Source organism: uncultured Brevundimonas sp. (assembly GCF_963977465.1).
GTDB lineage: Bacteria > Pseudomonadota > Alphaproteobacteria > Caulobacterales > Caulobacteraceae > Brevundimonas.
On sequence record NZ_CAXBOQ010000002.1, the window covers coordinates 282,216 to 339,399 of the forward strand.

Here is a 57,184-nt window from a genome sequence, read left to right on the forward strand (position 1 = left end):
GTTGGAGGCGTAGAAATGGGTCATGGTCACGCCCGTGGCGTTGATGATCAGGACGCGACGGTCGTTGCCGTCGTTGGACTGAAAGGCCATGGAGCCGAGGGCGACGGCCGAGACCGCAGCAGCCAGGAAGGCGCGGCGCGCGAGAACTTTGAACATCTTGTTATCCTTAGAGAACGCGCGCCCTGCGCAGACGGTGAAGCTTACCATCGTCGTTCGGCGCGTGTCGATACAATAAGGCGCTGAAAAGGCGAACGCTTCGTATTGTCGGTGCGACAGGGGCTCCTTTGTCGGGGCCAGAACGCCGAACGGGGCCTGACACGAATGCCAGGCCCCGTCGGGATCTCGGATGGTGCCGCCGGGGGGAATCGAACCCACGACCTCAGCCTTACCAAGGATGCGCTCTACCACTGAGCTACGGCGGCGAAATCTGAGGAAGCGGCCGTATAGCCAAACCACTCCCGGGGGGGAAGCCTTCTTTTCCAAGGCTTGAACAAAAGTTTTGCCGGGTCTCTGATAGTCACCATGTCGAAACCGCCTGTCACCCCCGCTGAAACCCCCGCACAGCCGCCTTCCGCAGCCACGACGGCGCGGAATGCACGACTGGCGGCGGCGCTGCGGGATAATCTGCGTCGGCGCAAGGCGGCCGCGCCGCCCCGGCCCGTCAAGGAACGGAACTGAAAGTCATCGCCACTGTTGCGCGAGGACTTTCGCTCTGACCGGCCTCCGGGCTAGATAGCCGCCCCCCGGCGCCCCCGCGGCGGGCGCTTCAAGGATCCAATGGACAGTATCGCCATCCAGGGCGGCAATCAGCTGAACGGGACCATCCCCATCAGCGGTGCCAAGAATTCAGCCATCAAGCTGATGGCCGCGTCGATCCTGACCGACCAGCCCCTGCTGCTGACCAACATGCCGCGTCTGGCGGACACCAAATTCCTGGGACAGTTGCTGCGCCAGTTCGGCGTCGAGGTCACCGAACGTGACGGGGTCGACGGACAGGAGACGCTGTTCCACGCGCGCGAGATCACCTCGACCTTCGCTCCCTATGACCTCGTTCGCCAGATGCGGGCCTCGTTCAACGTGTTGGGCCCGCTGCTGGCGCGCACTGGCCAGGCCAAGGTCTCGCTGCCAGGCGGCTGTACCATCGGCGCGCGGCCGGTTGATCTGCACCTTCAGGCGCTAACTGCTCTGGGCGCGGAGATCGAACTGGACGAGGGCTATGTCACCGCCACCGCCCCCAACGGCTTGACCGGGGCCGAGATCGAGTTTCCGTTCGTGTCGGTCGGAGCCACCGAACACGCGTTGCTGGCCGCCGTACTGGCCAGGGGCACGACCGTGCTGCGACGCGCGGCCATGGAGCCGGAGATCGGCGACCTGGCCCGCTGCCTGGTGGCCATGGGCGCGAAGATCGAGGGTATCGACACCGACGTGCTGACCATTACTGGTGTGACGACGCTGGGCGGCACCACATGGTCGGTGATTCCGGACCGGATCGAGATGGGCAGCTATGCCGTCGCTGCGGCGATGGCCGGCGGCGAGGTGCGGCTGACGCGCTCGCGGCCGGGTCTGATCGAGGCCCTGATTGCGCGCATGATCGAGGCCGGGGTCGAGGTGATCCCGACCGAAGACGGGGTCATCGTCCGGCGCGACCCGGCCGTGCGGCTGAAGGCGGTCAATGTTACGACCGAGGTCTATCCGGGCTTCGCCACCGATCTGCAGGCGCAGTTCATGGCGCTGATGACCCTCGCCGAGGGCGAGAGCATCATCCACGAGAACATTTTCGAGAACCGGTTCATGCACGCGCCGGAGTTGATGCGACTGGGTGCCGAGATTTCGGTCCACGCCGGCGAAGCCCAGGTGACCGGTGTCGAGGTCCTGCACGGGGCTCCGGTGATGGCCACCGACCTGCGGGCCTCGGTCTGTCTGGTCATTGCCGGACTGGCAGCGCAGGGAGAGACCACGGTCGGCCGGGTCTATCACCTGGACCGCGGCTTCGAACGGCTGGAAGAGAAGTTGAGCGCCTGCGGGGCCGATATCCGCCGGCTCGGAGGAGATGGCCATGAACACTGACACTGTTCCCCCTGTACCCGCGACGCCACCCCCGCCACTGCGGTTGCTGGCCGAGGATGCGATCGATCTGCAGATTATGTCGGCGGCGCTGCAAGACGCCATCCTGCGCCCGGCTGACGTGACCTGGGAGCCGGCTGCGCGCACGGTGACCATCACTCTGAGCCGGTTCTGCTGGGAATGCGGGGGCACGCGGGTCATGGCAGCGATGCAGTTCGGCGATGTGGTGGCGGTCAAAAGCCGGCGTCTGCCGCGTGGTCCCGAGACGGCGCTGGAGCTTCTGGCCATCGATTTCGAACCGGGCGAAGCCCCGGGCGGGCGGGTCATCCTGATGTTCGCCGGTGGCGGCGACCTGCGTATTGACGTGGAATGTCTGGACGCCGTGGTGGCTGACCTGTCCGAACGCTGGCCAGCCCGGATCTCGCCAGTGCATGGCGATGACGGTGATGACGTCGGGTCCGGGGCGGTCGGGGCGTGAGCGACCAGTGCAGACTGGCGTCGGTTGAACTGGACGCGGCAACCCTGCCGGCCGCCAATGCCGAAATCGAGCATGAACGCCGTGTCGCCATTTTTGACCTGCTGGAGACCAACAGTTTCGAGCCGGCCGGCGGGCAGGGCGGCCCATATGCCTTGACCCTGTCGCTGCAGGACAGCCGGCTGGTGTTCGACATCACCGGTCCGGACTTCGCCCGGGCCCATGTGTTGTCACTGACGCCGATGAAGAAGGTGCTGAAGGACTATCTGTTGATCTGCGACAGCTATTTCGAGGCCCTGCGCGGCTCGTCGCCCAGCCAGATCGAATCGGTCGACATGGGCCGTCGTGGCCTGCACAACGAGGGGGCCGAGCTGCTGAAAGCGCGGCTGGACGGCAAGATCACCATCGACCATGAGACATCGCGGCGACTGTTCACCCTGGTGACGGCATTATACCGGCGCGGCTGAACTCGACTAACCCGACATTTTGGTGCATGAGGCGCCCTCTTTTTGGCTCACACTCCGCCCGGTGTGGGTCGCGAACCGTATTTTCAGGGCGCGAGAGGCCGCATGGCTAAGGAAGAACTGCTCGAGTTTCCCGGTGTCGTCAGCGAACTGCTGCCGAACGCCACCTTTCGTGTGACGCTCGAGAATGACCACGAGATCATCGCCCACACTGCCGGCAAGATGCGCAAGAACCGCATCCGCGTGCTGGCCGGTGACAAGGTGTTGGTCGAGATGACGCCCTATGACCTGACCAAGGGCCGCATCACCTATCGCTTCAAATAGGGGCCGGGCGAATGCCCGCCGCCGGGGTGCGCCCTGACCTGGTTCTGGCTTCGGCCAGTCCGCGCCGCATCGAACTGCTGGCGCAGGTCGGGATCGTCCCCGATCGTATCGATCCTGCCGACATCGATGAAACCCCGCTGAAAGACGAGACGCCGTCGCGTCTGGCCGTACGGCTGGCGCGGACCAAGGCGACTGTCGTGGCTGCCCGGTCGCCGGAAGCTTTGGTCGTGGCGGCCGATACGGTGGTGGCCCTGGGTCGTCGCCTGCTGGAGAAGGCCGCCGACGAGGCCGAGGCCGCCCATTTTCTGCGTCAGCTGTCCGGCCGTAACCACCGGGTCTTCACCGCTGTGGCCGTGGCCGCCGGTGATCGGATCATCAGCCGGGTGGTCGACACCCGGGTCAGCGTCAAATGCCTGTCTGAGCCCGAGATCGCCGCCTATGTCGCCACCGGCGACTGGCGCGGCAAGGCCGGGGGCTATGGCATCCAGGGTCCGGCCGGGGCCTTCATCCTGCGTATTGTCGGTAGTCATCCGGCCGTGATGGGCCTGCCCCTGCCGGAGACTGTCAATCTGTTGGCCGGCATGGGCTGGCGGCGGTCGTGAGCGCGGCGGTCGAGGTCTTCCTCGACGCCATGCCCGGCGAAACCCGGGGCATGGTCTTCCGCGACGGCCTGCCCGAACATCTTCTGATCCAGCGCGAAAGTGACGTGCCGCAGCATCGGCTGGGCGCGCGGTCCGTCGGGCGCGTCACCGAGGTGAACGCCGGGCTGCGCGGGGCCTTCGTCGATCTGGGCGCGGGCGAGCCGGTGGGCTTTCTGCCGCTGGGGCGCGAGGCCACGGTCCGCAATGGAGACCGGATCGAGGTCGAGGTCACCGCCGAACCGCGCGACGGCAAGGGGCCGGGGCTGCGCCAAATCGGATCGGGGGAGGGGACGCCCCGGTTGCTGGAGGCGGGCCCCGATGTGGCCACGCAACTGGCTTCTCTTGCGCCCGATGCGAATGTCGAGACCGGCCTGGCAGCGATCGCGGCCGGGCATGAGGCGGTGGAGGCCGCCTTGGGCCAGACGACCGTGATTCCGGGCGTCGGACTGGATCTGGCGGTGCAACGCACCCGGGCCCTCATTGCCGTCGACATTGATTTCGCGCCGGTTGCCGGGCGCGACGCGCGCAAGGGCCGCGAGCGGGCCAATCGCGAGGGCCTGGTGCAGGCGGCGCGGCTGATCCGGCTGAAGCGCTGGGGCGGACTGGTAGCCATCGACCTGGTCGGGACCGGCCAGGACGGGGAGATGATTCAGCGCACAGCCAAGACGGTCTTCGGCGGTGATCCGGCGGTGGTGATCGGCCCGGTCAATCGATTCGGCGTCCTGTCGCTGTCGCTGCCGTGGCGACTGCGGCCGATCGAGTCTGTGCTGGGCCGGACGGTCGAGGACCGGGCGCTGGATACGGTACGGGCCTTGCGTCATCGCCTGCTGGACGATACCGCGACACCGCGGTTCACCGCCGTCTGCGCTCCGGACGAAGCCGCCATCGCCGCCCCGCTGGTGGCCCGGCTGGGCCCGCGGGCCGCGCTGCGGATTGCGCCAGGTCCGGCCTCAGGAGCCGCACGTATTGAAGAGGACTGACCATGGCCGACTGCCCGATCTGCCGCCAACGCCCGGCGGTGCCCGAATACAAGCCGTTCTGTTCCAAGCGCTGCGCCGACCTGGATCTGCAGCGTTGGTTCAGCGGCGGCTACGCCATTCCGGTCGGTCCCGATGGGTCTGCGGAGGATGAGGTCGAACCCGAGTGACCGGGGCAGGGTGAAGGACTTCGGATTCGGCGTCCGGTTCGTCTCAAAGTCCTATGGACAGCCCCGGCGGCCTCGCCTATAGACGCCGCTCCCGCGAGCCGGTGCGCGCGCCTGGGTAGCTCAGTTGGTAGAGCAGCGGATTGAAAATCCGCGTGTCGGTGGTTCGAATCCGCCCCCAGGCACCATTCCCCCGATCCCGAACAATTCCCCTCCAACCGGGGACCCGCCGGGGGCGGCGAACAGACCCGGACCGCCACGGACGCCGTCCCGGATACGGGGATATCTTAATCATTGATCGTGCAGCGTGCAGACCGTCGTGTCATTCGCTTGCGGGTTTCCAATCTTGTCTTTTCTCCGACTCTGCGTCCTGTGCCTGGGACTGCTTCTGTTTCCCAACGGCGCGAACGCGGCGGCGGCAGACGGGCGTGCCAAGGCCGCCAGTCAGACGCTGGCCCTCGCCGGCGTGGTTGAAGCGCGTGCCTCCCAGACCGATTTCGCGGCGCTGGAACGGTTCGGTGACGCGGCGCTGTTGAGGAACGACCGTGAAGGACTGAACCGACTCTACCATGTCGCCTGGATGTTTCAGTCCCAGGCGGACTATGAAAAAGCTCAGCTATGGAATGCTCGGCTTGCTGCGGCGGCGACCCGTCAACACGATGCCCGCTATGAGGTGGTCGCCCGCCTGAATACGCTCGCGTCCCGGTTCACCCAGGGCGATCTGACGGCCGTACCGGAAATCGCCCGGATCCATTCGACCGAGCTGGACTGGTTCACCCGGGCTCATGCCGCCCGCCTGCAGGCGCTCGTACTGATTGAGGAAAGCCAGACCGGACAGGCCCTGCGAATTCTGACCGACGCCGAGTCGGCCATTCCGATGTCTGGCCCCCAGGTCGACACGGCCCGGGCTGGCATCTGGGAAGTGGTCGGCATGGGCCTGATGCAAATTCATGACTACGAGGGCAGCGCGGCCGCCTTCAACCGGTTTGAGGTGGAGTTCACCAACCCTCTCTATCCGCGGCCTGATTTCGACAGCCTGTACAACCTGGCCAAGATGGCGTCGCTGAGCGGTGACTACGAGATCGCAGACCAGCTGGCGACGGCCCATCATCGGCTGACGGAGCGCACCGGGATGCACAGTCTGCGACTCTGGGACATCAATCTCTGTGCCCGGATGGCCAGTGACCGGGCGCAGCCGCGTGGGGTTCTGCAGTGTGTCGCCCCGGTGGATGCCGAGCTGGCGAACCCGACGGCCATGACGACAAGTCTTCTCCGGCTGCGGGCCATCGCCCGGGCCCAGACCGGCGACCCGCACGGTGCGCGGCGCGATTTCGAAGTGATTCGGCGTCTGGGCGCTGAAGCCGGCGACAATGCGGTCCGGAACGTCGCCCTGCTGAACGCGGAGGCCGAGGTCCTGTTCGCCGAGGGGCGGGTTGCCGAGGCCTTCGTCAAACTGCGACAATACAATCAGATGGAGAACGTTCTGCAGTTGCAGACCTTCAGCAGCGGCATCCATCAGGTCACCGGCAGCCTCGAGGTTCAACTGGCCGAGCGTCGCAAGGCTTTGGTTTCTGCGAGCGCCCTCGCCGAGGCGGATGCACGGATGCTGTTGTTCGGTCGCTATTTCATCGCCCTGGCGTTTATCCTGCTGGCGTCGTTGGTCGGGGTCCTGTTCTGGCAAATCAAACAGGCGCGCCGGCTGAAGACCGCGACCCGGCTGGCGGATGAAGCCAACCGCTCCAAGAGTGAGTTTCTGGCCAATATGAGCCACGAGATCCGCACGCCGCTAAACGGGGTAATCGGTATCAATGCGGCTTTGGCACGGACCGATCTGACGCCGGAGCAGGCCAAGATGGTCGATCTGATCGCAACTTCGGGCGAAACCCTTGAAACGCTGCTGACCGATGTTCTGGACCTTGCACGGATCGAGTCCGGCCATCTGGAGCTGAAGGCCGAGGCCTTCGATCTGGAGGGTTGCCTGGAGAGCGTTGTGGCCCTGTTCGAAACGGGCGCACGGCAGAAGGCCCTGGACTTCAATCTGATGGTCGCTCCGGCGCTGGCCGGGGCTTTTGTCGGGGATGTCGTGCGAATTCGGCAGGTCGTCAGCAATCTGCTGTCCAATGCGGTGAAATTCACCGGCGAGGGCAGTATCACGTTAAAGGCCATCCAGACCGACGACGGTGCGGTGATCATCTCTGTCACCGACACCGGAATCGGTTTTGACGCCGAGTTCAAGGCCCGGCTGTTCCAGCGCTTCGAACAGGCGGACGGCTCGATAACCCGTCGATTCGGCGGGACCGGTCTGGGCCTGGCGATTTCCCGGGCGCTGGCCGAGGCCATGGAGGGCGTGTTGGAAGCCGATTCCGAACCCGGGGTCGGCTCGACCTTCACCCTTACATTGAATCTCGCCCGGGCACCGGAGGGGGCCGTGGTCAAGGTCAACCGACAGGTTCACGCCCGCCCACAGGAGGCCGGAGCGCCGCGGGTGCTTCTGGCGGAAGACCATCCGATTAACCGTAAGGTTGTGGAGCTTCTGTTCGACGGCACGGGCGTCGATCTGACCTGCGTTGAGAACGGGGCCGAGGCGGTGGCCCTGTACGAGAAGGAGGCGTTCGACATGATCCTGATGGATATGCAGATGCCGGTGATGGACGGGCTGACCGCCATTCGACTGATCCGTGCTCGTGAGCAGGCCGACGGCGGAATTGCGACCCCGATCTACACCTTGAGCGCCAATGCAATGCCGGAACACGCCGAGGCAGCGGTGAAGGCGGGGGCCAACGGTCACCTGACCAAGCCGATCGCTGCCGCAAGCCTGTTCACGGCGCTGGAGGCGGCCCTCGATCTGGTCGATCGTGATAAATCCGAAGACGTTTCCGCCGCAGCGGCTGCCCGACTGGCCGCCGCTGGCTAAACGGTAAAATATTGCGCGCGAAAGCCGCCGGGGCGGTGCAGGATCATTGCAAACTCCGGTTTTTCCCCAGAATTGTGCGGTTAACTGCCAACCTACTCCCCCGAGAGGGGAAAAGAGCCCTTCGGCACTTGACGCTCCGGTATGGGTTCTTCAAAGGAGCCTTACCGCTCCGTAATTCTAGCGGCCTCTCATCCGAGAGCGTGCTAATCAAGGGCGCTTGACATAGCTTCCAGAAGTCGCGAGGCAACTGGATGCGTAAGCAGGCGTTCCGCAGTCGATGGTTTTCGGACCGCGCCTTCGGGCAACATTTTCAACTGGGGTCGACCGCGCTCGTGGCGACGATCCTGTTAGGCTTTCACGAGTCAGACCAAAGCAGGAACTGGCGAACTATGCTCGATAGCAAAATGAAGAACACGCTTCTCGCTCTGGCCGGCACCGCCGTGCTCATGGCGGGTTCGCCGGTCCTCGCGCAGGATGCGGTCCCAGCAACACCCGCAGCCGCGACCGCCCCGGCGGCTGACGCAGCGGCTGCCACGCCGGCTCCGGCCGCTGACGCTGCTCCAGCAGCTGATGCACCGGTAACGGTGGCCGACACTGTCGGTCACGGCGGCGGCGGCATTACCCCGATCTCCATGTTCATGGACGCGGGCATGGTCGTTAAGGTCGTGATGATCGGCCTGATCCTGGCTTCGGTCTTCTCCTGGACCCTGCTGCTGATCAAAATGTTTGAGTTCGGCGCGCTCGGCCGCACCACGGACCGCTTCCTTGAAGCTTTCCGCGGGGCCCGCACCATCGCTGACATGCGTCGCGTCGCCACCTCGGACGATTTCGACGGTAACCCGCTGGCTGATATGGCCGCCGCGGCCACCGAAGAAGTCGAACTGTCGCGTCAGGCTGGCCTTAGCGTCACCGGTGATCACCGGGATTCGGCCCTGCTCCGCGCCCAGACCGCCGTCGCGGCAGTCCAGGCCGGTCTTGCAGGTCGCCTGTCGGGTGGTCAGCAGTTCCTGGCATCGACCGGTTCGACCGCACCGTTCGTGGGTCTGTTCGGTACCGTTTACGGGATCATGAACTCGTTCATCGGCATCGCCGAGTCCAACACCACCAACCTGGCGGTCGTGGCTCCCGGTATCGCCGAGGCCCTGCTCGCCACCGGTATCGGCCTGTTCGCCGCTATCCCGGCCGTTATCTTCTACAACTACTTCAACACCCGGATTGCGAGCTACGGCACGCGGTCAGACGGCTTCAACGCTGAGCTGATCAACGGCATCTCGCGTCAACTCGACAAGGGGGCGTAAGACGGATGGCCGCCAAGCTTTCAGGTTCCGGCGGCGGGAAGTATCACGTCGAGGCGAACTCCGACATCAACGTCACCCCTTTCGTTGATATCATGCTCGTTCTCCTGATCATCTTCATGGTGGCGGCCCCGCTCGCCACCGTGTCGGTGCCGGTGACCCTTCCGCGAGCCGTCGCGCCGCCGCAGCAAAATCCGCCGAAGCCGGTGTTTATTTCGATCCAGAACGATGGCGATGTCTTCATCGGCGACTTCAGGACGGATATCGGCAGCATCGGTTCGGACCTGACGGCCCAGATTGGCCGTCGGAACCCGGCCGAAGAGCGGATCTTCATCCGCGCGGACCAGCAGACGCGGTACGGTGACTTCATGCAGGTCATGAACGCTCTCCAGGACAACGGCTTCTACAGCGTTGCTCTGGTCGGCGAAGACCAATCATCCTAGGGGTCGGTCGAGAGTATGACAGCTGAAACCAACGCCCATCGCGATCCGATTCTGGATCCACCGCGTAAGAAGAAAAAGGGCCTGTCCACAGGCGCGATTATCGGCATCACCATGTCGGTTCTCATTCACCTGATGGCCGGTCTCTGGCTCTACAACGAAAAGTTCGTGTTGAAGGAATTCAACTACAGCGACGACGCCGTCGATGTGGAACTGATCGAACCTGCGCCTCCGCCGCCGCCGCCGCCTCCGCCGCCGCCGCCGCCTGACACGCCGCCCCCGCCGAAGCTTCAGGTGCGGGAACCGGTGATCAACACCCAGGCTCCGCCGCCGCCGGTCACGCTGCCGATCGAACCGACGAAGAAGGAAGACCGAGTCGAATATACGGGGCCGCCCGTGATCGTCCCCGGTCCGCCGCCTCCGCCGGCACCGCCTGCGCCGCCGCGTCCGGCCGTCGTGACCAACCCTGCCTGGTCGCGTCGTCCAGCGGGTGACTTCCCCGATCGCGCCATCCAGCGCAACGTCGAGGAAGGCTCCGTGACCCTGGACTGCCAGGTTCAGGCCAACGGTAGCGTCAGCGACTGCAACGTGATTTCCGAGTCGCCGACCGGCATGGGCTTTGCCCAGGCCGCTATCCGCGGCACCCGCAGTGCCCGTCTGACTCCGCGTCAGGTGGACGGTGTGGCCACAGGTGGCCGGGTCCGCTTCACGACCCGCTTCCGCCTCGAGTAGTCGGATTTACAGATCCATCGGAAACGCCCCGGAGTTCGCTCCGGGGCGTTTTTGTTTGGACCTCCGGTCGCGGGCCGGGAGCCTCTGCCACGGTAAAGCGTTACGGTGGACCTTTCCGGAGACACCCTTATGACCCTGACCCGTTTTGTCCTGCCCGCTGCCCTGGCCGCCCTTACCCTCGGCGGCTGTGCCTATAATGAAACCCTGGGCCGCAACCAGCTGCTGATCGTCGATGATTCCGCTCTGGCCCGACAGGCGGATGCCGCCTGGTCCCAGGCCCTGCAGACCCAGCCGGTGTCGCGCGATGCGGCCCTGAACCAACGCCTTCGCCGTGTCGGTGATAGAATCGTTGACGGCGCGCGCCTGGGCGACCGCAACTGGGAATACGCGGTCTTCGTCAGCGACAGCCCCAACGCATTCGTGCTGCCGTCCTACAAGATCGGTGTGACCACCGGACTTCTGGCCCTGGTGAAGAATGACGACCAACTGGCCACGGTTATCGGCCATGAGGTCGGCCACATCGTCGCGCGCCACGGGGCCGAGCGGGCTTCCAGCAGTGCTCTCGGCGGCCTGATCCAGAGCGGCGTGGGCAGCTATGGCGACACCGCTGGCGGCCTGGCCGGGGTGATCACCCAGTACGGCTTCCTGCTGCGCTATTCGCGCCGTGACGAGCTGGAAGCCGACCGGCTGGGCGTCGACTACATGCAGGCCGCCGGCTACCGCCCTTCGCAAGCGATCGCCCTGTGGCGGTTGATGGGAGAGCAGCGCCAGACTGCGACGCCGGAGTTTGCCTCGACCCATCCGTCCGACGGCGCGCGGATCGCCGCATTGGAGCAGTATATCGCCAGCCGCGGCTGGAACTGACCCCGTCCGGACATAAAACCGGCCCGGTCGCTTGATCGGGTCGGGAAGTCCCGATAGAGAACGCCCCTCGCGTCGATAGCGCCGCCTTAGCTCAGTTGGTTAGAGCGCCGGTTTGTGGAACCGGAGGTCCTCAGTTCAAGCCTGAGAGGCGGTACCATTGCTGTCGCGGACGGAGGCAAGCCGGCCATGACCGACGCCACCCCCGTATGGGATCCCCGACAATACGGCCGTTTCGATGACGAGCGCGATCGCGCCGCCCTGGATCTGCTGTTGCGCCTGCCTGCGGGACTGGACCCCGGCGAGGTCTGGGATCTGGGCTGTGGGGCGGGACAGCATGCCGCCCTGCTGAAGCGCCGCCATCCCGCGGCCGTGGTGCACGGACTGGACACCAGCGCTGCCATGCTCGCCGAGGCGGCACAGCGCGAGGACGATATCGACTGGGTGCTGGGAGACATCGGTGGCTGGAGCCCGGCGCGTCCGGTGGACCTGATCTTCTCCAACGCCGCGCTCCACTGGCTGCCGGACCATCAGGACTTGCTGACGCGACTGGTCGGCGCTCTGGCCCCGGGCGGGGTTCTGGCGGTGCAGATGCCGATGGCTCACGATACCCGGCATCATGGTCTGTTGCGTACGGTGGCGGCTGAGGGGCCGTGGGCCGGGGTGCTGGCAGACGTCCCGCGGATGGCAGCCCTGTTATCGACCGAGGTCTACTACGACGTGCTGGCGGCCGTCAGCGGGGCCGTCGACATCTGGGCGACAACCTATCTACACGCCCTGCCCGGGCGCGATGCGGTGCTTGAATGGATGAAGGGCACGGCCCTGCGTCCCTATCTGAGCGCACTGGAGGGGGATGCGCCTATGCAGGCGGCTTTCGTTTCGGCGCTCGGCGCGGCGCTTTCCGAGGCTTTCCCGCCACGTCTCGACGGGGTGACCCTGTTGCCGTTTCCGCGCCTGTTTCTGGTGGCGCGTCGGCGGTGACCGATTGACGCCTGCGCAGGTCGGTGATCGGGCGGTCCAGGGTGGCCAGGACATCCCGGGTAGCCTGGTAGCCGATGGCGACGCCCGGTTCGAACGCCTTCCAGTCGCGGATGTCGATTCCTTCGGGTGTGGGCTGGATCAGCACATCGGTGGCTGCGCGCGACTGTTCCAGTTCGGAATCCGACGTCAGGGTCGCCGCCCGCATCAGGATAGAGACGATCGGCGGTCCGCGCTTCCATGAGCCGGAGACGATCATGTTCCAGATCGACTGCGGCTGCTGGATCAGGGCCGGGTCGACACCGCGGGTGCGGGACACGTCGCAGCCGACGACCGGTCCGCTGTTCATCTGGCGCATTACGTCGGTGGGGAAATTCTTGAGCACGGCCCCGTCGACCAGAACCTGGCCGTCGATGACCACCGGCGGCATTACGCCGGGAATGGCGATCGTGGCCCGCATGGCCTGTCGCATCAGGCCGCGGCGATGCACCAGGATCTGGCCCGAGGTCAGATTGGTCGAGACGGCGAAGAAGGGGCGCACCAGATCGGCCAGATCGACGTCGCCATAGGCGTCCTTCAACAGTTCGGCGACCTTGTTGGCCCGGGTCATGGCGACCAGCGGGAAGGTGATGTCGGACAGGGGGTCGCTGTCTACAAAGGCCCTGCAGATGCGGTGCTCCAGCTCCTCCTGCGACCAGCCCATGGCCGGGCCGGCGGCGACCACCGCCCCCATCGACGAACCGCCTACGAAATCGATCGGTACCTTGGCCTCGGCCAGGGCCTTGAGCGCGCCGACATGGGCGTAGGCTCGGGCTCCGCCGCCGGAGAAGACCACACCGACGGCTGTGCCGGTGACGACCCGGGCGATGCGGGCGGCGTCAGCGGCGTCGCCTTCGACCACATGGAACCAGCGGCCGGGCTGGACAGTGTCGAGCCAGATGGCGGTGTTGGCCGGCCGGATCATGCGCGGATCGCGCAGCAGGATCAGGTCGGTGCGCTGCTGGGCGTCCAGCACGCCCTTGTGCGGCAGGGGATAGAGCGGCGGTGCCAGCAAGGCGTTGCCGACAATGAACAGACGGTCGACCTGGCGGGCACAGAGGGAGGCCCAGGTGCGTTCATCGGACTCGGCGACATAGAGGACGAAGTCGTGGGCGTCCTCGACGCGTGAGAACCAGTCCGAGGCCGAGCTGAGGGCCGAATCGTCGATGACCTGGCAGGTGAACCCCTGGTTGATGATGGCGGCGGCGACCTGTTCGACGAAGGCGCGGATAGGGCGGGGCCGAGCAGCGATAAAACCGAAGACGCTGGGTTCGCCACCGCCGGTGGCGCGGTCACGGGCACGCTGGATCATCAGCCGGGACAGCTCGACCATCAGGTCGGGCTCGGTGCGGGCTGCCTCGAAGAAGGCCTCGCGCGGCAGGGCTACCATTTGGGAATCGCGCAGGGCGACGATGCTGGCGGTATGGGGTGTGCCGGCCATCATGGCCATTTCCCCGGCGGGTTCGCCGGGTCGGATGACGCCGACGAACTGGTCGGGCTGGCCTTCCTCGTGACGGAAGACCCCAAGGCGGCCCGAGCGCAGCAAATACAGGACGTCGGACGGATCGCCGGCGTTGAACAGGGGTTCCCCGCCAGTCAGGGCGAACCAGCTGGCCTGGGTATTGGCACCGCCACCGAAGATGCGGTGAAGGGCGTGTTCCAGCCGGTCGGATCGGGTGGGAGCCATGCCTACAGTTAGCGCCGATTCGCCAAAGCTGCAGGTGCTTTTGCGGCAACGGCTTCCCCGGGACGGTGAACCGACCTAAACCAGCCTCATGCCCAAGCTGACGTCGACGATCGATCCGCACAGTGCGGCCTTCAAGGCCCTTCACACTCACAACAGCGCCCTGGTCGCGGAACTGCGCGACAAGGTGGCCAAGGCCGGCCTGGGGGGCTCCGAGGCCAGTCGCGAACGCCATGTAAAGCGCGGGAAACTGCTGCCGCGCGACCGGGTCGGACGGTTGCTGGATCCGGGTTCGCCCTTCCTTGAGGTCGGGCAGCTGGCGGCGAACGGCATGTACGGTAATGACAAGGATCCCGACGGGGCTCCGGGCGCGGGCATGATCTGCGGCGTCGGGCGAGTCTCGGGTCGTGAGGTGATGATCGTCGCCAACGACCCGACGGTGAAGGGCGGGGCCTATTTCCCGCTGACGGTGAAGAAGCATCTGCGCGCGCAGGAGATTGCCGAGCAGAACAATCTGCCGTGCGTCTATCTGGTCGATTCCGGCGGGGCCAACCTGCCGCACCAGGCCGAGGTGTTTCCGGATCGCGACCATTTCGGCCGCATCTTCTTCAACCAGGCCCGCATGAGCGCAAAATCGATCCCGCAGATCGCCTGCGTCATGGGCAGTTGCACCGCCGGCGGGGCCTATGTGCCCGCCATGTCGGACGAAAGCGTCATCGTCCGCAACCAGGGCACCATCTTCCTGGCCGGGCCGCCGCTGGTGAAGGCCGCGACCGGCGAGGTGATCTCGGCCGAGGAACTGGGCGGGGCCGAGACCCACGGCCGCAAGTCCGGCGTGGTCGACTATGTGGCCGAGAACGACGAGCACGCGCTGGAGATCGTGCGCACCATTGTCGACAGCCTGAACACGGTGAAACGGGTCGAGATCGACGTGCGCGAGCCGAAGGCCCCGGCCTTCGACGCCGAGGAACTGTACGGCCTGATCCCCGACGACGTGCGCGCGCCCTATGATGTGCGCGAGGTCATCGCCCGTCTGGTCGACGGTTCCGAGTTCGACGAGTTCAAGGCCCTGTACGGCACCACCCTGGTCTGCGGCTTCGCCCGCATCTGGGGCTATCCCGTCGCCATCCTCGCCAATAACGGCGTGCTGTTCTCCGAGAGCGCGCTCAAGGGGGCCCATTTCATCGAACTGGCCTGCAAGCGGAAGATCCCGCTGGTCTTCCTGCAAAACATCTCCGGCTTCATGGTCGGCGGCAAATACGAGGCCGGCGGTATCGCCAAGGACGGGGCCAAGCTGGTCACCGCTGTCGCCAGCGCCGAGGTGCCCAAATTCACCGTCCTGATCGGCGGTAGTTTCGGGGCCGGTAACTACGGCATGTGCGGCCGCGCCTTTGCGCCCCGCTTCCTGTTCACCTGGCCCAACAGCCGGATCAGCGTCATGGGCGGCGAACAGGCGGCTTCGGTGCTGGCCACTGTCCACCGTGACGCCGACAGCTGGACTCCGGAACAGGCCGAGGCCTTCAAGGCTCCGATCCGTCAGACCTATGAGGACGAGGGCAATCCCTACTATGCGACAGCGCGGCTTTGGGACGACGGGATCATCGATCCGGCCCAGACACGCGACGTTCTGGGGCTGGCCATTTCGGCCTCATTGAATGCGCCGGTGAGCGAAACCACGTTTGGCGTGTTCAGGATGTAAGCGCTGCCCGTCTCCCGACCGGGAGACGAACCATTTGAGGATAGGCCATGACCGACCGCAAGACTCCCACCGAAGCCGACCTCAACGCCCTGGACGTCACGGACGCCGAGGCGGCGAAGATCAACGCCATCGTTCATCCGCTGCTGGCCAATCCGGCCCCGGGCGGCGATGACCAGCTGGTGCAGATCCGTTCGACTCCGGCGGGCCTGGTCTTCATCACCATCAACCGTCCGGCCAAGAAGAATGCCTTCGACGCCCGTACGGTCAGCGCGCTGTACGAGGCCTTCGAGACGCTGCATGGGGCCGACAAGGTCCGTGCGGTCTTTATTCGCGGTGCCGGCGGCACCTTCAGCGCGGGGGCCGATCTGCAATGGATGGCCGACGCGGCGGGCTGGTCCGAGAGCGACAATCGCGAGGACGCCATGGGCCTGGCGAAGATGCTGAAGGCTCTGTACGACATTCCGGCCCTGACTGTGGCCCTGGTTGAGGGCGCGGCCATGGGCGGTGGGGCGGGCATCGTCGCCGCCTGCGACATGGCCGTGGCCGTGCGCGACACCAAATTCGCCTTCTCCGAGGTCAAGCTTGGCCTGATCCCGGCGACCATCGCCCCCTATGTGGTCGAGGCCGTGGGCCCGCGCTGGGCCCGGGCCCTGTTCCTGACCGGCAACCTGTTCGATGCCGACCACGCGGCCCGCATCGGCTTGATCGATTCCGTGCTGGCCGACGCTGACGCCATCGACGGCTATGTGGCCTGGGTTAGCGAGGGGCTGGGGACCAGCGCTCCCGGTGCCATGGGGGCCGCCAAGCGTCTGGTGCACCACGTCGCCCACCACAGCATCGATCATTCGCTGATGGAGGACACCGCCCACCGCATCGCCAAGGCGCGCGTCTCGGTTGAAGGCCAGGAGGGCGTCCGTGCCTTTCTCGACAAGCGCAAGCCGCGCTGGGCCGAGTAGGGGCCTGATGGCGGGCCGTTACTCGACAAATCCCGCCAGAAACGCCGCCACTATGGGGCTCTTGTCGATTTCGGCCCGCACGAGGCTGTTGTCCCACCACAGACCCTCGGTGTTGGCGAGAACGATCAGCGTCAGCCCCTGATCGGGCACCTTCAGATACATCGCCGAATAGCGGTCGGGATCCCATCCCGAATGCCAGAACAGGTCGTGGCCCTGCCACCGCTGGGCAAACCAGCCATAGCGATAATCGCCGGTCCCCTCGGCTACCGGGGTGCCAAAGATGCGCTCATGCCATCCGGCCGGGATCAGACGTCCGGAATCGAGCGCGATGTCGAACTGCGCCAGCTGCGACGCGCTCGCCTTGATCCCGCCTGCGGCGCGGAAATCGTCATCGGAAACAGCGATCCGCTCCAGTTCTCCGGCCTCGGTCACCTTGAAGGGCAGGGCGAGCAGACGCAGCGCCGACCCGCCCTGCGGATCGCGCCAGCCGAGGGCGATGTCGTGGATGCCCGCCGGGTCCATCACCCGCTCGCGCACGATGGTACGCAGCGGCCGTCCGCCGGCCCCTTCGATCACCCGGTCGATCCGCGCATAGCTGATCGGATTGTAGACGAAGCTCGATCCGTCGCCGTTCACACGCATGCGCAGTATGTCATCCAGCGTCACGGCGCGGCTGCAGTCCATGCCGGCAATCGTCGATCCATCGGCCTGCGGTCCGCCGCTGCCGAACGGGATCGGGCTGCCCGACAGCCACTCGCAGGTGTCGGCCCAGTCGGCGTCGGCGGTCATCGGCGTCGACAGGTCGAGGCCACCCGCGGCCGCCTCGGCCAGGATCGCGGTGGCGGCAATCGGCTTGGTCACCGAGGCGATCGAGAAGGTGGTGTCGATCGTTGTTGCCGTCTCGCCCTCATCATCGGACCAGCCATAGGGTTTCGCCCACACGACCACACCGTCACGCACGATCACGGCGGTCATGGCGGGAATGTGATGCTCGACGCGGAAATCAGTCAGGAAGGCGTCAAACGCGGCATAGGCCGGGGCAGGGGCCTCCTGGGCCAGTGCGGCTGTCGGAGCCGTCAGCGCAACAGCGATGACGGGCGCAATCCATCGGTTCATTTCGCTCTCCCTCGCCGTCCGGAGTATCATTCGGCTGGACCCGTGCAAAATGTCGGCGGCTGTGGCTTCGGGCGTTTCAGTCTTCGTCATGCTCACTAATCGCTAGCCACCCCGGCGTAGCCCCCTCTAGAACCGGCGACATGTTCAAATCCGTTCTGGTCGCCAATCGCGGCGAAATCGCCTGTCGTGTGTTCCGCACTGCCCGTCGCATGGGTGTTCGGACCATCGCCGTCTATTCCGAAGCCGACGCCAAGGCCCTGCATGTGCGCGAGGCCGATGAGGCGGTGCTGATCGGTCCAGCCGCGGCACGCGAGTCCTATCTGGATGCGGCCAAGGTGCTGGCGGCGGCGAAGGCGACCGGGGCCGAGGCCATTCACCCCGGCTATGGCTTTCTCAGCGAGAACGCAGACTTCGCCGAGGCGGTCATGGCCGCCGGTCTGGTCTGGATCGGCCCGCCGCCCGCGGCGATCCGGGCCATGGGGCTGAAGGACGCGGCCAAGAAGTTGATGATCGACGCAGGCGTACCCGTCACCCCCGGCTATCAGGGCGAGGCCCAGGACGTCGCCACCCTGAGCGCCGAGGCTGCGCGCATCGGCTATCCGGTGCTGATCAAGGCCGTGGCCGGCGGCGGCGGCAAGGGCATGCGCAAGGTCGACCGCGCCGAGGATTTCGCCGACGGCCTCGCCAGTGCCCAGCGCGAGGGCCAGTCCTCCTTCGGCGACCCGCGCGTGCTGATCGAGAGCTACATTACCCGCCCGCGCCACATCGAGGTGCAGATCTTCGGCGACAGCCACGGCAGCGTCGTTCACCTGTATGAGCGCGACTGTTCGCTGCAGCGCCGCCACCAGAAGGTGATCGAGGAGGCCCCGGCCCCCGGCATGGACGCCGCCACCCGCAAGGCCGTCACCGACGCCGCCGTCCGCGCCGCCAAGGCGGTGAATTACGAGGGTGCCGGCACCATCGAATTCATCGCCGACGCCTCCGACGGGCTCAAGGCCGACCGCATCTGGTTCATGGAGATGAACACCCGGCTGCAGGTCGAACATCCGGTCACCGAGGCGATCACCGGCGTCGATCTGGTCGAATGGCAGTTCCGCGTCGCCGCCGGCGAGCCGATGCCGCTGAAACAGGCCGACATCCCCCTCAACGGCTGGGCCATGGAGGCGCGGCTGTACGCCGAAGACCCGGCCAATGGCTTCATGCCGAGCATCGGGCGGCTGGAGCATTTCCGCCTGCCCGACGATATCCGCATCGACACCGGCGTCGAGGAGGGCGGCGAGGTCAGCCAGTTCTACGACCCGATGATCGCCAAGCTGATCGTGCATGCAGATACGCGCGAGGAGGCGGCGGAGGTTCTGGCCGAGGCCTGCAGTGAGGTTGAGGTCTGGCCGATCAAGACCAATGCCGCCTTCGCAATGAAATGTCTGGAGCATCCGCGCTTCGTCAGCGGGGATATCGATACCGGATTCATCGCAGAGGAGGAGGCCGATCTGACCGCCGAACCCCTGTCGGTCATGGGTCTGGAAGATGCGGCCCATTACCTGCGGGTCGATGCTGAACCGGAGGAGTCTGGCGACCCCGGCAGTCCGTGGGATGGCTGGAATGGCTCCCTTGGATTCCGGGCCAATGCCACCGCGACGACGCATCAACATCTTGTCGTCAACGGGGAAAGCCGGGCGGTGCCGATGCGCGATGAGGCCCATGCTGTCATCAGCTATCTGCCCCTGACCGATGGGGCCGGCGTCGCCTTCGAGAATGGCTCGGCCTTCGAGGTTCGCGCCTTCGCCCGTGCCGGAGCCGGGGGCGGTGCCGCCTCGGACGGTTCCCTGCGCGCCCCAATGCCCGGCAAGATCGTCGCCACGCCGGTCAAGGTCGGGGACACGGTGACCAGGGGCCAGCCCGTCGTGGTGCTGGAGGCCATGAAGATGGAGCATGCCCTGGTCGCGCCGTTCGACGGGGTGGTCGGTGAGGTCGGCTTTGTGGTCGGCGATCAGGTCGCGGCCGATGCGGTGCTGGCGACCGTTGAGGCCAGTGCCTGATCGAGAAAGTTATCAAATACAGAAGCTTATAAGATTTATCTGCCGGCCCCTGTGATCGCGGAGGCTGAGTTGATTGGACTCGGTAAATACCGAGTCCATCGAGTGCAAGTCGCTGATTTTGCCGTCCTTTATTTGCACGTCTTCGGACTCTATGAGTCCAACGGATTTAACCCTCTCCCATGGGGAGAGGGCTTGAGCCTCCAGGAGCGAAGCGATTGGCAAGGCGAAAGGGTGAGGGGCAGGTCTGTTAGTCGGCGACAGCCGTCGCACCGACCGGGGGGCACCTCACGGCGAAGCGAGCATCGGCCCCTCACCCTTTCGCGCCGGGAGAGGGACAGACGTTGTTCTTCCCCGCGATCTCGAAATGGATGTTAAAGCCGACCCATGCCCCTCCACATCATCAAGCTCTGCGTCGGCGTGGCCAAGGTCGAGACGCTGGAACGACGGGCGGCCAAAAATCAATGGTTGATCGTACCGACCCGGATGACGCCGAAGCGCGCGGCCGAGATCGAGGACGGCGGATCGCTGTACTGGGTGATGAAGGGGTCGGTCGTCTGCCGCCAGCGGGTGCTGGACATCACGCCGGCGGGTGAGGGGAAGACGGGGGCGAAATGCCAGATCCGCCTGTCCAACGAGGTGGTGCGCACCGCCCCCCAGGCGCGGCGGCCATTCCAGGGCTGGCGCTATCTGGAGCCGAAGGATGCGCCGCCGGATTTGTCGACCCTGGACCCCGGCGACCTGCCCGAGGACCTGGCCAAACACCTGCGGGCAATGGGGGCCTGGTAGGAATCCCTTCTCCCGCAAGGGGAGAAGGATCATGTTGACGCCGGACCCCGGTCGTGGCCTTTGCCGCCTCCGATGTTCAGCCTTAGTGCCAAGACCCGTACCGCCATTCGCGACCTGCTGACGTTGGCATGGCCGGTCGTTCTGGCGCGCATCGGCATCATGACCATGGGCCTGACCGACGTCATCGTCGTCGGCAACTGGTCGGCGCGCGAGCTGGCCTACAGCTCACTGGCCCTGGCTCCGATTACGATCCTGGTGACCACGTCGGTCGGGCTGATGATGGGCGTCCAGGTGATGACCGCCCAGTATCTGGGGGAGGGACGGCGGCAGGAGGTCGGCGGCGTATTCCGGCGCGGCGTGGCCTACGGTCTGCAGCTGGGCGTGGCCTCGATGCTGGCCATGGTCGTGTTCGGCCCCTGGATCATGCGCCATATCGGCCTGGCCGACGGTCTGGGCGAGGGAGCCTCGCCGGCGTTGATCGTCTTTGCCCTGTCGATGCCCGGCTATCTGGTCAGTGTGGCGGCGCAGTTCTTCCTTGAGGCCCTGCACCGGCCCAAGGCCGGGATGTGGGCCATGTGGGTGGCCAATGGCGTCAATCTGGCGCTGAATCTGGTGCTGGTACCCGACCTGCTGGGTCTCGGGATGCAGGGGGCCGTGGCCTCGGCCTGGGCCACCTTCGGTGCCCGCACCGCCCTGGCCGTGTTCCTGATCGTCTATATCCTGCGTCTGCCCGAGGCGCGGGCCTTGGGGATATTCGACCGTCCGGCCCGCAATCGCACCGCCGAGCGCGAACAACGCAAGGTCGGCTACGGGGCCGGGTCCAGCTATTTCATCGAGGTCGGGGCCTTCGCCGCCATGACCTTCATCGCCGGTCAGCTGGGCGCGATCGAAACCTCGGCCTGGGCTGTGGTGCTGAATGTCACCGCCATCATCTTCATGGTACCGATGGGCCTGTCGGCTGCGGCGGGCGTGATGGTCGGGCGCGCCTATGGCGAGCGCGACGGACGCGGTGTGCTGCGGGCCGGGATGGTCGGGATCGGCGTGGTGTCGGTGATCGGCTTCGCCATGGCCCTGATCGTCTGGCCGGGGGCGGGTCTGATTGCCAGCGCCTACAATCGCGACCCGGCCCTGCTGGCCGTGGTGGTGCCAGCCCTGATGCTGACCTGCCTGTTCTTCGTTGCCGACGGCATCCAGGTCGTGGCCGCCCAGGTCAACCGCGCGGCCGGGGATGTCTGGTGGCCGACGATCATGCATTTCGTCGCCTATGGCGCGGTGATGATCCCGCTCGGCTGGTGGCTGGCACACAGGATCGGGGTCGACGGTCTGGTCTGGGCCATCATCGTCGCCAGCCTGTTCTCGTCGGTGCTGCTGACGGCGCGGTTCGTCCGCGTGGCGCGGCGACTGCCGGTCCGCCCGGATGAAGCTTCAGTATTGCCCTGACCGGTATCCGGTGAGATAGTTGCGTTTCAAAACTCATTGGTGAAACGCCATGACCCTGCTCTTCCCCTTCCTGATCCAGATCGCCCTGTCGCTGGGTCTGGTCCTGCTGCTCGGTAATACTCGCGTCGGTGCCCTGAAGCGCCGCGAGGTGCGAATGGCCGACATCGCCATCGCCAATGACGCATGGCCGACCCGGGCACGGATCATCGGCAACCAGTACCAGAACCAATTCGAGGCACCGGTGCTCTTCTATGCCCTGGTGATCATGGCCATGGTGATCGGCGCCGACGGCCCGGTGATGACCGTACTGGCCTGGGCCTTTGTCGCCAGCCGGCTGGTGCACAGCCTGATCCATCTGAACGGCAACAATGTGCGCCGCCGGTTTCTGGCCTTCGTGAGCGGGATCACGATCCTGATCGGCATGACGGTCACACTCGCCGTTTTCGCCGCGACCCACGCCCTCTAGGTCACAGGGCTTTGCCGACGGGCCGCGCCCTCTCTATATGGGCGTCTTCCCGAACGTCTGGACTCCCATGGCCCGCATCCTCATCACCTCGGCGCTGCCGTACATCAACGGCATCAAGCATCTGGGGAATCTGGCCGGATCAATGCTGCCCGCCGACGTCTGGGCCCGGTTCAAACGGGCCCAGGGGCATGAGGTCCTGTACATCTGCGCCACCGACGAGCACGGCACCCCGGCCGAGCTGGCCGCCGCCGCCGCCGGTCAGGACGTGCGCACCTATTGCGACGAACAGCACGAGATCCAGAAGGCCGCCGGCGAGGCCTTCGGTCTGAGCTATGACTGGTTCGGGCGCTCGTCCAGTGCCGCCAACCGGCGGCTGACCCAGCATTTCGTCGCCGCTCTGGAGGCCAACGGTCTGATCGAGGAACGGGTCGACCGGATGATCTATTCGATCGACGACGCCCGCTTCCTGCCCGACCGTTATGTCGAGGGTATCTGCCCCCATTGCGCCTATCCCAGCGCGCGGGGCGACCAGTGCGACAATTGCGGCCGTCTGCTGGATCCGACCGACCTGATCGAGCCCTATTCAGCGGTGTCAGGCTCGCGCAACCTCGAGGTTCGCGACACCCGCCACCTGTATCTGCTGCAGACCAAATTAGCCGACCGCATCCGGGGCTGGATCGGGTCGAAGGCCGACTGGCAGACCCTGGCCCGCTCGATCGCGCTGAAGCACCTGGACGAGGGGCTGATCGACCGCGGTATCACCCGCGATCTGAAATGGGGAATCCCGGTCGTGGGCCCCGACGGCGGGCCGCGCCCGGGCATGGAAGGTAAGGTCTTCTACGTCTGGTTCGACGCCCCGATCGAATATATCGCCGCGACCGAGGAATGGGCCGAAGCGACCGGCAACAGCTGGCGCGACTGGTGGCGTACAGATGAGGGGGCCGAGGACGTCCGCTATGTCCAGTTCATGGGCAAGGACAATGTCGCCTTCCACACCGTCAGCTTCCCGGCGACCATTCTGGGTTCGGGTGAGCCGTGGAAGACGGTCGATACGCTCAAGGCCTTCAACTGGCTGAACTGGTACGGCGGCAAATTCTCGACCAGTCAGAAGCGCGGTGTGTTCATGGACCAGGCGCTGGAGCTGCTGCCGGCTGACTACTGGCGCTGGCGGCTGACCGCCTATGGACCCGAGCATGCGGACTCGGCCTTCACCTGGGAGGATTTCCAGGCCAGCACCAACAAGGACCTGGCCGATGTGCTGGGCAATTTCGTCAATCGCATCGTCAAATTCACCGAGAGCCGTTTTGACGGCGTGGTGCCCGACGGCGGCGAACCCGGTCTGGTCGAGGCCCAGCTGGAGACGGACCTCGCCGCCGGCATCGCCGAGGCGACGGCCCAGCTGGAAGCCATGGAGTTCCGCAAGGCGGCCCAGGCGATCCGGGCGGTCTGGGTGCTGGGCAATGAATATCTGCAGGTCGCCGCCCCGTGGACCGCGTTCAAGACTGATCCGGTGCGGGCAGCGGTGGGCGTACGCACGGGATTGAATCTGGTGGCCCTGTTCGCGCGACTGGCGGCCCCGATCATGCCCTCCAGCGCGGTGAAGATCGCCGCCACGGTCGGCGAGACCGATCTGAGCTGGCCGCTGGCCACCGACGACCTGCTGGACCGGCTGCCGCGTGGTCAGGCGGTGGCGGCGGCCGAGGTGCTGTTCCGCAAGATCGAGGACGCCCAGGTGGCCGAATGGGCCGAACGCTTCGGCGGCGGCGAGACCGAAGCCTAGCCTGCCGGTGCCGGCTCCGGCTCCGGCGCGACCGCCGGAGCGGCCCTGGCCGGTGTCGGTGCGAGCACCTCGACCGACGGCGTCACCGGCTCTACTTCATCCTTGGTCCCACGGCGGAATTTCTCGACCTCCTTGGGCGTGATGTCGAGGAAGGCCGGGGCCGAGGCGTTGAAGGCGTCCATGCGGTCCGTCCGCACGATGATCGAGCGGGCCCCGTCCCAGATCATGTGCAGGGCGACGTACAGGACGATGACCAAGCCAATGTAGCCGATCCAGCGGTAGCGATTCAGCATCCGGGCGATGTAGCTGGCGGCCAGACCCATCAGGGCGATCGACAGGATCAGGCCGAAGACCATGATCCACGGATGGGCGTGGGCCGCGCCGGCCACGGCCAGCACATTGTCCAGCGACATAGTGACGTCGGCGATCATGATCTGCAGCAGGGCCGCGCCGAAGGTCTTGCGCTTCAGGCCCATGGCCTCGGGCGTCGGTCCGCCACCGTGGTGGACCGACAGGGCCGCTTCCATCTCGACCGAAGCCTCGGCCTGGTCGTGAGTGGCCTGTTCGCGCAGCTCGCGCCACATCTTCCAGCACACCCACAGCAGCAGGATCCCGCCGGCCAGCAGCAGGCCGATAATGGCCAGCAACTGGACCGTGATCAGGGCAAAGCCGATACGCAGCACCACAGCGGCGGCCAGGCCGATCAGGATAGCCTTGCGGCGCTGGTCTACCGGCAGGGCGGCTGCGGCCAGACCCACGGCGATGGCGTTGTCACCGGCCAGGACCAGGTCGATCATCATCACCTGGCCGAGGGCGGCGAGCTGGCTGGCGAGTTCAGGAGAGCTGAGAAAGTCGAACATGGTGCGCTGTTAGGTCACTGAAGGCAGGTGGGCAAGGCGGCGGTCAGGCGGGACGCTGGGCCCGGGTGACTTCATACAGGGCGACGGCGGCGGCGTTGGAGACGTTCAGACTCTCGAAGCCACCGGGCATGGGGATCCGGGCCAGGGTGTCGCAGTGTTCGGCCACCAGCCGGCGGATGCCGTCGCCTTCGGACCCCAGGACCAGCACGGTCGGGCGCGAATCAAGCGCCGTCTCCAGCGTCTCGTCGGAGGTGCCGTCGAGGCCGACGGCGCGCCAGCCCAGTTCACCCAGGGTCTCCAGCGCTCGCGACAGATTGGTCACCCGGGCGCAGGGCAGGCGTTCGGTCGCTCCGGCGGCCGCCTTGGCCAGGGCTCCGGCCAGGGCAGGGGAGTGGCGGTCCTGGACGATGATGCCGCGCGCCCCGAAGGCGAGCGCCGAGCGGAAGATGGCCCCGACGTTCTGCGGGTCGGTCAACTGGTCCAGCATGACAATGACGCCTTCGGCCGGTTCGGCGAGGTCGGCCAGGGCCACCCCTTCCAGCGGCTGGACCTTGAACACCAGGCCCTGGTGTACGGCCCCGGCGGGCAGCATCCGGTCAAGCAGCTGCGGCTCCATCACCTCGACAGCATGGCCGTGGGTCAGGTTGTCGCGTTCCAATTCGACGGCGCGGTCGGGGCTGGCCAGCAGCCGCCCCATGCCCTGACGGGCGGGATTGGCGAGGGCGGCCAGCACCGGATGACGGCCCCAGACGAAATTGTCGGCATCAACCTTGCCGCGCGACGGACGCGGGGCGGCCGGGTTGAACGCCTTGGTCGGCGGATTGGGGTTCCAGCCGCCCTTGCGAGGCGCGTCCGCGGTCTCTGGCGACTTGCCCCGGAAGCCCGGCTTTTTACCGGTTTTCCGGTCGTTGCGTTCTCGATTTTGCGACACTATAAGACGCCCTCCGATTTGGAGCCCTGAGGCTTTCGGGTCCGGTGCCTCCTGTATCGCAGGCGACGCCGGAGACCGAATGCTTTTGTTGCCTTGGCCACCGAAAGGTTGCCGGGGCTTTGGTCCGACGGTTCGAAACGCGCTTGGGGGAATGTCCCGAGTGGCAAAGGGGGGGGACTGTAAATCCCCTGCGTAAGCTTCGCAGGTTCGAGTCCTGCTTCCCCCACCACGCGCAGTTCGAAACGAGGGACCCGGTGACGATGAGGATCGGCGGCGAAGGTCAACCGGGGTTCCGGGCAGCCGACGCCGTCTCCGTGCGGGTATAGTACAATGGTAGTACAGCAGCCTTCCAAGCTGAATATGTCGGTTCGATTCCGTCTACCCGCTCCAGATTTTTGAACTGAGCAGAAGCGCCCCTTCCATCACGGACCCGGGCCACCAGGAGTTTGGCGATGGCCAAGGAAAAGTTCGAACGTAACAAGCCGCATTGCAACATCGGCACGATTGGTCACGTTGACCACGGCAAGACGACGCTGACGGCGGCGATCACGATGGTTCTGGCCCAGGCCAGCGGTGGCAAGGCGATGAACTACGCCGACATCGACGCGGCGCCGGAAGAAAAGGCCCGCGGCATCACGATCAACACCGCGCACGTGGAATATGAGACGGCCAACCGTCACTACGCGCACGTCGACTGCCCCGGCCACGCCGACTATGTGAAGAACATGATCACCGGTGCCGCCCAGATGGACGGCGCGATCCTGGTGGTTTCGGCCGCTGACGGCCCGATGCCGCAGACGCGCGAGCACATCCTGCTGGCCCGTCAGGTCGGCGTGCCGGCGCTGGTGGTGTTCATGAACAAGGTCGACCTGGTCGACGACGCCGAGCTGCTCGAGCTGGTCGAGATGGAAGTGCGCGAGCTGCTGAGCTCGTACGACTTCCCGGGCGATGACATCCCGATCACCATGGGTTCGGCCAAGGCCGCGACCGATGGCGTGAAGCCGGAAATCGGTGCCGATCAGGTGCTGAAGCTGATGCAGACGGTCGACGACTACATCCCGCAGCCGGCGCGTCCGCTGGACCTGCCGTTCCTGATGCCGGTCGAGGACGTGTTCTCGATCTCGGGTCGCGGCACCGTGGTCACGGGCCGGATCGAAAAGGGTATCGTCAAGGTCGGCGAGGAAGTCGAGATTGTCGGCATCCGTCCGGTTCAGAAGACGACCTGCACGGGCGTGGAAATGTTCCGCAAGCTGCTCGACCAGGGCCAGGCCGGCGACAACGTCGGCGTGCTGCTGCGCGGCACCAAGCGTGAAGACGTCGAGCGCGGCCAGGTTCTCTGCAAGCCCGGCTCGATCACCCCGCACACCAAATTCCTGGCTGAGGCCTATATCCTCAACAAGGAAGAGGGTGGCCGTCACACGCCGTTCTTCACCAACTATCGCCCGCAGTTCTACTTCCGTACGACGGACGTGACCGGCATCGTCCAGCTCAAGGAAGGCGTTGAGATGATCATGCCCGGCGACAACGCCGAGCTGAACGTCGAGCTGATCACCCCGATCGCCATGGACCAGGGCCTGCGCTTCGCCATCCGTGAAGGCGGCCGCACCGTCGGCGCCGGCGTCGTCGCCAAGATCATCGAGTAGAGCCTCCTTGATGCGCTAACGCTCGCGACGCGGTCGCTCGCTTTATGAGCGCCCGTTTGGCCTCAAGCCGCGAGCCTCCGCGAGGCGAGCATAGGCCCAAAAACAAAACCCCCGCCGGTGCAAACCGGCGGGGGTTTTTGCTTGTTTCCGGAACGCCTTTGAAACGTGACCGTTAGTCCAACAGGAGCGTTTCAACCCCGAGACGTGAGCAACGGTGGGCAGAATGTACGACGCACGATACGAATTCATCGGCTGGGACGCCTTGATCCAGACCTGGCTACCGAAGGGATTGGGCGCGCTGCTCATTCTGCTCGGGGCCTGGGCGATCGGCACCGCCATCAAATGGGCGCTGGCCAAGGGGGTCGACCGGATCCCGGGCGCGTCGAAGGCCAATCTCAGTGAAAATCCGAAACATTCGATCGGCCACAGCTTGGGCGATGTCGCCTTCTGGCTGATCCTGTTGTTCGGCGTGGTGGCCGCGCTGGGAGTTCTGGGTCTTGGGCAGGTCGTCACCCCGTTGAACACGCTGTTGAACCAGGTTGCCTCCTTCCTGCCGAACATTCTCGGCGCGGCCCTGATCTTCTTCATCGGCTATATCGTCGCCACGCTCGCCCGCCGGGTGACCGAGGCGGCATTGAAGGCTGCCAGTGCCGACGCGTGGCTGGAGCGGGCCGGTCTGTCCCGGGCAACCGGGTCGACCGGTGTCAGCACCGCCGCCGGCACCCTGGTCTTTGTGCTGGTTCTGATTCCGATCACCATCGCAGCGCTGGAACAGCTGAGTATCGAATCCCTGACCGTTCCGGCTGTTGCCGTTCTGGCCACCGTGTTTGATGCCATCCCCCGGGTTCTGGCGGCAGCGATCGTTCTGGCTATCGGCTGGTTCATCGGTCGCTGGGTCGCCCAGGTGATCGAGCGGGTTCTGCCGGCCACCGGGTTCGACCGCAGCATCAGCGGTTTTGTCAGCCTGTCCTCGGCGCGCCCTGAAGGGGCGTCGGCCGAGGCCACCGCCCCCTACGCCGGGGATGTGACCCCGGCCACGGCGCGCGCCATGGGCGACAGGAGCGTGTCCCGCCCGATGACGCCGTCGCGTATCGTCGGCCTGTTGGCCATGGTCGCCATCGTCGCCTTTACCGCGATCGAAGCCGCCCGCCTGCTGGAGTTCGGGGCTGTCGCGACCCTGGTCGAGGAGGTTCTGAGCCTGGCCGTTCGGATCATCACCGGCGGTATCATCATCGTCGCCGGTGTGATCCTGGGTGACGTGCTGAGCAATGCGATCAACCGCGGTACGGACGGGGCCGATCGATTCGCCTCCACCATCGTGCGCTGGGCCACCATCGCCCTGGCCACGGCCATGGGTCTGAGCTTCATGGGTATCGCCGATGAGATCGTCATGCTGGCCTTCGGTCTGGTTCTGGGTGCTGCGGCTATCGCCGCGGCCCTGGCCTTCGGCCTGGGTGGACGCGGTGCGGCCGGGCAGGTGGCCCAGTCGTGGGCGGACAAGCTGACCAAGGCTTCGAAGTCGACGACCAAGCCGCGCGGCTAGCTCGAAGCGCTAACCGACAGGGCGGGCGGTCTCCAGACGGGGGCCGCCCGTTTTGCTGTTCACGACGCGCCGCAGACTGAACCGTTCGCGTTACAGGGGGTAGTTCAAGGTTAAGGTGTCCCCTGACGGGGGCGAGGCCTTGCATGGAACCCCGGATTGCCGCCTACGTTCGCCTTACGGACGTTAGGGATTTGGTAATCATGTTGCGCGCGCTTCGCATCGGTCTGTTCATCGGCACCCTGATCGGGATGTCGGCCTGTGCGGCGACTGCTCCCGCGAACCCTGATGTCAGCGGACCCTACGGGGCGGTGGATGCCGGTCCCCGACGCTGAGTTTCAAGGAAACCATGGCGGAAAGACCAAACCTCTCCTAATGTCCCCCTGCGGACGCCGGCTGTCGCGCCGCGCCGGTCTCGCTACTCCTAGATGTTAGCTATCGCCATTGTTGTCGTTCTGCTCCTCGTGGTGCTCAACGGCCTGTTCGCCATGACCGAGCTCGCGGTCGTCTCATCCCGTAGATCAAAGCTGCAGAGTCGGGCAGAGCGGGGAGACAAGGGGGCCCGCGCGGCGTTGAAGCTGGCGGATGATCCGACCCATTTCCTTTCGGCGGTCCAGGTCGGCATCACCCTGATCGGGATTCTGGCCGGTGCCTATGGTCAGGCCGCCATCGCCGGTGAGCTCGACAAGATCCTCGAGGCCCAGTTTCCGGCCCTGACCGCCTATACCCAGATCTTCTCGACGGCCCTCGTGGTCGTGTGCATCACCTATGTGTCGCTGATTGTCGGCGAATTGGTGCCCAAACGCCTGGCCCTGATCTTCCCCGAAACCATCGCCGCCAAGATGGCCGCGCCGATCTCAAGTCTGGCCGTGGTCCTGCATCCGTTCGTGGTGCTGCTGACGGCTTCGACTTCGGCGATTCTCAAATTGATGGGCGTCAAGGATCGCGACGGCACCGATGTTACCCAGGAGGAAGTCGAGACCATCCTGGCTGAGGGCACCTCGGCGGGCCTGATCGAGCCCGAAGAACAGGTGATGATCGAAGAGATCCTGCGCCTGGGTGATCGCCCGGTGCGGGTGGCGATGACGCCGCGCACCGACGTCTTCTGGGTCGCGCTGGACGACACGGTCGCTGCACTGCGCGAGGAAATTCGCGTCTGTCCCTATTCGCGCATCGTGGTGGCCCGCGACGGTGATCTGGATCACCCGCTGGGGGTGGTTCACAAGAAAGACCTGCTGGACTCCTATCTGACCTCGGGCGAGCTGGAGGTTGAGAAGCACGTCAAGACGCCGGCCTTTATCCCGCAGTCCACCTCGGTGCTGAAGGCGCTGGAGATCCTGAAGGGCACCCATGTCCACATGGCCTTCATCGTCGATGAATACGGGGCTTTCGAGGGGGTGGTTACCGCCACAGACATCCTCGAGATGATCGCGGGTGACTTCAACGAGAGCCATGACGAGCTGACCGGCTTTGTCACCCAGCGCGAGGACGGGGCCTGGCTGGTCGACGGCCGCACCGATCTCGACGACCTGTGTGACATGCTGGGCGAGGATTTCGGCGAGAACGACAGCTTCCACACCGTGGCCGGCCTGGTGCTGCACCAGCTGTCGCGCGTACCGGACAAGGGCGAGGAGCTGCAACTGGGGCGGTTCGAGGTCGAGATTCTGGAGATGGACGACCGCCGCATCGACAAGCTGCTGTTCCGTCAGGTGGTCAAGCCGGAGGACGAGGCCCATGCGATCGCGGCCCACAGGGACGACTGATCCGGCCTTCGCGCGCAATCCCTGTGCCGGGGGGCGGATTGCCCTTGAAAACCCGCCTTCGCTCGGGCATACGCCCCCGTCTGGCGAGTACCACGCGCCGATGGGGTGACCCACGGCGCGTTGTGCCCTGTCCGGACACTACAGGAGTGTAGCTCAGCTGGTAGAGCATCGGTCTCCAAAACCGAGGGTCGTGGGTTCGAGTCCCTCCACTCCTGCCATTTCCCCCCTGTCGCCGCCGCATGGGACTTCCCATCTGGAGGGCAGGGATAAATGTTTGAAGAGACGCTGAATGGCCAAGGCCAAAAACCCGGGCGGTCGTCGCATGACGGGATCGAAAGTCGCTCCGGCGGGGCAGACGGTCGCGGTTGACGCGCCGGCCCCCAAGAAACGCGTGTCGATCCCGCAGTTCTTCAGCCAGGTTCGCGCTGAAGGGCGCAAGATCGTGTGGCCCAGCCGCAAGGAAACCTGGATCACCTCGGTGATGGTTTTCATCATGGTGGTGATCGCCGCGATCTTCTTCTGGGTCGTCGACGCCGGCCTGACCATCGCTTCCCAATTCATCCTCTCTATCGGCCAATAAGGAGACGCGCATGACTGATGCAGCGCCCGAAACCAAACCGGCCGCCAATCCGCGGCACAAATGGTACATCATCCACGCCTACTCGAATTTCGAGAAGAAGGTGTCCCAGCACATTCAGGACCAGGCGCGTCAGCAGGGCCTGACCGAGTGTTTCTCGGAAATCCTCGTGCCGACCGAGGAGGTCGTCGAGGTCCGTCGTGGTCGCAAGATCAATTCGGAACGCAAATTCTTCCCCGGCTATGTACTGGCGAAGATGGAGATGACCGACGAGGCCTATCACCTGGTCAAGAACACGCCGAAGGTCACCGGCTTCCTCGGCGCGGCGGGCGGCACCAAGCCGCTGCCGGTGTCCGAGCGTGAGGTCCAGAACATCATCGGTCAGGTGGAAGAAGGCGTCGAACGTCCGAAGCCCACCATCCGTTTCGACATCGGCGAGACCGTCAAGGTCATCGACGGACCCTTCGCCAGCTTCGAGGGTCAGGTTGAAAGCGTCGACGAGGACAACGCCCGCCTGCGCGTGGCTGTGTCCATCTTCGGTCGCCCGACCCCCGTCGATCTGGAATACAATCAGGTCGAGAAGAACGCGGGCTAAACCGTTTTTCGGCAGAGCGATTTACGGGGGCTGCGAGAGCGGCCCCCGTTTGCTATTCGGCCCCGCCTTTGCTACACGCGCGCCTCGCTCCGCAGGGAGCGGTGCGGGTTCGCCCGCATAAATCCGTGGGAGGCAGCCATGCCGGACCACGGCTCACCGGCCCGGACTGAACCCCGGGTCACTCACAGGAGAGACCAATGGCCAAGAAAATTCTGGGCTATATCAAACTGCAGGTGCCGGCGGCTTCCGCCACGCCCTCGCCCCCGATCGGCCCCGCACTGGGCCAGCGCGGCGTCAACATCATGGGCTTCTGCAAGGAGTTCAACGCGCGCACCGAGAACGTCGGCAAGGGCACGCCCCTGCCGACCGTGATCACCGTCTATCAGGACAAGAGCTTCACCTTCATCACCAAGACGCCGCCGGCGACCTGGTTCCTGAAAGAGGCCACCAAGCTGAAGTCGGGCTCCAAGCTGACCGGCCGTGAAGTGGTCGGCAAGATCACCCGCAGCCAGCTGCGCGAGATCGCCGAAAAGAAGATGAAGGATCTGAACGCCAACGATCTCGATGCCGCGACCAAGATCATCGAGGGTTCGGCCAAGGCCATGGGCCTGAACGTCGTGGAGGGCTGAGCACATGACCAAGCAAACCAAGCGCATCAAGGCCCGCACGGGCGACCGTGAAGCCAACCTGTCGTTCGCCGAGGCCATCAAGGCCGTCAAGGAAAACGCCACCGCCAAGTTCGACGAGTCGATCGAGATCGCCGTCAACCTGGGCGTCGACCCGCGTCACGCCGACCAGCAGGTCCGCGGCGTCGTGAATCTGCCGTCCGGCACGGGCCGTGACGTTCGCGTCGCCGTCTTCGCCAAGGACGCCAAGGCTGCTGAGGCCCTGGCCGCCGGTGCCGACATCGTCGGTGCCGAGGATCTGTACGAGAAGATCAACGGTGGCTTCATGGACTTCGACCGCGTCATCGCGTCGCCGGACATGATGGCCCTGGTCGGCCGTCTGGGTAAGGTGCTGGGCCCGCGCGGCCTGATGCCGAACCCGAAGGTCGGCACCGTGACTCCGAACGTCGCGCAAGCGGTCAAGGACGCCAAGGGCGGTGCGGTCGAGTTCCGCGTCGAGAAGGCCGGCATCGTGCACGGCGGGATCGGCAAGGCCTCGTTCACCCAGGAAGCCCTGGAAGCCAACGTCAAGGCCTACGTTGACGCCCTGTCGCGCGCCCGTCCGTCGGGTGCCAAGGGCACCTATGTGAAGAAGATCAGCCTGTCCTCGACGATGGGCCCCGGCTTCAAGATCGACCCGGCTTCGCTGAACGCCTGATCGACCCTGTCGGTTGAATGATTGCGGCGGCGGGGAGCGATCCCCGCCGCCGTTTTTCGTTTGTGACGAATCGTCCGGTCGCGGATGACTACAGCCAGTTCTGCCCCGGCGGCGTGAACGATGGAACGGGACGGCATTGACCAAGAGCAAGACCAGCAAGATCTATCGCCGCGACAAGCGCCATCAGTTCGCGGCCCTGCCGTGGCGGACCGGTCCGCGCGGGCTGGAGATTCTGCTGATCACCTCGCGCGAGACCAGACGCTGGGTCATCCCCAAGGGCTGGCCGATGAAGGACCGCGCGGCGCACGAGGCCGCGGCCCAGGAGGCCTTTGAGGAGGCCGGCGTCCGGGGCGACATCACCAGCGCGCCGCTGGGCATGTTCCGCTATCTGAAGCGGCTGAAGGGCGACAAGACCCAGTTGTGCGCCGTCGATGTGTTTCCGCTACAGGTCACCGAGATTCTCGACGCCTGGCCTGAACGCGACGAGCGCGAGCGGGAGTGGGTGACGCCGGAGGCGGCAGCCCGGCGCGTCGACGAGCCGGAGCTGGCCGCCCTGATCGAGGCCTTTGCCTTTCTGAGCGCGCGCCCGGTCGGCTGAGACACCGCTGCGCCGAACTATTTGGCGTTGAGGGATTGCCATATTGAACGCAACTGTGGAGCGTGACCGTCGACGACTGAATCGGGGGGTGAGATGAGTTTTAGAGTACTGATTGCGCTGGTGTTGGCTCTGGGGCTGACCACACCGGCAATGGCCCAGGACGCGCCGGACGCTGACCAGCGCGCGCTTGCCCAGCGCTTGATCGACCTGTCGACCGGGTCAAGTCTGGAGAAAATGATCGAACAACAGGCCGATCTGGCCATGGCCGCGATGGGCGATCTGCCGACGGCCGAGGCGGCGTGGGTTCGCACCAACATGCCACGCATGATGCGCGGGATGGTCGATACGATGCTGGCTGACATGGTGGGTGCCTATGCCGAGATCTTTTCCGAGGCTGAACTTGAGGCCCAGATCGCCTTCTATGAAACGCCGCTTGGGCCGTCGATCGCCAATAAGGCCTTGCAGTTGGGCGTGCGACAGCAGGCGATCCTCGGTGAGGTGCTGCAGCGCTATATGACAGAGTTTGCTCTCAAATATTGCGCCGAGTTCGACTGTTCGGGTGCTGCGGCGGCCAAGACGCGCACGCGATAGCGATCCGACGGGCATCGGCCGTTGATTTCCCCGTGGTTCCCCTGTATGAGCGCCGCTTCCCGTCACCGGTCCTGCCGATGACGGTCCTGTCCGAGAACTTCGGGGCGTGGGGGTCACCCGCGCCATAACCGCCAGAGAGCCCTCTGGTGCCGTGGGGAGATGGGGACGCAGACAACGCCAGACGCTCCGGTATCCGGACGTCGGGGTTCGAGCATCCTTCGGACATTACGACCGGCTTCAACGTCTCGCAGCGATGCGCGGCGCTTTGGGCCAGCAAAATCCTCGGATTTTGCTGAAACGTCTCGCTCGGCATTCCATAGGAATGCCGGGGCCGCCATCGGGAATAAGCCCGGCGGCGAATACCAGACTGGAGACCGCAATGGACCGCGCACAAAAAGCCGAGTCGATCGAGACGCTCAAGGGCGTTTTCGCCGGCGCCGGCGCCGTGGTCGTGACCCACAACCTGGGTCTGACCGTTGCGGAAATGGAAGATCTGCGTGGCCGCCTCCGCAAGGAAGCCGGCACGTTCAAGGTGATCAAGAATCGCCTGGCGCTGAAGGCGCTCGAAGCCGCTGACGGCAGCGACTACCACGGCCTGTTCAAGGGTCCCGTGGGCATCGCCTATGCTGACGACGCGGTAACGGCCGCCAAGGTTACCGCTGACTTCGCCAAGGGCAACGAGCGTTTCGTTGTCCTGGGTGGCTTCATGGGTGACAAGGTTCTGGACGCGAAGGGCGTGGAGACTCTCTCCAAACTGCCGTCGCTGGATCAGATCCGCGCGTCGCTGCTCGGCCTGCTCAACGCTCCCGCGACCAAGATCGCCGGCGTCGTGCAAGCCCCCGCCAGCCAACTGGCCCGGGTATTCAGCGCCTATGCCGCCAAGGACGCCGCGTAAGCGGACCGCTCCCTTCCATCTCTGCAAACCCTCCCAACTGAACCTCAATCCTCCGAAGGAATCTAACCATGGCCGACCTGTCCAAGATCGTCGAAGACCTGTCCAAACTGACCGTCCTCGAAGCTGCCGAACTCTCCAAGCTGCTGGAAGAAAAGTGGGGCGTCAGCGCCGCTGCTCCGGTCGCCATGGCCATGCCGGCCGGTGGTGGCGCTGCTCCGGCTGAAGCCGCCGAAGAGCAGACCGAGTTCAACGTCGTGCTCATCTCGGGCGGCGACAAGAAGATCAACGTGATTAAAGAAGTCCGCGGCGTTCGCTCGGACCTGGGCCTCAAGGAAGCCAAGGACCTGGTCGAAGGCGCTCCGCAGAACGTCCTCGAGAACGTCTCCAAGCAGATCGCTGAAGAGACCAAGAAGAAGCTGGAAGAAGCCGGCGCGACCATCCAGATCAAGTAATCTGGCCCGGTCCTTCGGGACTGGATCGCAAAACTTCAGCGGGCCCGGTGGGAAACCACCGGGCCCGTGTGCGTTTGGACTGGTGATAGCCGCGATGGACCCCATCTGCGTAGCTCCCCCATACGAAGGACGCCCCCATGAAGATCCTGATGGTTCTGACCTCGCACGATCAACTCGGCGACACCGGCCAGAAGACCGGCTTCTGGCTCGAGGAGTTCGCCGCCCCCTACTATGCCCTGAAGGACGCCGGGTCTGAGATCGTCGTCGCGTCGCCCAAGGGGGGCCAGCCGCCGCTGGATCCCAAGAGCGACGAGCCGGACGCCCAGAGCGACGACACACGCCGATTCAAGGATGACGAGGCTGCGCAAAAGGTGCTGGCCAATACGGTGCGGCTGGACAGTGTGTCGGCCGACGAGTTCGACGCTGTCTTCTATCCCGGTGGACATGGTCCGCTTTGGGATCTCGCGGTGGACGGCCATTCGATCAGCCTGATCGAGGCGTTCGTGCGGGCCGACAAGCCGGTCGCGGCCGTCTGCCATGCGCCGGGCGTGTTCAAGTCGGTCAAGGGCAAGGAGGGGGAGCCGCTGGTGAAGGGTCGCAAGGTCGCCGGCTTCACCAATACCGAGGAGGCTGCCGTCGAGCTGACCGACGTTGTGCCCTTCCTGGTCGAGGACATGCTCAAGGCCAATGGTGGCGTCTACTCAAAGGGCCCCGACTGGGGCTCATACGTGCTGACCGACGGCAAGCTGGTCACCGGCCAGAATCCGGCCTCGTCACGTGAAGCGGCGGAGGCCCTGCTGAAGCTGCTCAAGAGCTAGATGGACGCGGGCGGCGGGCCCGGAGCCCGCCGCCCGTTCCCGTCAGCGCCGGCGCGGGGCGTAGATCTCGGCCAGCCGGTCGCGGGTCCCCTCGATGCGGACCAGGCGCGGGTAGCGCAGACCATCGCGATAGTCGAAGGCGACGGTGCGGTAGCGGTCGCCGGACTTCAACAGCAGCTCGATCCGGGTCTCGGTGCCCTTGGCTGCGGTGACCGCGTCGCGCAGCACGCCGGCATCAGCAGCCGTGCCGTTGACCGCGACCAGTTCCCAGCCCTCGCCGATACCGAGGCGGAAAGCCGGACCGTCCCAGCGGATGTTGGCCAGCCGGTTGCTGGTCGCCGAAAGAGTGAAGCCCAGGGAGTACTGGAAGTCGCGGGTCCAGCCGCCCTGAACCGACTTCTCGACCGGGGTCAGGCTGTCGACCCAGGTCAGCTGCCAGCCCGCCCGGGTGATTCCGTCCAGCGGCGCGCGCGCGTCGGGGCCGACCGCGTCGAGCCGGTCGCGCAGGAAACCGGCCCAGTCGTGCGGATAGACGGCGTTCAACGCTTCGACCAGTTCCTGGAACGTATAGCCACGCGGGGTGAAGACGCCGTCGTCGACGCCGAAAAAGGCGCGGGCGAAATCATCGAGGCTCTTGCGGTCGCGGGTGCCCTCGCGGATCAGGGTGTCGGCGTCGAGCCAGATCAGGGCGCTCTCGCGATAATAGTCGCCGGTCGCCCGCATCCATGAGGGATACTGGCCGGGGACGCGGTAGCCGAGCAGATTGTGGTTGTTGGTATCGTGCAGGGCCCGCCACTGGCGGCCCGGCTGGGCGTCATAGAAGCCGGCGATGGCGGCAAGGTTGGCGACGGCGACGTCGCGGGTCGCCAGGCCCGAGCGGGCCGCCAGCACATCGCCCCAGTATTCGGTCTGGCCCTCATAGACCCACAGCAGGGTGTTCTGGCTCGGCACATTGTAGTTGGCGGTCAGTTCGTCGGCCGGGCGGCGGAACTTGCCGTTCCAGGAGTGGACGTACTCGTGCGGCAGCAGGCCGCGATCCCCGGCGCTGGCGCTCCAGTCGGTGAAGAATTCGGGGCTCATGGTATTTTCTGACGAGCGGTGATGTTCGAGGCCGATGCCGCCCAGTTGGCGCGTCAGGCCGACGAGGAATTCGTAGTGGTCGAAATGGCGGGCACCGAACAGTCGGTCGGCCTGGGTCACCAGGTTCTCGTACAGCGCCAGCTGGTCGGCGGTCGGGGCGATGTTTTCGGTCGAGTCGGCGACGATATTCAGATGAACGCTGTTGCCGGTCGGATCGATGTCGATGCGGCGGAAATGGGCCCCGGCGAACATCGGACTGTCGACCAGGGTGTAGAGGTCGCTGGGTTCGAAGGTGGCCACGCCGTCCGTGAATGTGGTGGTGGTCAGCGCCGTGCCGTAATTCCAGCCCTCGGGCAGGCGGATCGAAGCGGCCACCTGGATCTGGTTGGCGAAATAGCCGGCCGGATAGAGGATGGCTTTTTCCCACTCCATGTTGACGATGGCCGGCGTCATGACGACGCGCCACTGGCTGCTGTCGGGCTGGGTCAGCCACTGGAAATCGACGACGATCTCGCTGACTCCGACGGGGATGTCGAGATGGAAGGCATAGGGGTCGATGGTGTCGCGCAGCCACTCGATCCGCTCGCCGCCGCCGATGACGGTCAGGCCGGCGATCAGCTGGATCGGGCCGGTACCGGCGTGATTGCCCGGCAGGAAGCGCGGATAGAGCAGGGTCATCGGACCGGCACTGACCGGCACGGTCTGGTGCACGGAGATGATGCGGCGCTCGAGGTCGGTGACGTCGGCCCGGTACTGGATCACGCCCGGATAGGGTTTGTCCTCAGGCTCCGGAATCAGCGGCTGGGCCCGCGGCAGGGCCACGGCAGCCTCACGGGCGTCGGTCACCCAGGGGGTGCCGGGGTTCTGGGCCAGGGCGGGCAGGGCGGTGCCGGCCAACAGCAGGGCGAGGACGGTGGCGGTCAGGCGGATGGGGGGCATGGGCACTCGAACACGATGGAGGAATCGGAGCGGAACGATCAGGCGGCGGGCAGCACGGCCAGCAGTTCGACCTTGAATCGCAGGGTCGAGTTGGGGGGCAGTTCGTCGCCACCGACCCAGCGGTCGCCATAAGCCAGGCCAGCCGGGATGACGAACTCAAAGGTCTCACCCTCGCGCATCAGGGCCACGCCCTCGGTCCAGCCCTTGATCACGCGATTGAGGGGGAATTCGGCCGGTTCGTTGCGGGCGTAGGAACTGTCGAACTCACGGCCGTCGATGAAGGTGCCGGCATAGTGGACACGCACGGTGTCGGTCGCCGTCGGCTGGCGACCCTGCGGGTGGGCCCGGCCGTCGCGACGGTACTGCAGGCCGCTGGCAGTGGTGGTCCAGCCCGGGCGGCCGCTGTTCCAGGCCAGATAGGCGGCCTGTCCAGCCTCCCAGCGCGCTTGCGACGGCGGGCTGCTGTCGACGACGGGCGGAGCTGCCGTGGCGCAGGCGGACAGGGTGAGGGCGGCGGCGCTGGCGAGGAGAAGGTGCTTCATGGACGGCAAGCTAGCAGGGGCAGGCAGGTCGCGGGAAGCCTTACGATGACGTGCGCTTGACATGACATAATGTCTGCTACACCGTACATGAAGTCATCTGGAGCATATGTGTGATCAGGATATTCGGCGTGCTGGCGATCAGCCTGGGGTTTGGTGCCTTTCTGGCCTTGCCCCTGTTCGCCTGGCCGGTGCGGCCGGGCTGGATCGGCGCGGCGGTCCTGCTGCTGGCGGCGCTCGTGGTGCGGTGGCACTGGAACGCGCGGCGGCTGGCTGCGGGCGATGATCCCGGGGCCCGGGAGCGCGAGTCCTGGCACTCCATGGCGGCGTTCGCTCTGTTGAGTGGGCACCTGTCCGCGGCGTTGATGCAAGGAGTCGACCTGCATGTCGGGCACGGCAACACCCTGGCTCTGGACAACTGGACTCTGCTTGCGGCCGCTGTCGTCAGCTGGATCATCGTCCGTCCCCCACGAATGGAGAAGGACGAACGCGATCGGGAGATGGCGGCGCGCGGGGCTCATGTCGGTCATGCGACCCTGACGGCCCTGCTGATCGTCCTGTCGTTGACGCTGGGGTTTGCCCCGCCGCCGGTGCTGGAGCGACTCTCGCCGTTTGTCCTGGGTAATCTGCTGCTGGTGCTGATCATGCTGGCTGGGCTGACCAAGCACGCGACGCAGTTGGTTGGCTATTGGGCGGCGGCGCGACCCGGGGGCGACGCTGATGGCTGAACTGGCCATCGGTAATCATCTCAGGCGGCTGCGTTTCGAGCATGGCGAGATGACCCAGGACGCGCTGGCCCGATCAGCGGGCGTGACCCGGCAGACGGTAATCTCGCTGGAGGCGGGGCGGTACGCGCCGTCCCTGGAGCTGGCCATGCGACTGGCGCACGTCTTCGACCGGAGCGTGGACGACGTCTTCTTCTGGCGGACCCCGCCGACGACCTGAACCCCGGAACTTTTCCCCCAAGCGCGCCGACGCGTGCATCAGAGGATATGATCATGACCCAATCACGACGCCCGATTCGAGCCTTGGCAGGAACCGCCGCAGTCATCGCCGTTCTGGCGGCGGGTGCCGCAACGGCCCAGAGTTTTGAAATCACGCCGACGGGCCCGGTGCCGCAGGGTCAGCCGGTCGCCGTCGTCCTGACCGGTGTCGCCCCGGGCCAGGCCATCGACATCAGCGCCGAGCGCCGATTCGGCCATGATGCGGTCTGGCGCTCCCGCGCCCGCTTCACGGCCGATGGGCAGGGACGTGTCGACCTGACGACGGCTCCCCCTGTCAGCGGTGACTACGACGGGGTCGACGCGGCCGGCCTGTTCTGGTCGATGGGACCGACCGACGATGCCCTGCCCGACGATTGGCGCTCCGGAGAGGTCCGCTTGACCGCCACGGCCGCGGATCAGGTGGTCGCGACGGGCCTGACCCGCCTGGTCGGCGCGGTGAACCCCGTCGAGGTCGAGGATATTCCCGGCTTTCCTGCTGCACGTCTGTATCACCCTCCGGGTGAGGGGCGGCGGCCGGTTATCGTCGTACTGCACGGTGCCGACGGCGGCACCCGGGCCAGCGACCGTTACGGGCGCAAGCTGGCCTCGCTCGGCTATGCCGTTGTCGGTCTGCCCTACTATTCTCCCGACTGGGGTGACTACGGGCCGCCCAAGGAAATCCCGGGCCTGCCCGGCAGTTTCATCGACATCCGCATCGATCAGATCGGGGAACTGCGCGATTGGCTGGCCGGACGGCCGGACGTGGACGCCGGCCGGGTCGCCCTGTTCGGCGGTTCCAAGGGGGCGGAGTTCGCCCTGATCGCCGCCAGCAAATACCCTTGGCTCACCTCGGTCGTGGCCTTTGCACCGTCGGATCTGGTCTGGGAGGGCTGGGGACTGGAGACGGTCGAGGCCGAGGGCACGCGGTCGTCCTTCTCCTGGCAAGGCGAGGCGCTGCCCTTCATGCCCTATGTCGGGTTCGTCGACGGCCTTCTGGCCGGACCGGGTAACGCCGACCTGCTAAAAATCCACGAGGACGGCCGGGCGGCCCATCCCGACCGCGAGTCGATGGCCCGCATCCGGATTGAGGACTTCCCCGGAGAGGTCATGCTGGTGGCCGGCGATGCTGATCGGGAGTGGCGCTCGGGCCAGATGGCCCGGAACCTGGCGGCCAGCCGGGCCGTAGCGGGACGCGAGACGACGCTGTTGCTGTATCCTGAGGCTGGGCATGATGTCGGTGGCGACGGCTGGGCCCCGACAGCCGGCGGGGTGGCGCGCGGTGGCGGCACGGCTGAAGCCAATGCGCGGGCGCAGGCCGACGCGTGGCCGCGGGTACTGGCGTTTTTGGCGCGGACACTGGGGCCAATCGAAAGATAGGTCGGCGACGGCCTTTATTTCGTCGAAAAAGCGAGTATACGTCCCGGTTCCGCACAACTCAGTATGAGTCCGCGCGTTAGCGCCGAGGCCTGGTCCGTCGCCCTCCGACCAGTGCGAAGGCGCGCTCCTCCCCAAGGGAGCTTCGACATTGCTGGTGCCCTGGTCCCTCGGGATCGAGGGTGGGCACCGAGAAACCGAAGCCGCGACAGCGCACCCGTGCGCCGGCGCGGCTGCTGCTGCATTTGACGCAGGGGTCGCCTTCCACTGGACGGGGCCTCGTGCGGATTGGGAAACAAGAATGGCCAACACCACAGACGGTCTCGCCCTGAGCGGTCAGATCGCCCTCGCCACGTCCTTCACCGGCAAGAAACGCATCCGTAAATCCTTCGGGCGCATCCCCGAAGCGGTGAAGATGCCGAACCTGATCGAGGTTCAGCGCGCCTCCTACGAGCAGTTCCTGCAACGCGACGTCGTGACCGGCCCGCGCAAGGATCAGGGCATTGAGGCTGTCTTCAAGTCGGTCTTCCCGATCAAGGACTTCAACGAACGCGCCGTGCTGGAGTACGTCTCCTACGAGTTCGAACAGCCGAAATACGACGTCGAGGAGTGCATCCAGCGCGACATGACGTATGCCGCGCCGCTGAAGGTCAAGCTGCGCCTGATCGTGTTCGAGGCCGACGAGGAAACCGGCGCCCGTTCCGTCAAGGACATCAAGGAGCAGGACGTCTACATGGGGGACATCCCCCTGATGACGGACAAGGGCACCTTTGTCGTCAACGGCACCGAGCGCGTGATCGTCTCGCAGATGCACCGTTCGCCGGGCGTCTTCTTCGACCACGACAAGGGCAAGACGCACAGCTCGGGCAAGCTGCTGTTCGCCGCCCGCGTGATCCCGTACCGCGGTTCGTGGCTCGACTTCGAGTTCGATGCCAAGGACGTGGTCTACGTCCGCATCGACCGTCGCCGCAAACTGCCGGCCACCACCTTCCTCTATGCCCTGGGCATGGACGGTGAGGAGATCCTGCGCACCTTCTACGAGACCGTGCCCTACGAGAAGCGCGGCGAAGGCTGGGTCACCCCGTACAAGGCCGAGCGCTGGAAAGGCGTGAAGCCCGAGTTTGACCTCGTCGACGCCGACACCGGTGAAGTCGTGGCCCAGGCCGGGATGAAGATCAGTGCCCGTGCTGCCAAGAAGCTGGCCGACGGTGGCCTGAAGTCGCTGTCGCTGGCCGCTGACGCCCTGCTGACCAAATATCTGGCCTCCGACGCCGTCAACTACGAGACCGGCGAGATCTACGTCGAGGCCGGCGACGAGCTGGACGCCGAGTCGATCGCTCTGCTGGAAGAGCGCGGCTTCACCACCATCGACGTGCTGGACATCGACCACGTCACGGTCGGGGCCTACATGCGCAACACCCTGCGGGTCGACAAGAACAGCGCCCGCGAGGATGCCCTGTTCGACGTCTATCGCGTGATGCGTCCGGGCGAGCCGCCCACCCCCGAAGCCGCCGAAGCCATGTTCAACTCGCTGTTCTTCGACAGCGAGCGCTACGACCTGTCGGCGGTTGGCCGGGTCAAGATGAACATGCGCCTTGAGCTGGACGTGTCGGACGAGATCCGCGTCCTGCGCAAGGATGACGTGCTGGAAGTTCTGAAGATCCTGGTTGGCCTTAAGGATGGCCGCGGCGAGATCGACGACATCGACAATCTCGGCAACCGCCGGGTGCGCTCGGTCGGCGAACTGCTGGAGAACCAGTACCGCGTCGGCCTGCTGCGCATGGAGCGCGCCATCAAGGAGCGGATGTCGTCGGTCGATATCGACACGGTGATGCCGCACGACCTGATCAACGCCAAGCCGGCCGCCGCCTCGGTCCGCGAATTCTTCGGCTCGTCGCAGCTGTCGCAGTTCATGGACCAGACCAACCCGCTGTCCGAGATCACCCACAAGCGCCGCCTTTCGGCGCTTGGCCCTGGCGGTCTGACGCGCGAGCGCGCCGGCTTCGAGGTGCGGGACGTGCACCCGACCCACTACGGCCGTATCTGCCCGATCGAGACCCCGGAAGGCCCGAACATCGGCCTGATCAACTCGCTGGCCACCCACGCGCGGGTCAACAAATACGGCTTCATCGAGAGCCCCTACCGGCGCGTCAAGGACGGCAAGGCCACGGACGAGGTGGTCTACATCTCGGCCATGGAGGAGTCGAAATACACGATCGCCCAGGCCAACATTGCCCTGAACAAGGGCGAGATCGTCGAGGACCTGGTCCCCGGACGGATCAACGGCGAGTCCCAGCTGCTGATCAAGGCTGACGTCGACATGATGGACGTGTCGCCGAAACAGGTCGTTTCGGTCGCCGCGGCCCTGATCCCCTTCCTGGAAAACGATGACGCCAACCGGGCCCTGATGGGCGCGAACATGCAGCGTCAGGCCGTGCCGCTGGTTCAGTCGGACGCGCCGCTGGTCGGCACCGGCATGGAATCGGTGGTCGCTGTCGACTCCGGTGCCGTGGTCGTGGCCCGTCGTGACGGTGTCGTCGAACAGATCGACGGTACCCGCATCGTGGTCCGCGCGACCAACGAGCTGGACGCCGGTCGTTCGGGCGTCGACATCTACCGCCTGTCCAAATTCCAGCGGTCCAACCAGTCGACCTGCATCAACCAGCGCCCGATCGTGCGCGTGGGCGATGTGGTCAAGGTCGGTGACGTCATCGCCGACGGCCCGTCGACGGACCTCGGTGAGCTGGCCCTGGGGCGTAACGCCCTCGTCGCCTTCATGCCGTGGAACGGCTACAACTTTGAGGACTCGATCCTGATCTCGGAGCGCATCGTGCGCGACGACGTCTTCACTTCGATCCACATCGACGAGTTCGAGGTCATGGCCCGCGACACCAAGCTGGGTCCGGAAGAGATCACCCGTGACATCCCCAACGTCGGCGAGGAAGCCCTGCGCAACCTCGACGAGGCGGGCATCGTGGCCATCGGCGCCGAGGTCCAGCCGGGCGACATTCTGTGCGGCAAGGTTACGCCGAAGGGTGAAAGCCCGATGACGCCGGAAGAGAAGCTGCTGCGCGCCATCTTCGGCGAGAAGGCTTCGGACGTCCGCGACACCAGCCTGCGTCTGCCCCCGGGCGTCGCCGGCACCATCGTCGACGTGCGCGTCTTCAACCGTCACGGCGTCGACAAGGACGAGCGCGCCATCGCCATCGAGCGTTCGGAAATCGAACGCCTCGGCAAGGACCGCGACGACGAACTGGCGATCCTGGAACGCAACGTCTACGGCCGCCTGCAGCCGCTGGTTCTCGGCAAGAATGCCGTCTCGGGTCCGAAGGGCCTGGGCCGCGGCGTCGTCACCGCCGAGAAGATGGCCGAGCTGTCGCGCGGTCTCTGGTGGCAGATCGCCCTCGACGACGAGAAGGCGATGGGCGAGCTGGAAGCCATGAAGAAGCAGTTCGAGGATGCCCGCAAAGCCCTCGACCGCCGCTTCGAGGACAAGGTCGAGAAGCTGCAGCGCGGCGACGAACTGCCCCCGGGCGTGATGAAGATGGTCAAGGTCTTCGTGGCTGTGAAGCGCAAGCTTCAGCCCGGCGACAAGATGGCCGGACGTCACGGCAACAAGGGTGTCATCTCCAAGATCCTGCCGATCGAGGACATGCCGCACCTGGCCGACGGGACCTCGGTCGACGTCGTTCTGAACCCGCTGGGCGTGCCCTCGCGCATGAACATCGGCCAAATCTTCGAAACCCACCTGGGCTGGGCCGCTGCCGGTCTCGGCAAGCAGATCTCCGGTCTTCTGGAGGCCTGGCAACAGGGTGGCCAGAAGCAGGCGCTGATCGACCACCTGTCGAGCATCTATGGCAAGGACACGCCGCTGCCGCAGGACGAGGACGATCTGGTCGAACTGGCCCGCAACCTGTCCAAGGGCGTTCCGTTCGCCACCCCGGTGTTCGACGGTGCCCACATCGTCGACATCGAGGACCTGCTGGAGAAGGCGGGTCTGGACCGTTCCGGTCAGTCGGTCGTCTACGACGGTCAGACCGGCGAGCAGTTCAAGCGTCCGGTCACGGTCGGTTACATCTACATGCTGAAGCTGCACCACCTGGTCGACGACAAGATCCACGCCCGTTCGATCGGACCGTACTCGCTGGTCACCCAGCAGCCGCTGGGCGGCAAGGCCCAGTTCGGCGGTCAGCGCTTCGGGGAGATGGAGGTGTGGGCTCTCGAGGCCTACGGCGCCGCCTACACCCTGCAGGAGATGCTGACGGTCAAATCCGATGACGTCGCCGGCCGGACCAAGGTCTACGAGGCGATTGTCCGTGGTGATGACAGCTTCGAGGCGGGCATTCCCGAGAGCTTCAACGTGCTCGTCAAGGAAATGCGCTCGCTGGGTCTGAACGTAGAGCTGGAGAACAGCTGATCGACCGAATGATCCCTCTCCGCGCAAGCGGGGAGGGACGGTCTCTCGCTCTTCTCCCTCAATGAATTTTGGCGGGTAACCCCGCAGAAGGAATCAAGATGAACCAGGAAGTCCTGAACATCTTCAACCCCCTCCCGGTCACACCGACCTTCGACCAGATCAAGATCGCCCTGGCGTCGCCAGAGAAGATCCGTTCGTGGTCGTTCGGTGAAATCAAAAAGCCGGAGACAATCAACTACCGGACGTTCAAGCCCGAGCGTGACGGCCTGTTCTGTGCCCGTATCTTTGGCCCGACCAAGGACTACGAATGCCTGTGCGGCAAGTACAAGCGCATGAAGTACAAGGGCATTATCTGCGAGAAATGCGGCGTTGAGGTCACCCTGGCCCGCGTGCGGCGCGAGCGGATGGGCCATATCGAACTGGCCAGCCCGACCGCCCACATCTGGTTCCTGAAGTCGCTGCCGTCGCGCATCTCGCTGATGCTGGACATGGCCCTGAAGGACGTCGAGCGGGTTCTGTATTTCGAGAACTACATCGTCACCGAGCCGGGTCTGACCCCGCTGAAGCAGGGCCAGCTCCTGACGGAAGACGAGTATTACCGCTACCAGGACGAGTTCGGTGATGACGGCTTCACCGCCGAAATCGGTGCCGAGGCCGTGCGCAACCTGCTGATGGGTATCGACCTCCACGCCGAGGCCGAGCGTCACCGCGGTGAACTGGCCGACAGCCCTTCGGAGATGAAGGCCAAGAAGGCGTCCAAGCGCCTGAAGCTGATCGAGGCCTTCCTCGACTCGGGCAACAAGCCCGAGTGGATGGTGCTGACGGTTGTGCCGGTCATCCCGCCGGAACTGCGTCCGCTGGTGCCGCTGGACGGTGGCCGTTTCGCCACCTCCGACCTGAACGACCTGTATCGCCGAGTCATCAACCGCAACAACCGCCTCAAGCGCCTGATGGAGCTGCGGGCGCCGGACATCATCATCCGCAACGAAAAGCGGATGCTGCAGGAATCCGTCGACGCCCTGTTCGACAACGGCCGTCGCGGCCGGGTCATCACCGGTGCCAACAAGCGTCCCCTGAAGTCGCTGGCCGACATGCTCAAGGGCAAGCAGGGCCGCTTCCGCCAGAACCTTCTGGGCAAGCGCGTCGACTATTCGGGTCGTTCGGTCATCGTCGTGGGTCCGGACCTCAAGCTGCACGAGTGCGGTCTGCCGAAGAAGATGGCGCTCGAGCTGTTCAAGCCGTTCATCTATGCGCGCCTTGACGCCAAGGGCCTGTCGGGCACCGTCAAACAGTCCAAGCGCATGGTCGAGCGCGAACAGCCCCAGGTGTGGGACATCCTCGAAGAGGTGATCCGCGAGCACCCGGTCATGTTGAACCGCGCGCCGACGCTGCACCGTCTGGGCATCCAGGCGTTCGAGCCGAAGCTGATCGAGGGCAAGGCCATCCAGCTGCACCCGCTGGTCTGCGCCGCCTTCAACGCCGACTTCGACGGCGACCAGATGGCCGTCCACGTCCCGCTGAGCCTCGAGGCCCAGCTGGAAGCGCGCGTCCTGATGATGTCGACCAACAACATCCTGTCGCCGGCCAACGGCAAGCCGATCATCGTGCCCTCGCAGGATATCGTGCTGGGTCTCTACTACCTGTCGCTGGTCAAGGACGGTGAGCCGGGTGAAGGCAAGCTGTTCGCCAACATGGGCGAGATCGATGCGGCCCTCGACGGCGGCGTCGTGTCCCTGCACACCAAGATCAAGGCGCGCTGGACCGAACAGGACGCCGAAGGCAAGGTCGTGACCAAGGTCATCGACAGCACCCCGGGCCGGATGAAGCTTGGGGCCCTGCTGCCGCAGAACCCGAACGTCGGCTATCGCCTGCTCGAGAAGAACCTGACCAAGAAGGAAATCGGCAATCTGATCGACGTGGTCTATCGCCACTGCGGTCAGAAGGCGACGGTGATCTTCGCCGACCAGATGATGGGCCTGGGCTTCCGTGAAGCCGCCAAGGCCGGGATTTCGTTCGGTAAGGACGATATCGTGATCCCGGCCAAGAAGGTCACGATCGTCGCTGAAACCCGTACCCTGGTTGAGGAATACGAGCAGCAGTACGCTGACGGCCTGATCACCAAGGGCGAGAAGTACAACAAGGTCGTTGACGCCTGGGCCAAGGCCACGGACCGGGTCGCCGACGAGATGATGGCCGAGATCGCGCAACCGCGCGTGCTGATCAAGGGTCAGGCCCCGGACATCAACTCGGTGTTCATGATGGCCAACTCCGGTGCCCGTGGTTCGCAGGCCCAGATGAAGCAGCTGGGCGGCATGCGCGGCCTGATGGCCAAGCCCTCGGGCGAGATCATCGAGACCCCGATCGTGTCGAACTTCAAGGAAGGCCTGACCGTCCTTGAATACTTCAACTCCACCCACGGTGCCCGTAAGGGTCTGGCCGACACCGCGCTGAAGACCGCCAACTCGGGTTATCTGACCCGTCGTCTGGTGGACGTGGCGCAGGATTCGATCGTCACCGAGGAGGACTGCGGTTCGACCCGGGGCATCACCCTGCGTGCGGTGGTCGAGGGCGGTGACGTCCTCGTCTCCCTGGGCCAGCGGGTCCTGGGTCGCTATGCGGCCGAGGACATCAAGGAGCCGGGTGGCGACAAGGTCCTGTTCAAGGCCGACACCTATCTGGAAGAGGAAGAGGTCGACCTGCTCGACTCCGCCGGCGTCCAGTCGGTCAAGGTCCGCTCGGGCCTGACCTGCGAGGCGGAAGCCGGTATCTGCGGCATGTGCTACGGTCGTGACCTGGCCCGCGGTACCAACGTCAACATCGGCGAAGCGGTCGGCGTTATCGCCGCCCAGTCGATCGGCGAGCCCGGTACCCAGCTGACGATGCGGACCTTCCACATCGGCGGTACGGCCCAGGTGGCGGAAACCTCCTTTTATGAGGCGACCAACCCCGGGACCGTCCGGATCTCGGGCCCGACCGTCAAGGCGGCGCACGGCGATCTGGTGGCGATGAGCCGCAACGTCGTGATCACCATCGTCGTCGACGGCAAGGATCGCGAAAGCCACAAGGTCCCCTACGGTGCCCGTCTGCGGGTGCTGGAAGGCTCCGAGGCCAAGAAGAACCAGCGTCTGGCCGAGTGGGACCCCTACACCAGCCCCATCCTGACCGAAGTCGGTGGCTCGATCCGGTTCGAGGACCTGGTCGAGGGTCTGTCCGTCAAGGAAGAGACCGACGAAGCCACGGGTATCGCCCAGCGCGTCGTCTCCGACTGGCGCGCCAGCCCGCGTGGTGCGGATCTCCGCCCCGCGCTCGGCGTCATCAACGGCGAAAGCTATGCCAAGCTGGCCTCGGGTTCAGAAGCCCGTTACCTGCTGCCGGTCGGCGCGGTTCTGTCCGTGTCCAACGGTGACCAGGTCAAGCCGGGTGAAGTCATCGCCCGTGTCCCGACCGAGGGTGCCAAGACCCGCGACATCACCGGCGGTCTGCCGCGGGTGGCCGAGCTGTTCGAGGCCCGTCGTCCCAAGGATTGCGCGGTCATCGCCGAGATGGACGGTCGCGTCGAGTTCGGACGCGACTACAAGAACAAGCGCCGCATCAAGATCACGCCGGAGCCGGATGCCGATGGCAACCAGGCCGAGCCCGTCGAGTTCCTGATCCCGAAGGGCAAGCACATCTCCGTCCACGACGGCGATCTGATCCAGAAGGGCGACTACATCATCGACGGCAACCCGGATCCGCACGATCTGCTGCGTATCCAGGGCGTCGAGGCGCTGGCGGAATACCTCGTCAACGAGGTGCAGGAAGTCTATCGCCTGCAGGGCGTGCCGATTAACGACAAGCACATCGAGGTCATCGTCCGTCAGATGCTGCAGAAGGTCGAGATTCTCGACTCCGGCGAGACCACCCTGATCCGTGGCGACACGGTCGAGGTTGCCGAAGCCGTGGCCGAGAACCTCAAGGTCGAGAAGCGCAAGGGCCGTCAGGCCATCACCCAGCCGGTCCTGCTGGGCATCACCAAGGCGTCGCTGCAGACCCGAAGCTTCATCTCGGCGGCGTCCTTCCAGGAAACCACCCGCGTCCTCACCGACGCCTCGGTCAACGGCAAGGTCGATACGCTGGAAGGCCTGAAGGAGAACGTCATCGTCGGCCGCCTGATCCCGGCGGGTACCGGTGCCTACCTCCGCAGCCTTCAGAAGATCGCCAACGAGCGTGACGCCAAGCTGACCAAGACCCGCGAAGCCGCGGTCGAGCCGCTCCCCGCCGATCTGGCGCTGGAGCTGGAGAGCAGCGCGAGCTGATCTTCCGGTCACGGTAGAGACTGAAGGGGCGGCGCCGGTGACGGGGCCGCCCTTTTCTTTTGGGCGCTAACGCTCGGCCCGCGAGGCCTCGCTGTTTGAGCGCGTCGTTGGGCGCTAACGTTCGGCCCGCGGGGCCTCGCTGCTTGAGCGCGCGTCTGGTCCGCTAACGCCGCGGCTCGCGGGGCTGCGTAGTGCTCTAGTCCCGGGGACCGTCGCGGCGGTTGGTGCGGATATTCTCGGTCGAGTCCGGGCGCAGGGATGGATCCATGTGGGCCCCGGCGACCCCCATGCCGAAATTCGAGCCGACCCCGTCCGTAGGACCGACAATGCCGATGCCGCCGGACAGCGGGCGGCGCAGCTTCTCATAGGCGGCCAGGGCCTGGGCCCCTTCGGCGGCGAAGCGGGCGTCGCGTTGAGGGTTGCCGGTGCCACGGATCGGGGCGGCCCCGAGGGCGGCCGCGCCGAATCGCGCGTCGCAGGCCGCGCGTTCGGCGGCGGTCAACCGACCGGGCGGCAGGCTGCAGCCCCCGGCGCGCAGGGCGGGACCTGTGCCGGCGGCCCGGGGGCGGACGCGCCAGCTGTCATCGATCGGCGGGGCATCGGGGGCGGGCAGGGCGAGGCGCGGCACCGGCGGGGCCGGGCGGGTCTCGTCCTCCTCGGGCCGGCGCGAGAACGGGGTGACCGGCGTAGCGGCCGCGGTCCGTTCAGGCGGCACGGTGCGCGGCGGCGTCGGGACCCGGACCCGCTCGTTCGGCAGCAGCGGGCGCGGCTCCAGCTGCAGCGGGATGAAGTGACGGGGGATGGCGACAGGATCGAGGCCACCGACGCCCACGGCGGTCAGAGCCAGATAACCTAGCACCAGACCGTGCAGGGCCACGGACGCGGTAACCAGAACCGGCTTGCGCCAGCGTTCGCGTCCTGGTCGTTGCAGCCTCGCCAGCACAGCCATTGATCCTCCACCCGTTCGCGTCCAGATAGGCGGGTGAGCGTGGCGGTATTGGGGCTGTTCCGGCTCAGGCATGAAGGTGGGGAATGGTTCGGCTGTCGGGTATCGCGGTCTGTCTGGTCGCGCTGACCGCCTGCGCCACCCCCGAATGGGACGACGCCACGCCGCTGGGATGCAGGGTAACGACCGCGTCGGTCACGATCGCCTGCGTGCCCCGGGCCGATGGCTCACTGGCCGATTGCGCGGTCGTTCGTGAGTCGGCCCCGGGGTGTGGTTTCAGCGACACCGCGCTGGAAGCGGCGGCCAAAGCAAGGCTCCGTCCGACCGACACGTGGCGCGAAGGTGAGCGGATCCTGCTGACGACGCGATTCAGATCTGCGCCACAGTTCCGCAGAGGCAGTCGATAGTCCTGCGCTTGACCTGACGGCGGCCAAAGCGTAAACGGCGCGGACTTTCGAGGACTGACGGTTCGCCGCCGGTCCGGGATCGTGACAATTTAGCGGACGGGCTGTGCCCGCCGGAACGCCCGAAGCGCGCGTTCCGGTTTTTTCGTTTGGTCGCGCCCCGTCTCGAGAACCAAACCCCGGGGGTCGCCGTCAGGCGGTCTCCAAAAGAAGGCATCCGAGGCGCCCCGGCCGACAGGCACACGCCTCCATCGATTGAAAGAGACGAGTTCTTAATGCCCACGATCAACCAGCTGATCCGCAAGCCGCGCCAACCCAAGCCGGTCCACAACAAGGTTCCGGCCCTGAAGGGTTGCCCGCAACGCCGCGGCGTCTGCACCCGCGTCTATACGACGACCCCGAAGAAGCCCAACTCGGCTCTGCGTAAGGTCGCCAAGGTTCGCCTGACCACCGGCATCGAAGCCGTGTGCTACATCCCCGGCGAGGGCCACAATCTGCAGGAGCACTCGGTTGTGCTGATCCGCGGCGGCCGCGTCAAAGACCTTCCCGGCGTTCGCTACCACATCCTGCGCGGCGTGCTCGACACGCAAGGCGTCAAGGATCGCAAGCAGCGTCGCTCGCACTACGGCACCAAGCGCCCGAAATAAGCGACCGCTTCATCCCATTCGCCGGTTTCCACCGGCCGTCCGCCACCGATTTAGAAGGCCAACTCCATGTCCCGTCGTCACCGCGCCCAGAAGCGCGAAGTTCTGCCGGATCCCAAGTTCAAGGATCTGATCGTCACCAAATTCATGAATTACGTCATGTACGAGGGCAAGAAGGCCGTTGCCGAGAACATCGTCTACGGCGCGTTCGAGATCCTCGCCGACAAGAAGAAAGACCAGGAGCCGGTCGTCACCTTCCACACCGCGCTCGATAACGTGGCCCCGGCCGTCGAAGTCCGCTCGCGTCGCGTCGGTGGTGCCACCTATCAGGTGCCGGTCGAGGTTCGCCCCGAGCGTCGCCGCGCCCTGGCCATCCGCTGGCTGGTCAACGCTGCGCGCAAGCGTGGTGAGAACACCATGACCGAGAAACTGGCCGCCGAACTGCTGGACGCCTCGAACAACCGCGGCACCGCGGTCAAGAAGCGCGAAGACACGCACAAGATGGCCGAAGCGAACCGCGCCTTCAGCCACTACCGCTGGTAGGTGCCTTCAAAGCGCCACCCGCAATCCCTATCTGAGACTATCCGGCGCGGGCGGTTTGAGCTAAATCGCCCGCGCTCGTTTATCCACACAGACCGATATTTCCCGAGGGCGCGAAACGCGTCCTGAACTCACTTCAAGGCACGCTCTCATGGCCCGCATCAACAAGATCGAGGACTACCGCAACTTCGGCATCATGGCCCACATCGACGCGGGCAAGACGACGACGACCGAGCGGATCCTGTATTACACCGGCAAGAACCATAAGATCGGCGAAGTCCACGACGGTGCCGCGACCATGGACTGGATGGACCAGGAGCAGGAACGCGGGATCACCATCACGTCCGCCGCGACGACCGCTTTCTGGAAAGAAAAGCGCCTCAACATCATCGACACCCCGGGACACGTGGACTTCACCATTGAAGTCGAGCGTTCGCTGCGCGTGCTCGACGGGGCCGTAGCCGTGCTGGACGGCAACGCCGGTGTTGAGCCCCAGACCGAAACCGTCTGGCGCCAGGCCGACAAATACCGCGTGCCGCGCATCGTCTTCGTCAACAAGATGGACAAGATCGGCGCTGACTTCGACGCCTCGGTGCAGTCGATCCGCGATCGCCTCGGTGCCAAGGCCGTGCCGATCCAGTTCCCGATCGGTTCGGAAAACTCGCTGACCGGTCTGGTCGACATCGTCGCCATGAATTCGGTGGTCTGGGACAACGACGCCCTCGGGGCCAACTTCACCGTCGGCCCGATCCCGGAAGACCTGATGGAGAAGGCTGTCGCCGCCCGTCAGTACCTGATCGACAATGCCGTCGAGCTCGACGACGAAGCCATGGAAGCCTATCTCGACGGCACCGAGCCGTCGCTGGAAGTGCTGAAGAAGTGCATCCGCAAGGCCGTGCTGACCGGGGCCTTCTATCCGATCCTGTGTGGCTCGGCCTTCAAGAACAAGGGCGTGCAGACCCTGCTGGACGCCGTGGTCGACTACCTGCCGTCGCCGATCGACATTCCGCCGACGCCGGGCATCGACTTCCGCACCGAAGAGCCGGTTGTGCGCCGCGCTTCGGACGACGAGCCCCTGTCGGTTCTGGCCTTCAAGATCATGGACGACCCCTTTGTCGGCTCGCTGACCTTCTGCCGCATCTATTCCGGCAAGATGGAAACCGGCATGGGCCTGCTGAACTCCAGCCGCGATCGCAAGGAACGCGTTGGCCGCATGCTGCTGATGCACTCCAACGACCGTCAGGACATCAAGGTCGCCTACGCCGGCGACATCGTCGCCCTGGCAGGCCTGAAGGACACCCGCACCGGGGACACCCTGTGCGACCCGATCAAGTCGCCCGTCATCCTCGAGAAGATGGAATTCCCGGCTCCGGTGATCGAGATCTCGGTCGAGCCCAAGACCAAGGCCGACCAGGAGAAGCTGGGCGTCGCCCTGGCCAAGCTGGCCTCGGAAGATCCGTCCTTCACCGTCTCGACCGATCACGAGTCCGGCCAGACCATCCTCAAGGGGATGGGCGAGCTGCACCTCGACATCAAGATCGACATCCTGCGCCGCACCTACAAGGTCGACGCGACCATCGGCCAGCCGCAGGTCGCCTATCGTGAAAGCCTCGGCCGCAAGGTCGACATCGACTACACGCACAAGAAGCAGACCGGTGGTACGGGCCAGTTCGCCCGCGTCATGATCACCTTCGAGCCGGGTGAGCCCGGTTCGGGCTTCGTGTTCGAGAACTCGATCGTCGGCGGTGCCGTGCCCAAGGAATACATCCCCGGCGTCCAGAAGGGCCTCGAGTCCATCAAGGACGGCGGCCTGCTGGCCGGCTTCCCGCTGATCGACTTCAAGGCGACGCTGACCGACGGCAAATACCACGACGTCGACTCCAGCGTGCTGGCGTTCGAAATCGCGGCCCGCGCCGCCTTCCGCGAGCTGAAGGAAAAGGGTTCGCCCAAGCTGCTCGAGCCGATCATGGCCGTCGAGGTCGTGACCCCGGAGGACTACCTGGGTTCGGTGATCGGTGACCTGAACGGCCGTCGCGGCATGATCCAGGGTCAGGACATGCGCGGCAACGCCACCGTCGTGAACGCCTTCGTGCCGCTGGCCAACATGTTCGGCTATGTGAACACGCTTCGCGGCATGTCGCAGGGCCGCGCCCAGTTCACCATGCAGTACGACCACTATGAGCCGGTGCCGCAGCACGTCGCCGACGAAGTGATCAAGAAATACGCCTAAACCCCGAGTTCCGGACAGGCCCTGCCCGTCCGGAACCCCTGAAAACCCAAGGTAAGCCCCCTGTTCAGGGGACGGAGAGAAGAGAATGGCCAAGGAAAAGTTCGAACGTAACAAGCCGCATTGCAACATCGGCACGATTGGTCACGTTGACCACGGCAAGACGACGCTGACGGCGGCGATCACGATGGTTCTGGCCCAGGCCAGCGGTGGCAAGGCGATGAACTACGCCGACATCGACGCGGCGCCGGAAGAAAAGGCCCGCGGCATCACGATCAACACCGCGCACGTGGAATATGAGACGGCCAACCGTCACTACGCGCACGTCGACTGCCCCGGCCACGCCGACTATGTGAAGAACATGATCACCGGTGCCGCCCAGATGGACGGCGCGATCCTGGTGGTTTCGGCCGCTGACGGCCCGATGCCGCAGACGCGCGAGCACATCCTGCTGGCCCGTCAGGTCGGCGTGCCGGCGCTGGTGGTGTTCATGAACAAGGTCGACCTGGTCGACGACGCCGAGCTGCTCGAGCTGGTCGAGATGGAAGTGCGCGAGCTGCTGAGCTCGTACGACTTCCCGGGCGATGACATCCCGATCACCATGGGTTCGGCCAAGGCCGCGACCGATGGCGTGAAGCCGGAAATCGGTGCCGATCAGGTGCTGAAGCTGATGCAGACGGTCGACGACTACATCCCGCAGCCGGCGCGTCCGCTGGACCTGCCGTTCCTGATGCCGGTCGAGGACGTGTTCTCGATCTCGGGTCGCGGCACCGTGGTCACGGGCCGGATCGAAAAGGGTATCGTCAAGGTCGGCGAGGAAGTCGAGATTGTCGGCATCCGTCCGGTTCAGAAGACGACCTGCACGGGCGTGGAAATGTTCCGCAAGCTGCTCGACCAGGGCCAGGCCGGCGACAACGTCGGCGTGCTGCTGCGCGGCACCAAGCGTGAAGACGTCGAGCGCGGCCAGGTTCTCTGCAAGCCCGGCTCGATCACCCCGCACACCAAATTCCTGGCTGAGGCCTATATCCTCAACAAGGAAGAGGGTGGCCGTCACACGCCGTTCTTCACCAACTATCGCCCGCAGTTCTACTTCCGTACGACGGACGTGACCGGCATCGTCCAGCTCAAGGAAGGCGTTGAGATGATCATGCCCGGCGACAACGCCGAGCTGAACGTCGAGCTGATCACCCCGATCGCCATGGACCAGGGCCTGCGCTTCGCCATCCGTGAAGGCGGCCGCACCGTCGGTGCCGGCGTCGTCGCCAAGATCATCGAGTAGTCTACTCTCTGGCCTATCGCGCTTCGCGCTACTTGAGGCCGGACGATACCTATAACAGAGCGGCCCCCGGAGCGATCCGGGGGCCGTTTTGTTGTGTTGTCGGGAACGGTGCGCTTCCACGCTTGCAGTGGGGGTCTTCAGGTGAATTTCACCTCGACCCCCGCCTTCACGGCGGCTGCCAGCTGTTCGACATCCCAGTTGGTCAGGCGCACGCAGCCATTGGACGCCGTCTTGCCGATCTTCTCCGGATCAGCGGTCCCGTGGATGCCATAGGTGTCGCGCGACAGGTCGATCCATACCGATCCAACGGGGTTGTTCGGTCCCGGGGGGACGATGACCTTGCGACCGCCGTCACCGTAGCTGACCCGCGACGGATCGTAGGTGTAGTTGGGCCTCGGTGCGATCGCCCGCACCGTGTGCGAGCCTGAGGGCGAGGGCGTCCCGGTGCTGCCGATGGTGGCCGGGTAGAAGGCCAGCAGGGTCCCGTCGGCACCAAAGGCACGCACGGACTGCTCCGCCTTGCTGACGACGATCCGGGAAACCTCACCCTGCAACGCGTCCGGGCCGGTCTGGGCCACGACGATGTTCTGACCC

The 57,184-nt window shown here is 65.5% G+C and carries 50 protein-coding genes, 6 tRNA genes and 1 pseudogene (2 of these 57 only partly in view); 47 read left to right on the plus strand and 10 right to left on the minus strand.

The window, feature by feature from the left end:
* A protein-coding gene (locus AAC067_RS05300) for a hypothetical protein (protein ID WP_339930301.1) crosses the window boundary here: on the minus strand, window positions 1–156 show its 5' portion. 198 nt of this gene lie to the left of the window's left edge; 156 of the gene's 354 nt are visible here — the first part of the coding sequence; the start codon lies at window positions 154–156; the stop codon falls past the left edge of the window.
* Between the two features lie 191 nt (window positions 157–347).
* A tRNA-Thr gene (locus AAC067_RS05305) sits at window positions 348–422 on the minus strand.
* Between the two features lie 355 nt (window positions 423–777).
* Between AAC067_RS05305 and murA the strand changes: the two genes are divergently transcribed.
* The 15 genes and pseudogenes from murA to AAC067_RS05380 all read left to right on the plus strand — a co-directional run.
* Window positions 778–2,067: a UDP-N-acetylglucosamine 1-carboxyvinyltransferase gene (gene murA / locus AAC067_RS05310; RefSeq protein ID WP_339930303.1), complete on the plus strand. Its 1,290-nt coding sequence runs from the start codon at window positions 778–780 to the stop codon at window positions 2,065–2,067.
* Window positions 2,057–2,542 (plus strand): DUF2948 family protein, encoded by a 486-nt coding sequence (locus AAC067_RS05315; RefSeq protein ID WP_339930305.1) that lies wholly within the window; start codon window positions 2,057–2,059, stop codon window positions 2,540–2,542. The genes murA and AAC067_RS05315 overlap by 11 nt, the downstream gene beginning before the upstream one ends.
* Window positions 2,539–3,006, plus strand: coding sequence for a UPF0262 family protein (locus AAC067_RS05320; protein ID WP_339930307.1), 468 nt, complete (start codon window positions 2,539–2,541; stop codon window positions 3,004–3,006). The genes AAC067_RS05315 and AAC067_RS05320 overlap by 4 nt, the downstream gene beginning before the upstream one ends.
* Before the next feature lie 102 nt (window positions 3,007–3,108).
* Window positions 3,109–3,327 (plus strand): translation initiation factor IF-1, encoded by a 219-nt coding sequence (gene infA, locus AAC067_RS05325; protein ID WP_003164348.1) that lies wholly within the window; start codon window positions 3,109–3,111, stop codon window positions 3,325–3,327.
* An 11-nt stretch (window positions 3,328–3,338) separates the two neighbouring features.
* Window positions 3,339–3,929, plus strand: coding sequence for a nucleoside triphosphate pyrophosphatase (locus tag AAC067_RS05330; protein WP_339930309.1), 591 nt, complete (start codon window positions 3,339–3,341; stop codon window positions 3,927–3,929).
* Entirely contained in the window at window positions 3,926–4,948 is a 1,023-nt protein-coding gene (locus tag AAC067_RS05335) for an RNA-binding protein (protein WP_339930311.1), read from the plus strand. Before AAC067_RS05330 ends, AAC067_RS05335 begins: the two co-directional genes overlap by 4 nt.
* 2 nt (window positions 4,949–4,950) lie before the next feature.
* A complete protein-coding gene (yacG, locus tag AAC067_RS05340; protein ID WP_339930313.1) occupies window positions 4,951–5,115 on the plus strand; it encodes a DNA gyrase inhibitor YacG in 165 nt (54 codons plus the stop codon).
* A gap of 109 nt (window positions 5,116–5,224) precedes the next feature.
* Window positions 5,225–5,300: transfer RNA gene (locus AAC067_RS05345), tRNA-Phe, on the plus strand.
* A 158-nt stretch (window positions 5,301–5,458) separates the two neighbouring features.
* Window positions 5,459–8,026 carry an ATP-binding protein gene (locus AAC067_RS05350; protein WP_339930315.1) on the plus strand — a complete coding sequence of 856 codons (2,568 nt, stop codon included), beginning with the start codon at window positions 5,459–5,461 and terminating at the stop codon, window positions 8,024–8,026.
* A 389-nt stretch (window positions 8,027–8,415) separates the two neighbouring features.
* The gene (locus tag AAC067_RS05355) at window positions 8,416–9,324 is read left to right on the plus strand and encodes a MotA/TolQ/ExbB proton channel family protein (RefSeq protein ID WP_339930899.1); all 909 of its coding nucleotides are present in this window, start codon (window positions 8,416–8,418) and stop codon (window positions 9,322–9,324) included.
* A 5-nt stretch (window positions 9,325–9,329) separates the two neighbouring features.
* Window positions 9,330–9,764, plus strand: coding sequence for a biopolymer transporter ExbD (locus AAC067_RS05360; RefSeq protein ID WP_339930317.1), 435 nt, complete (start codon window positions 9,330–9,332; stop codon window positions 9,762–9,764).
* 15 nt (window positions 9,765–9,779) lie between these two features.
* Window positions 9,780–10,493, plus strand: coding sequence for an energy transducer TonB (locus AAC067_RS05365; RefSeq protein WP_339930319.1), 714 nt, complete (start codon window positions 9,780–9,782; stop codon window positions 10,491–10,493).
* 129 nt (window positions 10,494–10,622) lie between these two features.
* Window positions 10,623–11,357, plus strand: coding sequence for a M48 family metallopeptidase (locus tag AAC067_RS05370; protein ID WP_339930321.1), 735 nt, complete (start codon window positions 10,623–10,625; stop codon window positions 11,355–11,357).
* 80 nt (window positions 11,358–11,437) lie between these two features.
* Window positions 11,438–11,514 (plus strand) — tRNA-His (locus AAC067_RS05375).
* Window positions 11,515–11,543: 29 nt separating this feature from the next.
* Window positions 11,544–11,963: pseudogene (locus AAC067_RS05380) on the plus strand (methyltransferase domain-containing protein); the annotation flags it as partial.
* A 250-nt stretch (window positions 11,964–12,213) separates the two neighbouring features.
* Here AAC067_RS05380 and AAC067_RS05385 read toward each other — a convergent pair.
* On the minus strand, window positions 12,214–14,058 hold the full coding sequence (locus AAC067_RS05385) for a patatin-like phospholipase family protein (protein ID WP_339930323.1): 1,845 nt from the start codon (window positions 14,056–14,058) through the stop codon (window positions 12,214–12,216).
* 88 nt (window positions 14,059–14,146) lie between these two features.
* On the opposite strand from AAC067_RS05385, the gene AAC067_RS05390 reads away from it, so the two are divergent.
* Together AAC067_RS05390 and AAC067_RS05395 are read left to right on the plus strand one after the other, a co-directional pair.
* Entirely contained in the window at window positions 14,147–15,754 is a 1,608-nt protein-coding gene (locus tag AAC067_RS05390) for a carboxyl transferase domain-containing protein (protein ID WP_339930325.1), read from the plus strand.
* Between the two features lie 47 nt (window positions 15,755–15,801).
* Window positions 15,802–16,710, plus strand: coding sequence for an enoyl-CoA hydratase-related protein (locus AAC067_RS05395; RefSeq protein WP_339930327.1), 909 nt, complete (start codon window positions 15,802–15,804; stop codon window positions 16,708–16,710).
* 18 nt (window positions 16,711–16,728) lie between these two features.
* On the opposite strand, the gene AAC067_RS05400 is transcribed toward AAC067_RS05395, so the two are convergent.
* Window positions 16,729–17,826 carry a serine hydrolase domain-containing protein gene (locus AAC067_RS05400; RefSeq protein WP_339930329.1) on the minus strand — a complete coding sequence of 366 codons (1,098 nt, stop codon included), beginning with the start codon at window positions 17,824–17,826 and terminating at the stop codon, window positions 16,729–16,731.
* A gap of 140 nt (window positions 17,827–17,966) precedes the next feature.
* Between AAC067_RS05400 and AAC067_RS05405 the strand changes: the two genes are divergently transcribed.
* The 5 genes from AAC067_RS05405 to metG all read left to right on the plus strand — a co-directional run bounded on the left by AAC067_RS05405 (window position 17,967) and on the right by metG (window position 24,337).
* The gene (locus AAC067_RS05405; RefSeq protein ID WP_339930331.1) at window positions 17,967–19,865 is read left to right on the plus strand and encodes an acetyl/propionyl/methylcrotonyl-CoA carboxylase subunit alpha; all 1,899 of its coding nucleotides are present in this window, start codon (window positions 17,967–17,969) and stop codon (window positions 19,863–19,865) included.
* A 384-nt stretch (window positions 19,866–20,249) separates the two neighbouring features.
* Window positions 20,250–20,651: a DUF1489 domain-containing protein gene (locus tag AAC067_RS05410; protein ID WP_339930333.1), complete on the plus strand. Its 402-nt coding sequence runs from the start codon at window positions 20,250–20,252 to the stop codon at window positions 20,649–20,651.
* Window positions 20,652–20,723: 72 nt separating this feature from the next.
* On the plus strand, window positions 20,724–22,091 hold the full coding sequence (locus tag AAC067_RS05415) for an MATE family efflux transporter (protein WP_339930335.1): 1,368 nt from the start codon (window positions 20,724–20,726) through the stop codon (window positions 22,089–22,091).
* A gap of 49 nt (window positions 22,092–22,140) precedes the next feature.
* Window positions 22,141–22,557: an MAPEG family protein gene (locus AAC067_RS05420; RefSeq protein WP_339930337.1), complete on the plus strand. Its 417-nt coding sequence runs from the start codon at window positions 22,141–22,143 to the stop codon at window positions 22,555–22,557.
* Window positions 22,558–22,624: 67 nt separating this feature from the next.
* Entirely contained in the window at window positions 22,625–24,337 is a 1,713-nt protein-coding gene (gene metG / locus AAC067_RS05425) for a methionine--tRNA ligase (protein ID WP_339930339.1), read from the plus strand.
* Here metG and AAC067_RS05430 read toward each other — a convergent pair.
* Together AAC067_RS05430 and rlmB are read right to left on the minus strand one after the other, a co-directional pair.
* Entirely contained in the window at window positions 24,334–25,197 is an 864-nt protein-coding gene (locus AAC067_RS05430; RefSeq protein WP_339930341.1) for a TerC family protein, read from the minus strand. The two genes, metG and AAC067_RS05430, sit on opposite strands and share 4 nt — an antisense overlap.
* A gap of 43 nt (window positions 25,198–25,240) precedes the next feature.
* Window positions 25,241–26,128 (minus strand): 23S rRNA (guanosine(2251)-2'-O)-methyltransferase RlmB, encoded by an 888-nt coding sequence (rlmB, locus tag AAC067_RS05435; protein WP_339930343.1) that lies wholly within the window; start codon window positions 26,126–26,128, stop codon window positions 25,241–25,243.
* 145 nt (window positions 26,129–26,273) lie between these two features.
* On the opposite strand from rlmB, the gene AAC067_RS05440 reads away from it, so the two are divergent.
* The 15 genes from AAC067_RS05440 (at window position 26,274) to AAC067_RS05510 (ending at window position 36,923) form a co-directional block, all read left to right on the plus strand.
* Window positions 26,274–26,357: transfer RNA gene (locus tag AAC067_RS05440), tRNA-Tyr, on the plus strand.
* Window positions 26,358–26,444: 87 nt separating this feature from the next.
* Window positions 26,445–26,518, plus strand: a tRNA-Gly gene (locus AAC067_RS05445).
* A 62-nt stretch (window positions 26,519–26,580) separates the two neighbouring features.
* Window positions 26,581–27,771, plus strand: a complete 1,191-nt coding sequence (gene tuf / locus AAC067_RS05450) for an elongation factor Tu (protein ID WP_339930345.1) — start codon at window positions 26,581–26,583, stop codon at window positions 27,769–27,771.
* 223 nt (window positions 27,772–27,994) lie between these two features.
* The gene (locus tag AAC067_RS05455; RefSeq protein ID WP_339930347.1) at window positions 27,995–29,314 is read left to right on the plus strand and encodes a mechanosensitive ion channel; all 1,320 of its coding nucleotides are present in this window, start codon (window positions 27,995–27,997) and stop codon (window positions 29,312–29,314) included.
* Window positions 29,315–29,739: 425 nt separating this feature from the next.
* Window positions 29,740–31,074, plus strand: a complete 1,335-nt coding sequence (locus AAC067_RS05460; protein WP_339930349.1) for a hemolysin family protein — start codon at window positions 29,740–29,742, stop codon at window positions 31,072–31,074.
* 142 nt (window positions 31,075–31,216) lie between these two features.
* Window positions 31,217–31,292: transfer RNA gene (locus AAC067_RS05465), tRNA-Trp, on the plus strand.
* A 71-nt stretch (window positions 31,293–31,363) separates the two neighbouring features.
* A complete protein-coding gene (gene secE / locus AAC067_RS05470; protein ID WP_339930351.1) occupies window positions 31,364–31,654 on the plus strand; it encodes a preprotein translocase subunit SecE in 291 nt (96 codons plus the stop codon).
* Window positions 31,655–31,664: 10 nt separating this feature from the next.
* Window positions 31,665–32,246 carry a transcription termination/antitermination protein NusG gene (nusG, locus tag AAC067_RS05475; RefSeq protein WP_339930353.1) on the plus strand — a complete coding sequence of 194 codons (582 nt, stop codon included), beginning with the start codon at window positions 31,665–31,667 and terminating at the stop codon, window positions 32,244–32,246.
* A gap of 197 nt (window positions 32,247–32,443) precedes the next feature.
* On the plus strand, window positions 32,444–32,875 hold the full coding sequence (rplK, locus tag AAC067_RS05480; RefSeq protein ID WP_300446396.1) for a 50S ribosomal protein L11: 432 nt from the start codon (window positions 32,444–32,446) through the stop codon (window positions 32,873–32,875).
* A 4-nt stretch (window positions 32,876–32,879) separates the two neighbouring features.
* Window positions 32,880–33,569: a 50S ribosomal protein L1 gene (gene rplA / locus AAC067_RS05485; RefSeq protein WP_339930355.1), complete on the plus strand. Its 690-nt coding sequence runs from the start codon at window positions 32,880–32,882 to the stop codon at window positions 33,567–33,569.
* A gap of 136 nt (window positions 33,570–33,705) precedes the next feature.
* The gene (locus tag AAC067_RS05490; RefSeq protein WP_339930357.1) at window positions 33,706–34,167 is read left to right on the plus strand and encodes an NUDIX hydrolase; all 462 of its coding nucleotides are present in this window, start codon (window positions 33,706–33,708) and stop codon (window positions 34,165–34,167) included.
* Window positions 34,168–34,260: 93 nt separating this feature from the next.
* Window positions 34,261–34,758: a DUF2059 domain-containing protein gene (locus tag AAC067_RS05495; RefSeq protein WP_339930359.1), complete on the plus strand. Its 498-nt coding sequence runs from the start codon at window positions 34,261–34,263 to the stop codon at window positions 34,756–34,758.
* A 379-nt stretch (window positions 34,759–35,137) separates the two neighbouring features.
* Window positions 35,138–35,653 (plus strand): 50S ribosomal protein L10, encoded by a 516-nt coding sequence (rplJ, locus tag AAC067_RS05500; RefSeq protein WP_339930361.1) that lies wholly within the window; start codon window positions 35,138–35,140, stop codon window positions 35,651–35,653.
* Window positions 35,654–35,721: 68 nt separating this feature from the next.
* Complete coding sequence (rplL, locus tag AAC067_RS05505) at window positions 35,722–36,105, plus strand: 50S ribosomal protein L7/L12 (protein WP_339930363.1); 384 nt, start codon at window positions 35,722–35,724, stop codon at window positions 36,103–36,105.
* A gap of 137 nt (window positions 36,106–36,242) precedes the next feature.
* On the plus strand, window positions 36,243–36,923 hold the full coding sequence (locus AAC067_RS05510; RefSeq protein ID WP_339930365.1) for a type 1 glutamine amidotransferase domain-containing protein: 681 nt from the start codon (window positions 36,243–36,245) through the stop codon (window positions 36,921–36,923).
* 42 nt (window positions 36,924–36,965) lie between these two features.
* Here the strand turns inward: AAC067_RS05510 and AAC067_RS05515 are convergent, their stop codons facing one another.
* Window positions 36,966–38,942 carry a peptidase M61 gene (locus AAC067_RS05515; RefSeq protein ID WP_339930367.1) on the minus strand — a complete coding sequence of 659 codons (1,977 nt, stop codon included), beginning with the start codon at window positions 38,940–38,942 and terminating at the stop codon, window positions 36,966–36,968.
* A gap of 38 nt (window positions 38,943–38,980) precedes the next feature.
* A complete protein-coding gene (locus AAC067_RS05520) occupies window positions 38,981–39,484 on the minus strand; it encodes an FKBP-type peptidyl-prolyl cis-trans isomerase (RefSeq protein ID WP_339930369.1) in 504 nt (167 codons plus the stop codon).
* A 110-nt stretch (window positions 39,485–39,594) separates the two neighbouring features.
* On the opposite strand from AAC067_RS05520, the gene AAC067_RS05525 reads away from it, so the two are divergent.
* The 5 genes from AAC067_RS05525 to rpoC all read left to right on the plus strand — a co-directional run bounded on the left by AAC067_RS05525 (window position 39,595) and on the right by rpoC (window position 50,550).
* The gene (locus AAC067_RS05525; protein ID WP_339930371.1) at window positions 39,595–40,209 is read left to right on the plus strand and encodes a hypothetical protein; all 615 of its coding nucleotides are present in this window, start codon (window positions 39,595–39,597) and stop codon (window positions 40,207–40,209) included.
* On the plus strand, window positions 40,202–40,426 hold the full coding sequence (locus AAC067_RS05530) for a helix-turn-helix transcriptional regulator (RefSeq protein ID WP_339930373.1): 225 nt from the start codon (window positions 40,202–40,204) through the stop codon (window positions 40,424–40,426). The genes AAC067_RS05525 and AAC067_RS05530 overlap by 8 nt, the downstream gene beginning before the upstream one ends.
* Before the next feature lie 53 nt (window positions 40,427–40,479).
* Entirely contained in the window at window positions 40,480–41,841 is a 1,362-nt protein-coding gene (locus AAC067_RS05535) for an acyl-CoA thioesterase/BAAT N-terminal domain-containing protein (protein WP_339930375.1), read from the plus strand.
* 298 nt (window positions 41,842–42,139) lie between these two features.
* A complete protein-coding gene (gene rpoB / locus AAC067_RS05540; protein ID WP_339930377.1) occupies window positions 42,140–46,255 on the plus strand; it encodes a DNA-directed RNA polymerase subunit beta in 4,116 nt (1,371 codons plus the stop codon).
* Window positions 46,256–46,353: 98 nt separating this feature from the next.
* Window positions 46,354–50,550, plus strand: coding sequence for a DNA-directed RNA polymerase subunit beta' (gene rpoC / locus AAC067_RS05545; RefSeq protein ID WP_339930379.1), 4,197 nt, complete (start codon window positions 46,354–46,356; stop codon window positions 50,548–50,550).
* Window positions 50,551–50,746: 196 nt separating this feature from the next.
* Here the strand turns inward: rpoC and AAC067_RS05550 are convergent, their stop codons facing one another.
* Window positions 50,747–51,499, minus strand: a complete 753-nt coding sequence (locus AAC067_RS05550) for a hypothetical protein (protein ID WP_339930381.1) — start codon at window positions 51,497–51,499, stop codon at window positions 50,747–50,749.
* A gap of 83 nt (window positions 51,500–51,582) precedes the next feature.
* Here AAC067_RS05550 and AAC067_RS05555 point away from each other — a divergent pair, with 83 nt between their 5' ends.
* From AAC067_RS05555 to tuf (AAC067_RS05575), 5 genes are all read left to right on the plus strand, one after another.
* Window positions 51,583–51,903, plus strand: coding sequence for a hypothetical protein (locus AAC067_RS05555; protein WP_339930383.1), 321 nt, complete (start codon window positions 51,583–51,585; stop codon window positions 51,901–51,903).
* 272 nt (window positions 51,904–52,175) lie between these two features.
* Complete coding sequence (rpsL, locus tag AAC067_RS05560) at window positions 52,176–52,547, plus strand: 30S ribosomal protein S12 (protein WP_339874019.1); 372 nt, start codon at window positions 52,176–52,178, stop codon at window positions 52,545–52,547.
* Between the two features lie 66 nt (window positions 52,548–52,613).
* Complete coding sequence (gene rpsG, locus AAC067_RS05565; RefSeq protein WP_339930385.1) at window positions 52,614–53,087, plus strand: 30S ribosomal protein S7; 474 nt, start codon at window positions 52,614–52,616, stop codon at window positions 53,085–53,087.
* 148 nt (window positions 53,088–53,235) lie between these two features.
* Window positions 53,236–55,314, plus strand: coding sequence for an elongation factor G (gene fusA, locus AAC067_RS05570; RefSeq protein ID WP_339930387.1), 2,079 nt, complete (start codon window positions 53,236–53,238; stop codon window positions 55,312–55,314).
* Window positions 55,315–55,399: 85 nt separating this feature from the next.
* Window positions 55,400–56,590, plus strand: a complete 1,191-nt coding sequence (gene tuf / locus AAC067_RS05575) for an elongation factor Tu (RefSeq protein WP_339930345.1) — start codon at window positions 55,400–55,402, stop codon at window positions 56,588–56,590.
* A gap of 137 nt (window positions 56,591–56,727) precedes the next feature.
* Here tuf (AAC067_RS05575) and AAC067_RS05580 read toward each other — a convergent pair whose 3' ends face one another.
* Window positions 56,728–57,184 carry the 3' end of a L,D-transpeptidase gene (locus AAC067_RS05580; protein ID WP_339930389.1) on the minus strand. Its footprint extends 671 nt past the window's final position, so only the last 457 of its 1,128 coding nucleotides appear in the window; its start codon lies beyond the right edge, outside the window — the gene reads right to left on this strand; it ends in the stop codon at window positions 56,728–56,730.

Excerpts from the sequence above, each read along its gene's own strand:
- AAC067_RS05410 (WP_339930333.1), top strand. The coding sequence starts at position 20,250 with ATGCCCCTCCACATCATCAAGCTCTGCGTCGGCGTGGCCAAGGTCGAG.
- fusA (WP_339930387.1), top strand. The coding sequence starts at position 53,236 with ATGGCCCGCATCAACAAGATCGAGGACTACCGCAACTTCGGCATCATG.
- AAC067_RS05520 (WP_339930369.1), bottom strand. The coding sequence starts at position 39,484 with ATGAAGCACCTTCTCCTCGCCAGCGCCGCCGCCCTCACCCTGTCCGCC.
- rpsG (WP_339930385.1), top strand. The coding sequence starts at position 52,614 with ATGTCCCGTCGTCACCGCGCCCAGAAGCGCGAAGTTCTGCCGGATCCC.
- AAC067_RS05355 (WP_339930899.1), top strand. The coding sequence starts at position 8,416 with ATGCTCGATAGCAAAATGAAGAACACGCTTCTCGCTCTGGCCGGCACC.
- AAC067_RS05550 (WP_339930381.1), bottom strand. The coding sequence starts at position 51,499 with ATGGCTGTGCTGGCGAGGCTGCAACGACCAGGACGCGAACGCTGGCGC.
- rpsL (WP_339874019.1), top strand. The coding sequence starts at position 52,176 with ATGCCCACGATCAACCAGCTGATCCGCAAGCCGCGCCAACCCAAGCCG.
- AAC067_RS05455 (WP_339930347.1), top strand. The coding sequence starts at position 27,995 with ATGTACGACGCACGATACGAATTCATCGGCTGGGACGCCTTGATCCAG.
- AAC067_RS05510 (WP_339930365.1), top strand. The coding sequence starts at position 36,243 with ATGAAGATCCTGATGGTTCTGACCTCGCACGATCAACTCGGCGACACC.
- AAC067_RS05415 (WP_339930335.1), top strand. The coding sequence starts at position 20,724 with ATGTTCAGCCTTAGTGCCAAGACCCGTACCGCCATTCGCGACCTGCTG.
- infA (WP_003164348.1), top strand. The coding sequence starts at position 3,109 with ATGGCTAAGGAAGAACTGCTCGAGTTTCCCGGTGTCGTCAGCGAACTG.
- AAC067_RS05370 (WP_339930321.1), top strand. The coding sequence starts at position 10,623 with ATGACCCTGACCCGTTTTGTCCTGCCCGCTGCCCTGGCCGCCCTTACC.
- AAC067_RS05460 (WP_339930349.1), top strand. The coding sequence starts at position 29,740 with ATGTTAGCTATCGCCATTGTTGTCGTTCTGCTCCTCGTGGTGCTCAAC.
- AAC067_RS05330 (WP_339930309.1), top strand. The coding sequence starts at position 3,339 with ATGCCCGCCGCCGGGGTGCGCCCTGACCTGGTTCTGGCTTCGGCCAGT.
- murA (WP_339930303.1), top strand. The coding sequence starts at position 778 with ATGGACAGTATCGCCATCCAGGGCGGCAATCAGCTGAACGGGACCATC.
- tuf (WP_339930345.1), top strand. The coding sequence starts at position 55,400 with ATGGCCAAGGAAAAGTTCGAACGTAACAAGCCGCATTGCAACATCGGC.
- AAC067_RS05390 (WP_339930325.1), top strand. The coding sequence starts at position 14,147 with ATGCCCAAGCTGACGTCGACGATCGATCCGCACAGTGCGGCCTTCAAG.
- AAC067_RS05420 (WP_339930337.1), top strand. The coding sequence starts at position 22,141 with ATGACCCTGCTCTTCCCCTTCCTGATCCAGATCGCCCTGTCGCTGGGT.
- AAC067_RS05395 (WP_339930327.1), top strand. The coding sequence starts at position 15,802 with ATGACCGACCGCAAGACTCCCACCGAAGCCGACCTCAACGCCCTGGAC.
- AAC067_RS05555 (WP_339930383.1), top strand. The coding sequence starts at position 51,583 with ATGGTTCGGCTGTCGGGTATCGCGGTCTGTCTGGTCGCGCTGACCGCC.
- AAC067_RS05535 (WP_339930375.1), top strand. The coding sequence starts at position 40,480 with ATGACCCAATCACGACGCCCGATTCGAGCCTTGGCAGGAACCGCCGCA.
- AAC067_RS05360 (WP_339930317.1), top strand. The coding sequence starts at position 9,330 with ATGGCCGCCAAGCTTTCAGGTTCCGGCGGCGGGAAGTATCACGTCGAG.
- AAC067_RS05430 (WP_339930341.1), bottom strand. The coding sequence starts at position 25,197 with ATGTTCGACTTTCTCAGCTCTCCTGAACTCGCCAGCCAGCTCGCCGCC.
- AAC067_RS05400 (WP_339930329.1), bottom strand. The coding sequence starts at position 17,826 with ATGAACCGATGGATTGCGCCCGTCATCGCTGTTGCGCTGACGGCTCCG.
- metG (WP_339930339.1), top strand. The coding sequence starts at position 22,625 with ATGGCCCGCATCCTCATCACCTCGGCGCTGCCGTACATCAACGGCATC.
- rpoB (WP_339930377.1), top strand. The coding sequence starts at position 42,140 with ATGGCCAACACCACAGACGGTCTCGCCCTGAGCGGTCAGATCGCCCTC.
- AAC067_RS05495 (WP_339930359.1), top strand. The coding sequence starts at position 34,261 with ATGAGTTTTAGAGTACTGATTGCGCTGGTGTTGGCTCTGGGGCTGACC.
- yacG (WP_339930313.1), top strand. The coding sequence starts at position 4,951 with ATGGCCGACTGCCCGATCTGCCGCCAACGCCCGGCGGTGCCCGAATAC.
- rpoC (WP_339930379.1), top strand. The coding sequence starts at position 46,354 with ATGAACCAGGAAGTCCTGAACATCTTCAACCCCCTCCCGGTCACACCG.
- rplK (WP_300446396.1), top strand. The coding sequence starts at position 32,444 with ATGGCCAAGAAAATTCTGGGCTATATCAAACTGCAGGTGCCGGCGGCT.
- AAC067_RS05515 (WP_339930367.1), bottom strand. The coding sequence starts at position 38,942 with ATGCCCCCCATCCGCCTGACCGCCACCGTCCTCGCCCTGCTGTTGGCC.
- secE (WP_339930351.1), top strand. The coding sequence starts at position 31,364 with ATGGCCAAGGCCAAAAACCCGGGCGGTCGTCGCATGACGGGATCGAAA.
- rplJ (WP_339930361.1), top strand. The coding sequence starts at position 35,138 with ATGGACCGCGCACAAAAAGCCGAGTCGATCGAGACGCTCAAGGGCGTT.
- AAC067_RS05385 (WP_339930323.1), bottom strand. The coding sequence starts at position 14,058 with ATGGCTCCCACCCGATCCGACCGGCTGGAACACGCCCTTCACCGCATC.
- tuf (WP_339930345.1), top strand. The coding sequence starts at position 26,581 with ATGGCCAAGGAAAAGTTCGAACGTAACAAGCCGCATTGCAACATCGGC.
- rplA (WP_339930355.1), top strand. The coding sequence starts at position 32,880 with ATGACCAAGCAAACCAAGCGCATCAAGGCCCGCACGGGCGACCGTGAA.
- AAC067_RS05315 (WP_339930305.1), top strand. The coding sequence starts at position 2,057 with ATGAACACTGACACTGTTCCCCCTGTACCCGCGACGCCACCCCCGCCA.
- AAC067_RS05530 (WP_339930373.1), top strand. The coding sequence starts at position 40,202 with ATGGCTGAACTGGCCATCGGTAATCATCTCAGGCGGCTGCGTTTCGAG.
- AAC067_RS05405 (WP_339930331.1), top strand. The coding sequence starts at position 17,967 with ATGTTCAAATCCGTTCTGGTCGCCAATCGCGGCGAAATCGCCTGTCGT.
- rplL (WP_339930363.1), top strand. The coding sequence starts at position 35,722 with ATGGCCGACCTGTCCAAGATCGTCGAAGACCTGTCCAAACTGACCGTC.
- AAC067_RS05365 (WP_339930319.1), top strand. The coding sequence starts at position 9,780 with ATGACAGCTGAAACCAACGCCCATCGCGATCCGATTCTGGATCCACCG.
- nusG (WP_339930353.1), top strand. The coding sequence starts at position 31,665 with ATGACTGATGCAGCGCCCGAAACCAAACCGGCCGCCAATCCGCGGCAC.